The organism is Vibrio chanodichtyis, from assembly GCF_028863985.1.
GTDB classification, from domain to species: Bacteria; Pseudomonadota; Gammaproteobacteria; order Enterobacterales; family Vibrionaceae; genus Vibrio; species Vibrio chanodichtyis.
This window is the reverse complement of record NZ_JARBFT010000006.1, coordinates 57,672-115,342: the sequence shown is the minus strand read 5'-3', so window position 1 is coordinate 115,342 and position 57,671 is coordinate 57,672. Positions and strand designations below refer to the sequence as shown.

At 49.1% G+C, this 57,671-nt stretch carries 57 protein-coding genes (2 of these 57 cut by a window edge); 24 read left to right on the top strand and 33 right to left on the bottom strand.

Features of this window, described 5'->3' with window-relative positions; genetic code table 11:
• The 5 genes in view from PUN32_RS08235 to pilM are tightly spaced (at most 25 nt apart) and all read right to left on the bottom strand, a layout consistent with a single transcriptional unit that may run on beyond the window.
• A protein-coding gene (locus PUN32_RS08235) for a type IV pilus secretin PilQ (RefSeq protein ID WP_274722625.1) crosses the window boundary here: on the bottom strand, positions 1–201 show its beginning. The gene continues 1,512 nt to the left of window position 1, outside the view; the window shows 201 of its 1,713 coding nt (coding positions 1–201); its start codon is at positions 199–201; its stop codon lies off the left edge, out of view.
• A gap of 25 nt (positions 202–226) precedes the next feature.
• On the bottom strand, positions 227–745 hold the full coding sequence (locus PUN32_RS08230; protein ID WP_274722624.1) for a pilus assembly protein PilP: 519 nt from the start codon (positions 743–745) through the stop codon (positions 227–229).
• Complete coding sequence (pilO, locus tag PUN32_RS08225) at positions 735–1,325, bottom strand: type IV pilus inner membrane component PilO (RefSeq protein WP_274722623.1); 591 nt, start codon at positions 1,323–1,325, stop codon at positions 735–737. Before pilO ends, PUN32_RS08230 begins: the two co-directional genes overlap by 11 nt.
• The gene (locus PUN32_RS08220; RefSeq protein WP_274722622.1) at positions 1,318–1,902 is read right to left on the bottom strand and encodes a PilN domain-containing protein; all 585 of its coding nucleotides are present in this window, start codon (positions 1,900–1,902) and stop codon (positions 1,318–1,320) included. Before PUN32_RS08220 ends, pilO begins: the two co-directional genes overlap by 8 nt.
• Positions 1,892–2,908: a type IV pilus assembly protein PilM gene (pilM, locus tag PUN32_RS08215; RefSeq protein ID WP_274722621.1), complete on the bottom strand. Its 1,017-nt coding sequence runs from the start codon at positions 2,906–2,908 to the stop codon at positions 1,892–1,894. The genes PUN32_RS08220 and pilM overlap by 11 nt, the downstream gene beginning before the upstream one ends.
• 151 nt (positions 2,909–3,059) lie before the next feature.
• Between pilM and PUN32_RS08210 the strand changes: the two genes are divergently transcribed.
• Positions 3,060–5,537, top strand: coding sequence for a penicillin-binding protein 1A (locus PUN32_RS08210; protein ID WP_274722620.1), 2,478 nt, complete (start codon positions 3,060–3,062; stop codon positions 5,535–5,537).
• Between the two features lie 52 nt (positions 5,538–5,589).
• Here the strand turns inward: PUN32_RS08210 and oxyR are convergent, their stop codons facing one another.
• Positions 5,590–6,495, bottom strand: coding sequence for a DNA-binding transcriptional regulator OxyR (gene oxyR, locus PUN32_RS08205; protein WP_274722619.1), 906 nt, complete (start codon positions 6,493–6,495; stop codon positions 5,590–5,592).
• A gap of 138 nt (positions 6,496–6,633) precedes the next feature.
• Between oxyR and PUN32_RS08200 the strand changes: the two genes are divergently transcribed.
• The 3 genes from PUN32_RS08200 to PUN32_RS08190 all read left to right on the top strand — a co-directional run bounded on the left by PUN32_RS08200 (position 6,634) and on the right by PUN32_RS08190 (position 9,364).
• Complete coding sequence (locus PUN32_RS08200; RefSeq protein ID WP_274722618.1) at positions 6,634–7,365, top strand: glutathione peroxidase; 732 nt, start codon at positions 6,634–6,636, stop codon at positions 7,363–7,365.
• A 74-nt stretch (positions 7,366–7,439) separates the two neighbouring features.
• Positions 7,440–8,894, top strand: a complete 1,455-nt coding sequence (locus PUN32_RS08195) for a dihydrolipoyl dehydrogenase (RefSeq protein WP_274722617.1) — start codon at positions 7,440–7,442, stop codon at positions 8,892–8,894.
• A 215-nt stretch (positions 8,895–9,109) separates the two neighbouring features.
• On the top strand, positions 9,110–9,364 hold the full coding sequence (locus PUN32_RS08190) for a DUF3624 domain-containing protein (protein WP_274722615.1): 255 nt from the start codon (positions 9,110–9,112) through the stop codon (positions 9,362–9,364).
• A gap of 197 nt (positions 9,365–9,561) precedes the next feature.
• On the opposite strand, the gene argH is transcribed toward PUN32_RS08190, so the two are convergent.
• The 4 genes from argH to argC form a co-directional block, all read right to left on the bottom strand.
• Positions 9,562–10,941, bottom strand: coding sequence for an argininosuccinate lyase (argH, locus tag PUN32_RS08185; protein WP_274722614.1), 1,380 nt, complete (start codon positions 10,939–10,941; stop codon positions 9,562–9,564).
• A 107-nt stretch (positions 10,942–11,048) separates the two neighbouring features.
• On the bottom strand, positions 11,049–12,263 hold the full coding sequence (locus tag PUN32_RS08180; protein WP_274722612.1) for an argininosuccinate synthase: 1,215 nt from the start codon (positions 12,261–12,263) through the stop codon (positions 11,049–11,051).
• Positions 12,264–12,338: 75 nt separating this feature from the next.
• Positions 12,339–13,127 (bottom strand): acetylglutamate kinase, encoded by a 789-nt coding sequence (gene argB, locus PUN32_RS08175; protein ID WP_274722610.1) that lies wholly within the window; start codon positions 13,125–13,127, stop codon positions 12,339–12,341.
• A 9-nt stretch (positions 13,128–13,136) separates the two neighbouring features.
• On the bottom strand, positions 13,137–14,138 hold the full coding sequence (gene argC / locus PUN32_RS08170; protein WP_274722608.1) for an N-acetyl-gamma-glutamyl-phosphate reductase: 1,002 nt from the start codon (positions 14,136–14,138) through the stop codon (positions 13,137–13,139).
• A gap of 155 nt (positions 14,139–14,293) precedes the next feature.
• Here argC and argE point away from each other — a divergent pair, with 155 nt between their 5' ends.
• The 3 genes from argE to PUN32_RS08155 all read left to right on the top strand — a co-directional run bounded on the left by argE (position 14,294) and on the right by PUN32_RS08155 (position 19,162).
• Entirely contained in the window at positions 14,294–15,430 is a 1,137-nt protein-coding gene (argE, locus tag PUN32_RS08165; protein WP_274722606.1) for an acetylornithine deacetylase, read from the top strand.
• A 204-nt stretch (positions 15,431–15,634) separates the two neighbouring features.
• Positions 15,635–18,265: a phosphoenolpyruvate carboxylase gene (ppc, locus tag PUN32_RS08160; RefSeq protein WP_274722604.1), complete on the top strand. Its 2,631-nt coding sequence runs from the start codon at positions 15,635–15,637 to the stop codon at positions 18,263–18,265.
• 357 nt (positions 18,266–18,622) lie between these two features.
• Positions 18,623–19,162 (top strand): PadR family transcriptional regulator, encoded by a 540-nt coding sequence (locus PUN32_RS08155; protein WP_274722602.1) that lies wholly within the window; start codon positions 18,623–18,625, stop codon positions 19,160–19,162.
• Between the two features lie 101 nt (positions 19,163–19,263).
• On the opposite strand, the gene cysE is transcribed toward PUN32_RS08155, so the two are convergent.
• The 5 genes from cysE to epmA all read right to left on the bottom strand — a co-directional run bounded on the left by cysE (position 19,264) and on the right by epmA (position 23,560).
• The gene (gene cysE, locus PUN32_RS08150) at positions 19,264–20,085 is read right to left on the bottom strand and encodes a serine O-acetyltransferase (protein WP_274722600.1); all 822 of its coding nucleotides are present in this window, start codon (positions 20,083–20,085) and stop codon (positions 19,264–19,266) included.
• Positions 20,086–20,185: 100 nt separating this feature from the next.
• Complete coding sequence (gpsA, locus tag PUN32_RS08145) at positions 20,186–21,220, bottom strand: NAD(P)H-dependent glycerol-3-phosphate dehydrogenase (protein WP_274722598.1); 1,035 nt, start codon at positions 21,218–21,220, stop codon at positions 20,186–20,188.
• 172 nt (positions 21,221–21,392) lie between these two features.
• A complete protein-coding gene (gene secB / locus PUN32_RS08140; RefSeq protein ID WP_274722597.1) occupies positions 21,393–21,857 on the bottom strand; it encodes a protein-export chaperone SecB in 465 nt (154 codons plus the stop codon).
• A gap of 165 nt (positions 21,858–22,022) precedes the next feature.
• On the bottom strand, positions 22,023–22,457 hold the full coding sequence (locus PUN32_RS08135) for a rhodanese-like domain-containing protein (RefSeq protein WP_274722595.1): 435 nt from the start codon (positions 22,455–22,457) through the stop codon (positions 22,023–22,025).
• 128 nt (positions 22,458–22,585) lie between these two features.
• The gene (gene epmA / locus PUN32_RS08130; RefSeq protein WP_274722594.1) at positions 22,586–23,560 is read right to left on the bottom strand and encodes an elongation factor P--(R)-beta-lysine ligase; all 975 of its coding nucleotides are present in this window, start codon (positions 23,558–23,560) and stop codon (positions 22,586–22,588) included.
• A 302-nt stretch (positions 23,561–23,862) separates the two neighbouring features.
• Here epmA and frdA point away from each other — a divergent pair, with 302 nt between their 5' ends.
• Genes frdA through frdD form a run of 4 tightly spaced genes read left to right on the top strand, consistent with a single transcriptional unit; the run spans position 23,863 to position 27,193 of the window.
• Complete coding sequence (gene frdA / locus PUN32_RS08125; RefSeq protein WP_274722593.1) at positions 23,863–25,662, top strand: fumarate reductase (quinol) flavoprotein subunit; 1,800 nt, start codon at positions 23,863–23,865, stop codon at positions 25,660–25,662.
• Between the two features lie 13 nt (positions 25,663–25,675).
• A complete protein-coding gene (locus PUN32_RS08120) occupies positions 25,676–26,434 on the top strand; it encodes a succinate dehydrogenase/fumarate reductase iron-sulfur subunit (RefSeq protein ID WP_274722591.1) in 759 nt (252 codons plus the stop codon).
• Between the two features lie 2 nt (positions 26,435–26,436).
• Positions 26,437–26,820, top strand: coding sequence for a fumarate reductase subunit FrdC (frdC, locus tag PUN32_RS08115; RefSeq protein WP_274722590.1), 384 nt, complete (start codon positions 26,437–26,439; stop codon positions 26,818–26,820).
• 10 nt (positions 26,821–26,830) lie between these two features.
• Complete coding sequence (frdD, locus tag PUN32_RS08110; protein WP_274722589.1) at positions 26,831–27,193, top strand: fumarate reductase subunit FrdD; 363 nt, start codon at positions 26,831–26,833, stop codon at positions 27,191–27,193.
• Positions 27,194–27,359: 166 nt separating this feature from the next.
• Here frdD and efp read toward each other — a convergent pair whose 3' ends face one another.
• Positions 27,360–27,926, bottom strand: coding sequence for an elongation factor P (gene efp / locus PUN32_RS08105; RefSeq protein WP_166014211.1), 567 nt, complete (start codon positions 27,924–27,926; stop codon positions 27,360–27,362).
• A 32-nt stretch (positions 27,927–27,958) separates the two neighbouring features.
• On the opposite strand from efp, the gene epmB reads away from it, so the two are divergent.
• The gene (gene epmB, locus PUN32_RS08100) at positions 27,959–28,981 is read left to right on the top strand and encodes an EF-P beta-lysylation protein EpmB (protein WP_274722588.1); all 1,023 of its coding nucleotides are present in this window, start codon (positions 27,959–27,961) and stop codon (positions 28,979–28,981) included.
• A gap of 56 nt (positions 28,982–29,037) precedes the next feature.
• Here epmB and PUN32_RS08095 read toward each other — a convergent pair whose 3' ends face one another.
• The 3 genes from PUN32_RS08095 to PUN32_RS08085 form a co-directional block, all read right to left on the bottom strand.
• Complete coding sequence (locus tag PUN32_RS08095) at positions 29,038–29,598, bottom strand: VC2662 family protein (RefSeq protein ID WP_166014209.1); 561 nt, start codon at positions 29,596–29,598, stop codon at positions 29,038–29,040.
• Between the two features lie 219 nt (positions 29,599–29,817).
• The gene (groL, locus tag PUN32_RS08090) at positions 29,818–31,452 is read right to left on the bottom strand and encodes a chaperonin GroEL (protein ID WP_274722587.1); all 1,635 of its coding nucleotides are present in this window, start codon (positions 31,450–31,452) and stop codon (positions 29,818–29,820) included.
• A gap of 54 nt (positions 31,453–31,506) precedes the next feature.
• Positions 31,507–31,797, bottom strand: a complete 291-nt coding sequence (locus PUN32_RS08085; protein WP_166014207.1) for a co-chaperone GroES — start codon at positions 31,795–31,797, stop codon at positions 31,507–31,509.
• A gap of 377 nt (positions 31,798–32,174) precedes the next feature.
• Here PUN32_RS08085 and PUN32_RS08080 point away from each other — a divergent pair, with 377 nt between their 5' ends.
• Both PUN32_RS08080 and PUN32_RS08075 read left to right on the top strand, forming a co-directional pair.
• Complete coding sequence (locus PUN32_RS08080) at positions 32,175–32,792, top strand: helix-turn-helix transcriptional regulator (RefSeq protein WP_274722586.1); 618 nt, start codon at positions 32,175–32,177, stop codon at positions 32,790–32,792.
• A 120-nt stretch (positions 32,793–32,912) separates the two neighbouring features.
• Positions 32,913–33,275: a DUF3135 domain-containing protein gene (locus tag PUN32_RS08075; RefSeq protein WP_274722585.1), complete on the top strand. Its 363-nt coding sequence runs from the start codon at positions 32,913–32,915 to the stop codon at positions 33,273–33,275.
• On the opposite strand, the gene PUN32_RS08070 is transcribed toward PUN32_RS08075, so the two are convergent.
• Together PUN32_RS08070 and PUN32_RS08065 are read right to left on the bottom strand one after the other, a co-directional pair.
• Positions 33,272–33,697, bottom strand: a complete 426-nt coding sequence (locus tag PUN32_RS08070; protein WP_274722584.1) for a DUF805 domain-containing protein — start codon at positions 33,695–33,697, stop codon at positions 33,272–33,274. The two genes, PUN32_RS08075 and PUN32_RS08070, sit on opposite strands and share 4 nt — an antisense overlap.
• A gap of 19 nt (positions 33,698–33,716) precedes the next feature.
• A complete protein-coding gene (locus tag PUN32_RS08065) occupies positions 33,717–34,067 on the bottom strand; it encodes a 5-carboxymethyl-2-hydroxymuconate Delta-isomerase (protein WP_166014204.1) in 351 nt (116 codons plus the stop codon).
• Positions 34,068–34,310: 243 nt separating this feature from the next.
• Here PUN32_RS08065 and tpiA point away from each other — a divergent pair, with 243 nt between their 5' ends.
• Positions 34,311–35,084 carry a triose-phosphate isomerase gene (gene tpiA / locus PUN32_RS08060; protein ID WP_166014203.1) on the top strand — a complete coding sequence of 258 codons (774 nt, stop codon included), beginning with the start codon at positions 34,311–34,313 and terminating at the stop codon, positions 35,082–35,084.
• A 172-nt stretch (positions 35,085–35,256) separates the two neighbouring features.
• Complete coding sequence (locus PUN32_RS08055) at positions 35,257–36,630, top strand: MATE family efflux transporter (RefSeq protein ID WP_274722583.1); 1,374 nt, start codon at positions 35,257–35,259, stop codon at positions 36,628–36,630.
• 184 nt (positions 36,631–36,814) lie between these two features.
• Here the strand turns inward: PUN32_RS08055 and rraA are convergent, their stop codons facing one another.
• The 7 genes from rraA to priA all read right to left on the bottom strand — a co-directional run bounded on the left by rraA (position 36,815) and on the right by priA (position 44,752).
• Entirely contained in the window at positions 36,815–37,327 is a 513-nt protein-coding gene (rraA, locus tag PUN32_RS08050) for a ribonuclease E activity regulator RraA (protein ID WP_274722582.1), read from the bottom strand.
• Positions 37,328–37,401: 74 nt separating this feature from the next.
• Complete coding sequence (locus PUN32_RS08045; RefSeq protein WP_274722581.1) at positions 37,402–38,319, bottom strand: 1,4-dihydroxy-2-naphthoate polyprenyltransferase; 918 nt, start codon at positions 38,317–38,319, stop codon at positions 37,402–37,404.
• 89 nt (positions 38,320–38,408) lie between these two features.
• Entirely contained in the window at positions 38,409–39,740 is a 1,332-nt protein-coding gene (hslU, locus tag PUN32_RS08040) for an HslU--HslV peptidase ATPase subunit (protein ID WP_274722580.1), read from the bottom strand.
• 21 nt (positions 39,741–39,761) lie between these two features.
• Positions 39,762–40,334, bottom strand: coding sequence for an ATP-dependent protease subunit HslV (gene hslV, locus PUN32_RS08035; RefSeq protein ID WP_274722579.1), 573 nt, complete (start codon positions 40,332–40,334; stop codon positions 39,762–39,764).
• A 144-nt stretch (positions 40,335–40,478) separates the two neighbouring features.
• On the bottom strand, positions 40,479–41,048 hold the full coding sequence (gene ftsN / locus PUN32_RS08030; protein ID WP_274722578.1) for a cell division protein FtsN: 570 nt from the start codon (positions 41,046–41,048) through the stop codon (positions 40,479–40,481).
• 161 nt (positions 41,049–41,209) lie between these two features.
• Positions 41,210–42,217, bottom strand: coding sequence for a DNA-binding transcriptional regulator CytR (cytR, locus tag PUN32_RS08025; RefSeq protein ID WP_274722577.1), 1,008 nt, complete (start codon positions 42,215–42,217; stop codon positions 41,210–41,212).
• 330 nt (positions 42,218–42,547) lie between these two features.
• Positions 42,548–44,752, bottom strand: coding sequence for a primosomal protein N' (gene priA / locus PUN32_RS08020; RefSeq protein ID WP_274722576.1), 2,205 nt, complete (start codon positions 44,750–44,752; stop codon positions 42,548–42,550).
• Between the two features lie 253 nt (positions 44,753–45,005).
• Here priA and rpmE point away from each other — a divergent pair, with 253 nt between their 5' ends.
• Positions 45,006–45,224, top strand: coding sequence for a 50S ribosomal protein L31 (gene rpmE / locus PUN32_RS08015; protein ID WP_166014149.1), 219 nt, complete (start codon positions 45,006–45,008; stop codon positions 45,222–45,224).
• A 279-nt stretch (positions 45,225–45,503) separates the two neighbouring features.
• Positions 45,504–46,796 (top strand): malic enzyme-like NAD(P)-binding protein, encoded by a 1,293-nt coding sequence (locus PUN32_RS08010; protein WP_274722575.1) that lies wholly within the window; start codon positions 45,504–45,506, stop codon positions 46,794–46,796.
• A gap of 94 nt (positions 46,797–46,890) precedes the next feature.
• Here the strand turns inward: PUN32_RS08010 and metJ are convergent, their stop codons facing one another.
• Entirely contained in the window at positions 46,891–47,208 is a 318-nt protein-coding gene (gene metJ, locus PUN32_RS08005) for a met regulon transcriptional regulator MetJ (protein ID WP_166014147.1), read from the bottom strand.
• Positions 47,209–47,467: 259 nt separating this feature from the next.
• On the opposite strand from metJ, the gene PUN32_RS08000 reads away from it, so the two are divergent.
• From PUN32_RS08000 to metF, 3 genes are all read left to right on the top strand, one after another.
• Positions 47,468–48,634 carry an O-succinylhomoserine (thiol)-lyase gene (locus tag PUN32_RS08000; RefSeq protein ID WP_274722574.1) on the top strand — a complete coding sequence of 389 codons (1,167 nt, stop codon included), beginning with the start codon at positions 47,468–47,470 and terminating at the stop codon, positions 48,632–48,634.
• A 12-nt stretch (positions 48,635–48,646) separates the two neighbouring features.
• The gene (locus PUN32_RS07995; RefSeq protein WP_274722573.1) at positions 48,647–51,058 is read left to right on the top strand and encodes a bifunctional aspartate kinase/homoserine dehydrogenase II; all 2,412 of its coding nucleotides are present in this window, start codon (positions 48,647–48,649) and stop codon (positions 51,056–51,058) included.
• 274 nt (positions 51,059–51,332) lie between these two features.
• Positions 51,333–52,235, top strand: coding sequence for a methylenetetrahydrofolate reductase (gene metF / locus PUN32_RS07990; protein ID WP_274722572.1), 903 nt, complete (start codon positions 51,333–51,335; stop codon positions 52,233–52,235).
• 117 nt (positions 52,236–52,352) lie between these two features.
• Here the strand turns inward: metF and zapB are convergent, their stop codons facing one another.
• Complete coding sequence (gene zapB / locus PUN32_RS07985; RefSeq protein WP_166014143.1) at positions 52,353–52,595, bottom strand: cell division protein ZapB; 243 nt, start codon at positions 52,593–52,595, stop codon at positions 52,353–52,355.
• 314 nt (positions 52,596–52,909) lie between these two features.
• Here zapB and glpX point away from each other — a divergent pair, with 314 nt between their 5' ends.
• Positions 52,910–53,917: a class II fructose-bisphosphatase gene (gene glpX, locus PUN32_RS07980; RefSeq protein ID WP_274722571.1), complete on the top strand. Its 1,008-nt coding sequence runs from the start codon at positions 52,910–52,912 to the stop codon at positions 53,915–53,917.
• 91 nt (positions 53,918–54,008) lie between these two features.
• Here the strand turns inward: glpX and pfkA are convergent, their stop codons facing one another.
• From pfkA to PUN32_RS07965, 3 genes are all read right to left on the bottom strand, one after another.
• Complete coding sequence (gene pfkA / locus PUN32_RS07975) at positions 54,009–54,971, bottom strand: 6-phosphofructokinase (RefSeq protein ID WP_166014141.1); 963 nt, start codon at positions 54,969–54,971, stop codon at positions 54,009–54,011.
• A gap of 261 nt (positions 54,972–55,232) precedes the next feature.
• A complete protein-coding gene (gene fieF / locus PUN32_RS07970) occupies positions 55,233–56,138 on the bottom strand; it encodes a CDF family cation-efflux transporter FieF (RefSeq protein WP_274722570.1) in 906 nt (301 codons plus the stop codon).
• A gap of 146 nt (positions 56,139–56,284) precedes the next feature.
• Positions 56,285–56,770, bottom strand: a complete 486-nt coding sequence (locus tag PUN32_RS07965) for a CpxP family protein (protein ID WP_274722569.1) — start codon at positions 56,768–56,770, stop codon at positions 56,285–56,287.
• Positions 56,771–56,972: 202 nt separating this feature from the next.
• Here PUN32_RS07965 and PUN32_RS07960 point away from each other — a divergent pair, with 202 nt between their 5' ends.
• Together PUN32_RS07960 and cpxA are read left to right on the top strand one after the other, a co-directional pair.
• Complete coding sequence (locus tag PUN32_RS07960; protein WP_274722568.1) at positions 56,973–57,659, top strand: response regulator; 687 nt, start codon at positions 56,973–56,975, stop codon at positions 57,657–57,659.
• Positions 57,659–57,671, top strand: partial view of an envelope stress sensor histidine kinase CpxA gene (gene cpxA, locus PUN32_RS07955; RefSeq protein WP_274722567.1) — the 5' end (the start) only. It continues 1,385 nt past the right edge of the window; the window shows 13 of its 1,398 coding nt (coding positions 1–13); it begins with the start codon at positions 57,659–57,661; the stop codon falls past the right edge of the window. Before PUN32_RS07960 ends, cpxA begins: the two co-directional genes overlap by 1 nt.

Below are 57,671 nucleotides of genomic sequence, written 5' to 3'. Positions count from 1 at the left end.
CACATCCACTACTACCGAAGCGGAAGCCAATTCCACAATTAACACGGCGGCCTGGGCTTTATTGACTCGAAAATCAATATTTTCTAATCGATTAGCCGAAACAGAATCAACAGCATACGCGACGGAAGAAGTGCAAACCGCCAAACCAATCCATAAGGTCAACCAAGTCTGGGCGACATAAGTTTTCAATCCATTTTTCATCGTGATATCTCTACACTTCAACCTATTATTTTAAAGCCAGCTTGACGTTACGCTGATTCCAACACCCTAAGCCATCCGGCAAGGTTTCATTAATTAACAAGTAGCGCTCATCGACTCGCGTGATCTTGCCATTATTATTTCCAACATATTGCCCCGCTTTGACCTTAACCACGTTCCCATTCGGGGTCTGGATCAAGGCTGAAATCGATCCTCCACTGCTCATCACGCCCTTAAGACGTAACTGAGTGAGAGGATAACGCTCAAGGGGGCCATTTTTGGGGCGCGGTGCAGGTTGCCAACAATCGGTTTGTGCGACCGGTTGATTGTGTACCAGCGCTTCTTTGGGCAGCATAAATGGCTCACGTCCTTTATGCTGTTGATATTCAACGGCGGAAAACTCCAAAATCGGCTTGAGCTTAGTCACTTCTTGGCGAGCTTCGCGCTCGATTTGGGCAACATAGCTGGCTAAATTGTCTTGATTGGCTTTGCAGCCAACCAACATCAACAAGCTGAGTAACAGCGGCCAAAGCGAATTATTTTTCATCCTCCACCTCCGGCTTAAACTGATAGGTGTAGGCTCTGACTCGAAAATGCAGTGTGCTGCTTTCTTGACTGACTCGCTGCCAATCAATGTCATCAAAATGAATAATCCGTGGTAGCTGGGCTATCGCCTGAGAGAAATCACCAATATCGTGATAGTTACCGGTCAGCTCAATATTGAGAGGTAAACGATACAGAAAGGCTTGATTTTGGCGTTCACCCCAATCAATTCTGGTGAAGGTCAGTGAGTTATCTAGGCCTAATTGATTGACTGACGCCAGCATACTGGCCAGCTCTTTTTGTACCGGCAATTGACGTAATAAAAAGTCATAGCGCTGTTTTAATTCATCGAGTTGCGCTTGGATCTGTGGCAAAGCCGCCACTTTGTTGGCTTTGATCCTCAGAGTGGCTTTAACCGTTTGTTCTTCTTGTTTCAAAGCGTTGATTTGATCTTGTTGTGGCATCAGATAGAACCAGTAACCCGCTCCTTGAACCAGCAACATCAACAATAAAATCGCCAATAACTGAGGCAATAATGGCCATTCGGTGATCTCATCAAGTTCCAATTCTTGCAAATTAGTCATCGGATACCTCTCCCTGTTTTAGCTCAGATCGCGCCAGCAACAATTGGAAAGAGACTTTGAAGCTCTGAAACTGCTTACCAAAACGTTTATTGCCCGCCACAATCTCATGCATCTCCACCTCGCTTAATTTGGTCGACTTTTCTAGGTTGTCGAGCATAGTGGCTAAACGGGCGGTCGAATCGCTAATACCGGTGATCTCTATTTGCTGACCATTCATTTTGATCTTATCGACATACACACCTTCTGGGATCAACTGCGGCATCAGATTCATAAAATCGGTGGTGGTATTGCGTTTGTGCTGCAATTGCTCGACCACATGCAGCCGAGTCAGCAGCGCTTTGTGTTCCTCTTCGCTCAGTTTCAATTGTGAGACTTGCTGATCGAGCGAAAAAATATGCTGCTTTAAATAACCAATCCGCTCTTGCTGTTGCGCCACTTGACGGCTCAAATAGTTACCTGCGGCAAACTGCATCAACACCGCGAGCAAAATGCCGAGCATGACTAAACCCAAAAAACGCCGTTTATGAGCTTCACGCCGCGCTTCTCGCCATGGCAATAAATTAATTCTATCCAACATGCTCACCCTCCAGCCACGCTAAACCACGCAAGGCCAAACCTGCCGCGGTGCTAAACCGTGCCCCATCACTCACCGGTCGCTGACGCCTCGCTACATCGATTGTGAACAGTGAGAATGGATCCAATATCTCACAGGGTAGCCCTAAACGCTGCTGCAGGGCCTCAGTCAAACCCGCCATCAGTGCGCCACCACCAGAAAGCCATAGACCACTCAGATGTTGCGCCCCATATACCGAGGTAAATAACTGAATTTGACGGGCGGTTTTATCGACCAACTCATCGATAAAGCGCTGTGTTGGATCTTGCAGCGCTAATGGATTAACGGTGAATTCGCTCCTCGGTTCGACTTCAAGTAGTTGAGTACCGAACGGAATATCTTTGTAAAAAGGCATTTTGTCTGGCCAATCAAGGCACAGGGTGCTTTGGCTATAGCCAATATCAATCAACATCCAATCCGCACGCCGCTGAGCACGACTCGCGTGTTGCCATAACTTCAGCAAGCTATGCACCTGTACATCGATCAAGATCGGCTCAAAACCCGCTTTTTTACTGACGTGTAAACGACTGTCGACCACTTCAGTTCTGGTGGCATAAACTTGGAACGTTGTCGTGCTACTGCGCGCAACAGTACTATTCGCAATCTCGACAAAATCGAAACTCAGATCTTCGACCGGAAAAGGGGATTGATGGGCGAAAGCCTGATAGATAGCAAACTCCTGCTCACGCGGTTCAAGGTCACTATCGATGGGTAATGATTTGCTGATCACCGCATTATCCGGAATTGCCAATGCGACTTTACGACTAAATAGCGGTAACCCCTTTTTTAGTTGTTTGAGTTTCTTTACAATTTTCTGATAATCGAGCGTGTAGTTATCGGTGAAAATATCCGCGGTAACGAGCAACTCCTCATACCCCACCAGCGCGTAGGTGTCGCCCATAGGTTTGAGCACCACAGCTTTAATGCTGTGATGGCCGATATCAATACCCGTAACTAATGATTTACCCATGAGGCTAAGTTCCCATAAAGATGTCCAGCTCAACCGACCGATTGCTCTATACTTGGCAATAAATAGGCAGATGAGATTGGGTGAGCTAAGGTTCTTGCCTAGAGTACAAGGGTTTGCATTAGTGCAGCCTCAACTAAACAGGGATTCTCCGGTGAAGTTCATAAAGCGTTTGTTAGTATTTTCATTGATTTGCATTATTCTTGGAGTCACTACAATCTTTGGTTTCTATTTCTATCTGAAATCAGAATTGCCAGATGTCGCGACTTTGCGTGACGTTCAGTTACAAACTCCGATGCAAGTCTTTAGTCAAGACGGTAAGTTGATCGCCCAATTTGGCGAGAAACGCCGCATTCCACTGAAGCTGGAAGAGATGCCGAAAGCGTTAATTGACGCAGTGATTGCCACCGAAGATTCTCGCTTCTATGAACACTATGGGTTTGATCCGATTGGTATCACGCGTGCTGCGTTTGCCGTGGTCGCATCGGGCAGCGCCTCACAAGGCGCGAGTACCGTAACTCAGCAATTAGCGCGTAACTTTTTCCTCTCCAATGAGAAAAAAGTCATGCGTAAGATCAAAGAGATCTTTATCGCCATCCACATCGAAGAGCTGCTCAGCAAACAAGAAATTTTAGAGCTGTATCTGAATAAAATTTATCTTGGTTACCGCTCTTATGGCGTGGGTGCGGCAGCTCAAGCTTATTTTGGCAAAGAGGTAAAAGACCTCACCTTAGGTGAAATTGCGCTGATTGCGGGTCTTCCAAAAGCGCCTTCGACCATGAACCCGATCTATTCCGTCGAGCGCGCGACCAATCGTCGTAACGTGGTGCTACTGCGCATGCTGGATGAAAAATACATCACACAAGCCGAATATGAAGCTGCTCGGCGTGAACCGGTGTTAGCCAAATATCACGGGGCAGAAATTGAGTTAAATGCACCTTATGTGGCGGAAATTGCCCGCGCTTGGATGGTCGAACGCTATGGTGAAGAAGCGGCTTACACGTCAGGGATGAATGTCTATACCACGGTGGATGCCAAGCGACAAAAGGCGGCTAATCAAGCCGCGGTCAATAACTTGATCGCTTATGATGAGCGCCATGGTTATCGCGGCGCAGAAAAAGAGTTATGGTCAGCCAACCAACCCGCTTGGAGCAGCAGTCAACTAACCCAATACCTCAGCAATGAGCCAACCTATGGCGATATGTATCCTGCGGTGGTACTGAGTGTCGAGAATCAATCCGCACAGGTTTGGGTGAAAAGTTACGGTCAGCAAACCATCGCTTGGGAAAATATGAACTGGGCGCGCCGCTTTATTAACGATGATCGGCAAGGTCCACTGCCCCGCAGTGCGAGCGAATTTTTAGCGGCTGGCCAGCAAGTGTGGGTTCGGCCACGTAGCCAGGATGGCCAGATCGAGGCTTGGAAACTCAGCCAAGTGCCGAATGCCAATACCGCTTTTGTCGCCATGAATCCAGATAATGGAGCGGTACTTGCGCTGGTGGGCGGCTTTAACTTTGTACATAATAAATTTAACCGCGCTACTCAGTCGGTGCGTCAAGTGGGCTCGAGTATTAAGCCGTTTATCTATTCGGCTGGGTTGGATCAAGGGCTGACATTGGCCACCTTGATTAATGATGCACCGATTAATCAATGGGATGAGAGTCAAGGCACCGCGTGGCGACCTAAAAATTCACCACCGACTTACACTGGCCCGACTCGGCTTAGAATTGGCTTAGCTCAATCGAAAAACGTCATGGCAGTGCGAGTATTGCGTGAAGTTGGTTTGGATAAAACCCGTCAATATTTAACCCGCTTTGGCTTTAGTCTTGATCAACTACCACGCTCAGAAACCATCGCGCTCGGCGCGGGTAGCTTGACGCCAGTACAAATGGCACAGGGTTTCTCGGTGTTTGTGAATAATGGCTACTTTGTTCAACCTTTCTATATTAGCCGAGTCGAAACACCATCCGGCAAACTGGAGTTCAGCGCTGAACCGAAAGTCGTCTGCCATCAACAGTGTGCCGCAACACTCAATGAGTTTGCCGAACAAGATGTCAACACCGCTTATGCGCCACAAGTGATCTCCGAACAAAACGCGTTCCTGACCCGCGAAATGTTGTACAGCAATATTTGGGGGGGCGGCGAATGGAGTTCAGACACGGGTTGGAATGGTACGGGCTGGCGCGCGCAAGCACTGAAGCGGCGTGATATTGGCGGCAAAACCGGCACCACCAATGATTCAAAAGATGCATGGTATAACGGTTATGGCCCGGGCATTGTCGCCGTGGCTTGGGTCGGTTTTGACGACCATAGTCGCAACTTAGGCAAAACGGCACCAAATCGTAATCTTGACGACGATGTCTCCGGAGCGGAATCGGGTGGTAAAACCGCGCTACCCGCTTGGGTTGAGTTTATGTCGCTCGCGCTGCAAGAAGTACCGACCCAACCCAAAGTTGTGCCCGATAATATAGTGCGGGTACGCATTGACCGTGAGACTGGACTACTGACCAACAAATTGGATTCCAGCTCAATGTTTGAGTATTTCCAAGCTGGGACAGAACCGACTGAATACGTGGGCGAACATGTCAATGAGTCGATTTACTCATCCAGCACTGGTGAAGAGTTGTTCTAACTTACATCGATAACCAACCGAGGCGGCATTGACCGCCTCGTTTTTTTTGGCGTTAAATTGACTCTAGCTCGGTAGGTTGCAAGCACTGCTGAATCACCGCCGCCAACTGCACAAAACGCTGACGCAAAGGCGAGCCAGGCCGATGAGCCAGCACCAAACGGCGTGAAGGCTCAGGATTGATTGCACGCAGATAACACACGCCATCTTTGTTTTTTTCTGCGGGCAGTGCCAATTGAGGCAATAAGGTAATCCCAGCCCCAGCGGCAACCATATTGCGTAACGTTTCTAAACTGGTGGCTTTAAAACGCTCATCATCCTTTGCGCCAGCAGCAAAACAAAAACCTAACGCTTGATCGCGTAAGCAATGCCCATCGCCCAAAGCTAACACCGTTTTATCTTTCAGTTCCAACATCTCGACCGCATCGCGCTCAGCCCAAGCATGATCACTTGGCACCGCAATCCGCATCACCTCATGATACAGTTCAATCTCTTTAAATGGCGCGGTCTCTTCTACCGAGGCTAATACCAAGCAATCGAGCTTGCCCTCTTCAAGTTGCCGCACCAATTGATGGGTCTGCGCTTCATGCAGGTAAAGCTCCAATTCCGGAAAACGCTGTTTCAAGGTTGGGATGATCCGCGGTAATAGATAAGGCCCTAAAGTTGGGATAAATCCGATGTGCAGCGGGCCGGTCATTGCTCCGGTTTGCTGATTTGCCATATCTTTAAAGGTTTTCACTTCGCTGAGAATTTTCTTGGCCTGATCGACCAACTGCAGCCCAGACTCAGTAAACAGCACGCGCCGACTACTGCGCTCAAGCAAGGTAGTCCCTATCTCATCCTCTAATTTACGGATTTGACCACTGAGCGTTGGTTGACTGACAAAACACGCTTCTGCTGCTTTACGAAAATGCTTGTGGTCGGCTAACGCGACCAGATATTCAAAATCACGAATGTTCATGCTTTACCCACATAGAATACGCCTATCAAAACCATAGCATTAAACGATTAGAGCTATCAAAGTATTTCTTGAATAATCATCACAACAAAGCAATCCATGCTATTGATTTAATTTTTAATTTCAAAAATGAGGCAACAAATGTTTACAGCTAAAGAAGGCCAGAACGTTCCACAAGTCACTTTTCCAACTCGCCAAGGCGATGCTTGGGTTAATCTAACCAGCGATGAATTATTCAAAGGCAAAACCGTTATCGTGTTTAGCTTACCAGGTGCATTTACGCCAACTTGTTCATCCACTCACCTGCCGCGCTATAACGAGCTATTCCCAGTATTTAAAGAGCACGGTGTGGATAGCATCCTATGCGTATCCGTGAACGATACTTTCGTAATGAACGCTTGGAAAGATGACCAAAATGCAGACAACATCACTTTCATTCCCGATGGTAACGGTGAATTTACCGATGGCATGGGTATGCTAGTGGATAAAAATGACCTTGGTTTCGGTAAACGTTCATGGCGTTACAGCATGCTGGTGAAAGACGGCGTGGTAGAAAAAATGTTTATTGAGCCCAATGAACCAGGTGACCCGTTCAAAGTTTCTGATGCAGACACCATGCTCAAGTACATTGCCCCGCAATACAAAGTGCAAGAGTCGGTAACCATCTTCACCAAGCCGGGCTGCCCTTACTGTGCGAAAGCCAAACAAGCCCTGATTGATGCGGGTCTACAGTATGAAGAGCTGATCTTAGGCAAAGATGCCACTACCGTGAGCCTACGTGCCGTTTCGGGCCGCAGTACAGTGCCACAAGTCTTTATCGGTGGTAAGCATATTGGCGGTAGCGACGACTTAGAAGTCTACCTAAACCAATAAGCACTATAGGCTCCGTAACGGAGCCTAATTTTTCCCCCCCGACAGACCGATAACCCACCGATTGAGGAACCAGAATGAAGCAGATCCACGTTGATGTTGCCGTGATAGGCGGCGGTACCGCTGGTCTTGGCGCTTACCGTGCCGCAAAAGCCTATACGCCAAATGTGGTCATGATTGAAGGTGGCCCTTACGGCACCACCTGCGCGCGAGTAGGCTGCATGCCTTCCAAATTACTGATCGCGGCGGCAGAAAGCGTGCACCAGATTGAGAAAGCGCCCGGTTTTGGCATTCACCCACAAGGTGAAATCGTGATTAATGGACGTGAAGTGATGGATCGCGTCAAACGCGAACGGGATCGCTTTGTTGGCTTCGTACTGGAAGGAGTCGACTCAATTCCTGAACAAGATAAGCTGGCTGGCTATGCCAAGTTTATTGATAACCATACCCTGCAAATCGATGATCATACTCGCGTTCATGCCCAACGGATTGTAATTGCCACTGGCTCACGCCCGGCTTACCCAGCCGCATGGCATGAGTTAGGCGATCGGCTAGTGATCAACGATGATGTGTTCGAATGGGATGATCTGCCTGCGGCGGTTGCGGTATTTGGTCCGGGCGTGATCGGCTTAGAGCTCGGTCAAGCACTGCATCGTTTAGGGGTGCAAGTCAAAGTGTTTGGCTTAGGTGGTCAAGTGGGACCACTGACTGACCCTGAGATCATGGCTTACGCTAATCGTGCTTTCCAGCAAGAGTTTTATCTGGATGCGGATGTCAAAATCGAAAACATGCAGCGTATCGCGGGCGATAAAGTTGAGATCCAATTTATCAACCAGCAAGGTGAATTAGAAACTTTCGTGGTCAATTACGTGCTGGCCGCCACCGGTCGTCGTCCCAACGTTGATCAGCTCGGCTTAGATAACACCGATGTGGCGCTCGATGCACGTGGCGTACCGACCGCTGATCACTACACGCTGCAAACTTCAGTACCTGCAATTTTTATTGCTGGCGATGCTAGCAACCAAATTCCGCTGCTGCATGAAGCGGCCGATCAAGGTCGAATTGCCGGTGATAACGCCGGGCGCTTCCCTGACATTCGCGCTGGTTTGCGCCGCTCGCCAATTTCTGCAGTGTTTTCTGACCCACAAATCGCTATGGTTGGGGAAACCTATCAGCAGTTAACGCAGCGTTTGGGTAACTGTGGCTGCTTTGCGGTGGGTGAAGTGTCGTTTGAAAACCAAGGTCGTTCACGCGTGATGCTGCGCAACAAAGGCTTGCTGCATGTGTATGGCGAGCAAGGCACAGGTCGTTTCCTTGGCGCGGAGATGATGGGACCGAATGCCGAGCATTTAGCCCACCTACTGGCTTGGGCACACCAAAACCAGATGACTATTTCACAGATGCTGGATATGCCTTTCTACCATCCGGTGATTGAAGAAGGAGTGCGCACTGCACTGCGCGATCTTAACGCTAAGCTGCACTTAGGCCCAGAGATGATCCAACACTGTTTGGATTGTGGCCCGGGCTGTTAATCTGCGCCTATCGTAGTCGATGGCTCAAGCATCCCCTATCAGATACAGCCCAACCAGCAAGTTGGGCTTTTTTGCTGTTGTGAAAACCGTTAGCCGCTAACTGTCACTGGCGATCAAGATCATTTGAGCCACCGACTCAGCTCTCGGTTATACTGGTGAACCTTAGCAATCGGAACCCGATTGTTGATGGATCACTTGCAACGAAAGGAGTAGCCATGGCTTGTGGAGAGTGCAGCGAACATTGGTTTTGGAAAAAAATCGGCCGCTGCCAACGCTGTATCGATCAACTTACGGTGTTATCCGTGGTGGTGTGGATCATTTGGTTTTGGGGCTTTAAAGATGTGCCCACCAGCATCGAGTCGATCAGTCTGATCTTGGCGGGTTTTGCTTTTAATGGCCTGCTATTTCTGCATCTATGGCTCAGGTATGTGATCTTGCCTTGGCGTAAACGGCAAGCAAAAAAGGATTAAATCGGGCGCATCACTCTTCTGCTGTACAGAAAAGAAAAAAGCCCTAAACCTAGTACAAGTTTAGGGCCTTCTTAGAGTCTTCTAAGAAAAAGCAGTGGTACAGCTATAGACTGAGCTTTAGGGCAAAGGTTCATTAAAAATGATCTTTTTACGATCTTTTTTAGCTCGCAAGGATCCTGCCTGACCGCTCACCCAATTTATTCCGCCTTTACCCGAGCTTGCGCCTGTTGCAAGGCATAAGCCACTTGCTGGGGAGCCACTCCTCCCAGAGCACAGCGCTTATGTAAACAAGAGTCGATGGTCAAAATCGAGTAAACATCTTGCTCAATCAACGGTGAAAACTGCTGTAGTTCGCTCAGCTCGAACTCTTCCAGCGCCACTCCTTGTTTAATCGCCGCTACCACCACTACCCCAACAATATGGTGCGCTTCACGAAATGGCACCCCTTTCGCGACTAAATAATCCGCCAGCTCGGTCGCGTTCGAGTAACCTTGCTTGGCCGCTTCGAGAGTACGCGCAGCGTTGACTTTAATCCCATCAAAACAGAGTCCAGCCATTTGCAAGCAATCAAACCAAGTATCAAGCGCATCAAACAGCCCTTCTTTGTCTTCCTGCATGTCTTTATTGTAGGCCAGTGGCAAGGCTTTCACCGTCATCATCATCCCGGCCAACGCGCCATACACACGGCCGGTTTTGCCACGGATCAACTCCAGCGCATCCGGATTTTTCTTTTGCGGCATCAAAGACGATCCCGACGTCACCGTGTCCGCGAGCTCAATAAAACCTGCTTCGCCGGTAGTATAAAAGATCATATCTTCCGCCAGACGCGACAAATGCAGCATTGAAATCGATGCCACAGAGATCAGCTCCAGTACATGATCGCGATCGGAAACCGCATCCAATGAATTACGTGTCGCGCGAAGAAAACCAAGATCCGCCGCCAACACTTCCCGATCAATCGGGTAAGCAGTGCCCGCTAAGGCTCCTGAGCCAAGTGGTGAAGTATTTAGCCGCGTCAATGCGTCAGCTAAGCGTGATTCATCCCGCTCAAACATTTCTAAATAAGCTAAGCACCAGTGGGCAAAGGTGACTGGCTGTGCGCGTTGCAAATGGGTATAGCCCGGCAGCACCGTCGCTTGGTGTGCAGCCGCTACCGCAACTAACTGTTGCTGTAGTGCTTTAAGCGCCAACAGAAGATGAACGCTTTGATCGCGGCACCACAGTTTAAGATCGGTTGCCACCTGATCATTACGCGAACGGCCAGTGTGCAGTTTCTTACCCAGATCGCCGACTTGCTCAATCAGTTGCTGCTCGACCCAAGAGTGAATATCTTCCGCATCCGACGCTAAAATTTGCTCAGGATCTTGCTGAACCGATTGCAACAATTGGTTTAACGCCTGCTCTAACTGTTGTTGCTCAAGCCCGGTTAACACATTGACTGACAGCAAAGCTTTTGACCAAGCAATCGAGCCAACAATATCTTGCTCGGCCAAGCGATAATCAAAGCGCAGTGAATCATTAAAGGTTTTAAACCGACTGTCTGCCGCTTGGGTAAATCTTCCACCCCATAATGCCATGCTACATCTCCTACTTGCCTCTGACTGCCACCACAGTTGAGGATGTGATAACTGAAAAATAAGGATCGCACGGCGATCCTTATTCTAAAAATCGATAATGCGACGGATCACTGATGATGTTTATTCAGCGCACGGATCCGGCTCGACAACGAGTAGAGGCGAATAAAGCCGCCAGCATGGCTTTGGTCGTACACTTCATCAGCACCAAAAGTCGCAAAATCTTCCGAGTAGAGACTATTGGCCGAACGTTTCTGGGTTGCGACCGCTTGGCCTTTGTAGAGTTTGATCACCACTTCACCGTTGACCTCTTTGGCCAGCTCATCGGCAGCGGCAAATACCGCTTGACGCAATGGAGTAAACCAGCGGCCATCGTAAACCAGATGCGAAGCTTTAATGCCCAGCTCTTCACGAAACTCAAACGCGGTTTTATCCAGCACTAACTGCTCAACCGCACGCAGCGCTTCCATCATGATGGTGCCTCCCGGGGTTTCGTAACAGCCGCGCGATTTCATGCCGACCAGACGGTTTTCTACGATATCGATCCGACCGACCCCATGTTTTGCCCCTTTTTGATTGAGGTAGCGTAGTGCGTTATATGGCGTCATGGCTTCGCCATCCACCGCGACCACTTCACCGTGCGCCACTTGCAGGGTGACATATTCTGCCTCATTCGGTGCTTGCTCAGGATCAACCGTCCACACCCAGCAATCTTCATTCGGTGCATTCCAAGTACTTTCTAGCACGCCACCTTCGGTCGATATGTGCCATGCGTTAGCATCACGCGAATAAATTTTGGTCAGCGAAGCAGCACAAGGAATGTTACGTGCAGCAAGGTAATCCAGACACGCTTCACGGCTACGCAGATCCCATTCACGCCATGGTGCAATCACATGCAGATCTGGTGCAAGCGCAGCAAAGGTACCTTCGAAGCGCACTTGATCGTTACCTTTACCGGTACAACCATGCGCCAGAGCATCCGCTCCCACTTTACGCGCAATTTCAACTTGAGCTTTCGCAATCACCGGGCGTGCCATTGAAGTACCCAGCAGGTATTTTCCTTCGTAGTACGCGCCAGTTTTTAGGGTTGGATAGATGTAGTGTTTAACAAACTCTTCTTTTAGATCAACGATGTAGCATTCTGAAGCGCCGGAAGAAAGCGCTTTAGCTTCCACGCCTTTCAGCTCTTCGTCACCTTGACCGACATCGGCCACAAACGCCACTACCTCACAGTCATAATTCTCTTTCAACCAAGGAATGATCACCGAGGTATCCAAACCGCCGGAATAGGCCACCACCACTTTTTTAACTTGAACTTTACTCATTGATTTATCTCCATATTCCTGACTCTGTGCTAAGCGTTCAGTGCTCAGGTTGCATCAAATTAGTGACTTAATAGGTTAAGGAAGAAAACGGGTACCAATACTTTCACCAGCAAATAGCTTGGCGAGCTTCTCTGGGTAACGCCAGGTCGCCACTTCAATCGGACGCCCTAAATCTTGTGCCGCTTGCAGCGCTGCTTTAACTTTGACAATCATGCCATCGGTAATCACTTTGCCAGCGATCAGAGCATCCGCTTGTTTGCTATCTAATGTCGTGATCAAACGGCCTTTACCATCGAGCACACCACTGACATCCGACAGCAGTACCAGTTCCGCATCTAAAGCGCCGGCAACCGCCAATGCCGCTTGGTCTGCATTCACATTCATCATCTGTCCTTGTGCTGTAAGGCCAATCGAACTAATGATCGGCATCGCACCGACAGCTAAAATCGCTTGCAGTAAAGTGGAATCACCCGGGGTGGCTTTACCGACAGCACCCAATTGAGGATCCAATTCGTCTACCTGACACAAGCCGCCATCGGCCAGCGATAGCCCTACCGCATTAATGCCATTTTTAATCGCTTGGCCTTGCAACATTTTATTGGCCGTTCCCGCTAGCGCACCGGTAATGATCGGGATTTGCTCATAGGGGGTAACACGCAAACCCTCTTTCTTAACCGATTTCAGCTGCAACTTGGCCAGCAAATCATCGACCAGATAACCGCCACCATGCACGATGACAATACCGCGCTGGGCTTGCTGCTGATATTGCGCTATCGCGGCAAACAATTTGCTCAGTGTCTCGGCACAATCGAGCGCGGCACCACCTAACTTAATCACTAAAGGACTGAGCTTGAGAGTTGTCATAGTAAATCCTTATACCAATGCGGTTAATGGGTCGAAACCGTAGTGAATATTTAAACACTGCATCGCTTGACTGGATGCACCTTTCAATAAATTGTCGATCGCAGAAACCACAATGATATGACGTCCCTGCACTTTCCAGCCCAAGTCACAAAATGGTGTGAATTCGACATCTTGCACCCGAGGTAAACCGGTTGGAAAACGCACCAATGGTTGATCGTGATAGGCATTGGCAAAGGCTTGTGCCACTTGTTGTTCGCTCACCCCAGCGGCCAGTTTCATCGTAATGGTAGCTAAAATGCCACGCTTAAAATTGCCAAGATGTGGAGTAAAAATCACCTCACAGCCAAGATGAGTGGCAATTTCCGGTTGATGGCGATGATTAAACACCCCATAAGGCTGCAGGCTCACTTCACAAAAGCTGTTGCTCATACTGGCTTTGCGTCCAGCGCCAGAAACACCGCTCACCGCATTAATCACTGGCCATTGGGTAGTATCCAGCAAACCGGCGACGAGCAACGGTTTAATCGCGAGTTGTGATGCAGTGGGATAGCAGCCCGCGACGGCAATGATTGGGCTGGTTTTGATCGCCTCTGCGTTCCACTCTGCTAAGCCGTACACCGCTTGCTCTAACCAGTCGAGATGTTGATGAGTAAAACCATAAAAAGTCGGATAAAAATCCTCACTCTGGACCCGAAATGCACCAGAGAGGTCGAAAACTTGGCAACCTTGCGCTAAAAATTGTGGCGCGAGATCGTGGCTCACTTCGTGCGCGGTGGCTAAAAAAACCACATCACTGTTGGCCGCCACCGCCGCAACATCGGTTAATGCCTGCACTGACATATCAATAATGCCAGCCACCCGACCATGCAAAGCTGCTAACGATTTTCCCGCATCAACACTGTTGGCGGAAACATATAAACCTGCTAGCGTGAGTTGTGGGTGTTTGTGCACCATCACAGCCAATTCTGCTCCGGTGTAACCACTTGCGCCAATGATGGTGGTTTTTAACATCAGAAAACATCCATATTCGTGATGAAAGATAGCAGCTCATGCTGATTATTCATCTTTAAAAACTACGATTAATTGATTTTTTATTCACACAAAGTGATTTAATATGTGTTTTACCGTTTCGCTGTCCCCCTGTCAATAGTAGGAGTAAAGATAAAATGTCGTTACCCAGTTTCCTTGAGGTCTATGAAGGCCTGATTTCAACTTCTTCGATCAGCTCAACCGATACACGCTGGGATCAAGGTAATGAGCAGGTGATCGCAAAATTAGCGGAGTGGCTAAGTGCGCTCGGCTTTACCATCCACATTGAGCAGGTGGCAGAGCATAAGCAGAATTTGATCGCCCAATTAGGCAGCGGCGAAGGTGGCTTACTGTTAGCCGGACACAGTGATACGGTGCCATTTGATCAAGGGCGTTGGAATTACAATCCACATGCGCTAACTCAAGCCAATAATCGCTTTTATGGATTGGGTACCGCCGATATGAAAGGCTTTTTCGCCTTTATCTATGAAGCAGTGAAAAAAGTTGATTGGAGCAAACAGAGTAAGCCGCTGTATATTCTTGCCACTTGTGATGAAGAAACCACCATGCTCGGCGCGCGTCACTTCACCGCCAGCACACCATTTAAACCCGATTACTGCATTATCGGTGAGCCAACCAGCCTAGTGCCCATTCGCGCCCATAAAGGCCATGTCGCCAATGCGATCCGAGTGACCGGTAAATCTGGCCACTCATCCAATCCCGCGTTAGGGGTTAATGCGATTGAAATTATGCATGAAGTGCTATTTGCGCTGATGCAGCTACGTGACCGCTTAATCAAAACTTATCAGCATCCCGGATTTGAAATTCCGACCCCAACACTCAACCTTGGCCATATTCACGGCGGCGATAGCCCAAATCGGATTTGTGGCTGCTGCGAATTGCATTATGACGTGCGTCCGCTACCTGGGATGAGCTTAGAGGGTTTAGATAACCTGATGCGCGAAGCTCTGGGAGAAGTGCAACAAAAATGGCCAGGGCGGATTGAGTTGGTCCCCCTGCATGAACCGATCCCGGGCTATGAGTGTCCCGCTGAACAGCCCTTTATTACCAACATGAGTGAACTGTGTGGGCAAACCGCACAAACCGTCAATTACTGTACCGAAGCGCCGTTCTTACAGCAAGTTTGCCCAACCTTAGTGCTCGGCCCCGGCTCGATTGATCAAGCGCATCAACCCGATGAATTTTTAGCCTTTGAATTTATTGAGCCGACGCTGAATATTCTGTCACGCGCAATGCTGAAATATTGTTTCTAAATCGATCACAGCTAGCGCAACCTCAGGCTTTTTGTAAGAAGTTTTCAACAAATTAGTCCAGTTAGTTAAACAAGCGCCACACAAAAGCGCCGATTAATAAACCAAATTTTAGCCTTAACCGCTAGCTTACTGGACAAAACGGCCAAGATTGTGTAATTAACTGGACTAATACTGGATGTAATTTTTTTTCAAGGCAGGATGACAATGAACGAAAAATACGCTGCGCTTAAAAGTAACGTAAGCATGTTGGGTAGATTACTCGGCCAGACAATCCAAGCCGCCGATGGCGACGTTATTTTAGAAAAAGTGGAAACCATCCGAAAACTTTCTAAATCCGCCAGAGCAGGCAATCAAGCTGACCGTGAACTGCTGATTGAAGAGATCAAACATCTCCCCAATCATCAGTTGACTCCGGTCGCTCGTGCGTTTAACCAATTTCTGAATCTGACCAATATCGCTGAGCAGTACCACACCCTCTCTCGCCACTGCGAGAGCGATGTTAATGGGCTAGATTCCCTCAGCAATTTATTCGCAAAACTGGCGCAAAAATCGGTCAGCCAGTTCGATACTGCGCAAGCCATTCGTGATCTGAATATTGAGTTGGTGTTAACCGCTCATCCGACCGAAATCACTCGCCGCACCATGATCAATAAATTGGTCAAAATCAATGAATGTTTGTCCAAACTCGAGCTGAGCGAACTCTCGTCAAAAGAGCGCCATAATACCGAACGGCGTTTGGAGCAATTGATTGCACAAAGCTGGCACTCAGATGTGATCCGTCAGCAGCGCCCAACCCCGCTCGATGAAGCCAAATGGGGCTTTGCGGTAGTTGAAAGTTCACTGTGGCACGCGGTACCTGAATTTTTACGTGAACTGGATGAGCAGGTGCAATCTCACTTAGGCGAAGGCTTGCCGATTGACGCTCGTCCGGTGCATTTTTCCTCGTGGATGGGCGGCGATCGTGATGGCAACCCGTTTGTCACTCACACCATCACGCGGGAAGTGCTGTTGCTATCGCGCTGGAAAGCGGCCGATTTGTATCTGACCGATATCAATGAGCTAGTCAGCGAACTTTCAATGACCAAGTGTAATGATGCGGTACGCGCTTTAGCCGGCGAGGAGCACGAACCGTACCGCGCGATTCTAAAGCGCCTACGCAGCTTGCTGCAAGAAACGATCACCATCTTGGATGCCAAAGTTAACGGTCAAAAACTGGCGGTCAAAGCGCCGCTACAAACGGTCGATCAATTGTGGGAACCACTTTACGCTTGTTATCAATCACTGCATGAGTGTGGCATGGGCGTGATCGCCGATGGTTCGCTACTCGATACCCTGCGCCGTATCAAAGCCTTCGGCGTGCATCTGGTACGCCTTGATATTCGCCAAGAAAGCTCACGCCACGCTGAAGTACTTTCTGAGCTGACCCGCTATCTTGGGATTGGTGATTACGAGCAGTGGAGCGAACAAGATAAAATCGCGTTCCTGACCACCGAACTCAATTCTAAACGACCGCTATTGCCACGTGATTGGCAACCTTCGGAATCGGTTAAAGAGGTGATCGACACTTGTAAAATCATTGCGCTGCAATCAAAAGATGCGTTTGGTGCCTATGTAATTTCGATGGCCCGTACCGCGTCCGATGTACTGGCGGTGCACCTGCTACTGCAAGAAGCTGGTTGCCCTTACCGTATGGATGTCTGCCCACTGTTTGAAACCTTAGAAGATTTAAACAATGCCGAATCGGTGATCCGTCAATTGATGAGCATCGATCTGTACCGTGGCTTTATTCAAAACCACCAAATGGTGATGATTGGTTACTCAGACTCCGCCAAAGATGCTGGAGTCATGGCCGCGGGCTGGGCGCAGTACCGTGCGATGGAAGCATTGGTTAACGTGAGCGAAGAAGTCGGTATTGAACTTACTCTATTCCACGGTCGCGGCGGTACCATTGGTCGCGGAGGTGCACCGGCCCATGCCGCACTCCTTTCACAGCCACCAAAAAGTCTAAAAGGTGGACTACGCGTTACCGAGCAAGGCGAGATGATCCGCTTCAAGCTTGGACTGCCCGATGTTGCAGTTAACAGCTTCAACATGTATGCAAGTGCAATTTTAGAAGCTAACTTATTGCCACCACCAGAGCCAAAGCAAGAGTGGCGCGATCTGATGGATGTGCTATCCGAGGTCTCTTGTGAAGCCTATCGCCATGTCGTGCGTGGCGAGCCCGATTTTGTACCTTACTTCCGCCAAGCAACCCCGGAATTAGAGCTGGGTAAATTGCCACTGGGCTCACGCCCATCGAAACGCAATCCGCATGGTGGAGTAGAGAGCCTGCGCGCCATTCCATGGATTTTCTCTTGGAGCCAAAACCGCTTAGTCTTACCGGCTTGGCTTGGCGCTGGTGAAGCGATCCAATTCTCGATCGATAAAGGGCATCAAGCACTGCTGGAAGCCATGTGTCGCGAGTGGCCGTTTTTCTCAACTCGGCTTGGCATGCTCGAAATGGTCTACACCAAGTGCAGCCCTGAGATTGCCGAATATTATGATCAACGTTTAGTCGATCCCGCACTGCGTCCACTGGGTGAAAAATTGCGCGCCCAATTGCAAAAAGATATCCAAACGGTGCTTAATGTCGAAAACAATGAGAACTTAATGCAGAGCAATCCTTGGGGGCATGAATCGATTCGTTTGCGCAATATCTATGTCGAGCCACTCAACATGCTGCAAGCGGAATTGCTGTACCGAACTCGTCAATCGCAACAGCCGAGCGTAGAACTTGAAGAAGCACTGATGGTGACAATTGCTGGGATTGCCGCCGGAATGCGTAATACTGGTTAAAAAAATCATAATTCAATAACTTAAAATCCTAAAAGACTGCATTTTTGCAGTCTTTTATTTGGAACTTTGGCATTATTGAGAACATTATCAGTTTTTTACTTAATCAACCATTTTGTATTCCACTTAATGCTTATTATTTGGATATACTACTGACCAATGCGATAAGTAATAGCAACTTATTGCGCAATTAAAGTATGCACAGACATACGCCAAGCTAGGTGACAATCAGTTTTATAAGGTGACATAAGCAGTCAGATATCTCGACTGCGTTTATTTAAACCAATGGATATACGTGCCACAAGAAGCACACCACGGTTTGAATGAAAGTTTATGTTGACTTAATTTTGGATTGAAGACATGTCATTACCACACGTTATCCTTACTGTTCTTAGCACACGCGATGCAACCGGTTACGATATCACTAAAGAATTTTCTGCCAGTATTGGCTACTTTTGGAAAGCGAGTCACCAGCAGGTTTATCGCGAATTAAATAAAATGGGTGAGCAAGGTTTAGTCACTTGTGTATTACAACCGCAAGAAGGCAAACCGGACCGTAAAATCTATTCAATTACTCAAACAGGCCGCAGCGCTTTAGGTGAGTGGTTTGAGCAGCCTACTGCTCACCCAACTGTACGCGATGAGTTCAGCGCTAAACTGATGGCCTGCTCGATTCAGTCGGCAGAACCTTATCGCTTGCAACTCACCGAACTGGTGGAAGAATCACGCAAACTGGTCGCACATTATCAAGAGATCGAAGCGGCTTACTATGCGACCCCAAGACTACTCGACAAAGCGCAACGTTTAGAACGCTTAACTCTACGTCGCAATTTATTGGTTCGCCAAGCTTGGATCCAATGGGCCGATGAAGTGTTGGCGGAATTGGCTGAGCTGGCGTAAGCCAACTGCCTATTTAATGTAAAAAAGGATGATGGTGACATCATCCTTTAATCTTTTTGACCCCCATTCAGCCATCAGCTTCAAACTCAAGCTACGCCGAATTAAATCCCGTCGCCACCAATAAAGGTTTGCGTACGGCCATTAAATTGCTGATCCATATCCAGTGAGGGTTTATCGGATTGTGGACGTCCGACAATTCGAGCCGGAACCCCAGCTACTGTGGTGTGTGGTGGCACCGCTTGCAAGACGACTGAGCCAGAGCCAATTTTTGCGCCTTCACCCACTTCGATATTGCCTAAAATTTTCGCGCCAGCACCAATCATTACTCCTTCGCGAATTTTCGGATGCCGATCACCACACTCCTTACCGGTACCGCCCAAAGTAACGTCTTGGAGGATCGACACATCATTTTCAACCACCGCCGTCTCACCAATCACAATCCCAGTCGCATGATCGAGCATGATGCCACGACCAATACGCGCCGCAGGGTGAATATCGACTTGGCAAGCGACCGAAATTTGATTTTGCAGATAAGTCGCGAGCGCTTTGCGCCCTTGCCGCCACAACCAATTCGCGACTCGATAGCCTTGCAGTGCGTGATAACCCTTGAGATACAACAGTGGCATCGAATACATAGACACTGCCGGATCGCGAGTCACCGTCGCACAAATATCGCATGCGGCAGACTGGGTAATGCTCGGTTCAGCGGCAAATGCCTCTTCAATCACCTCTCGCACCGCCATAGCGGGCATCGAGGCGGTACTCAAACGGTTGGCCAAAATATAACTGAGCGCCGAGCTTAAACTGTCATGTTTAATAATCGTCGCGTGATAGAAGCTGGCGAGCATTGGCTCTTGCTCTGACTGCTCACGAGCTTCCACCACTATCGTTTGCCAAACCTTAGTATGCGCACACTGTTTCATTGCTTATTTGTGTCCCAATCAAGAGAAGGCGCGAGCCCGCCATCTAATCGATATTATCTCGTCCGTTGGATTTACCTGCGGTTGAGCAGCAAACCAGAGCTTAGCGCTCCATCTTCTTATCACGAGCCAGCAAGTCCTGAGCCGCCAGTCGCGCATCTTTACCTTGATACAATACTTGATAAATTTGTTCAACAATTGGCATCTCAACACCCATCCGTTTCGCCAGCATCCACACTTCTTTGGTGTTGCGATAGCCTTCGACTACCTGACCGATATCGCTTTGCGCGCTATCGACATCTTTCCCCTGACCAAGCGCTAAGCCAAAGCGACGGTTACGTGATTGATTGTCGGTACAGGTCAGCACTAAATCGCCCAGTCCGGCCATGCCCATAAAGGTTTCTGGTTTGGCTCCCAACGCGGCACCTAAACGGCTCATTTCGGCCAAACCGCGTGTGATCAGCGCGGTACGCGCATTGGCCCCAAAGCCGATCCCATCGGACATCCCTGCGCCAATCGCAATCACATTTTTCACGGCGCCGCCCAACTGCATGCCGATAAAATCACTGTTGGCATAGACGCGGAATGTTTTGCTGCAATGGATTTTTTCTTGTAGATCAACCACAAATTGCGCATCGGGCGAAGCGACTGAAATGGCCGTCGGCATCCCCATCGCCAGCTCTTTGGCAAACGTTGGCCCAGACAGCACCGCCAATGGATAGCTATCGCCAATCACATCGTGCGCAACCTCTTGCAATAAGCGTCCGGTTTCTGGCTCTAACCCTTTGGTCGCCCAGCAAATCCGGCTATCAGCACGCAAATATGGCTTTAAGCTGTTTAGCACCAGACCAAATACATGGCTTGGCACCACCACCAATAGATCACGACACGCTTGCACCGCTTTCTGTAAATCGGTTTCCACAATCAATGAATCAGGAAACGCAATATCGGGTAAAAATTCGTGATTGGCCCGCTCGGCGGCCAAACGAGCCATATGCTCGACTTCATGTCCCCATAGGACAATATTCGCTCCATTACGGGCCAGTGAAATCGCCAGCGAAGTACCGTAAGATCCGGCACCAATTACCGTCATTTCAATCGGTTTCCCGTAGCCATTATGGTTATGTGTCTCGCTCATTATTGCGCCTATCGATAACGAAGTTGGGCTCTATTCTATACTTAAAGTCGGCAAAATTGCAGACTCGCATGATCACTGCGCTGATTAAGCCACCATTCAGTCGCTAGAATAAAAAAATGCACATCGCAACCGCGCTGTGCATTTCATCAAAGTAAAGTGACAACCGCCTAACTTAAGCGTTAGCGGGTGTTGCACCTTCAGCTTGCTGCTGCAGATAGTTCATGAACAGCGCATCAAAGTTCACTGGTGCTAAATTCAATTGTGGGAAAGTGCCTTTCACCACTAAGCTTGAAATCGTTTCACGTGCATATGGGAATAGGATGTTCGGGCAGAAAGCGCCTAAACAATGTGCCAATTGGCCCGCTTCCATCTGCTCAGCACCAAAAATACCCGCTTGTTGTACTTCACACAGGAAGGCGGTTTCTTCGGCATTTTTCACCGTGACGGTCAAACGCAAAACAACTTCATAAACCCCTTGGCCCAGTTCGCGGCTTTGTGTGTCGAGATCCAGTTTCACATCTGGATTCCACTCTTTTTGGAACATCACTGGTGAGTTTGGCGCTTCAAAAGAGACATCTTTCAGATAGATACGTTGAATAGCAAACTGTTGTTGCTGGGCTTGTGCTGCTTCAGCCATGATTTCATCCTTAATTCAGATAATTCGATTCAAAAGTCAAGATGTCCTGAGACTAACTGAGAGTGCGAATGATCACTAGGTGACTAAACCATTACGTGGGCGATATCACAACTCTCATCATCAAGCGCTGACATTTTCGCCAGCCCTGACCTCTTGTCCTGCTATTTAGCGTTTACCACGCACCAAAGGCAGGTTTGCTTCATTCCAAGCAATCAAGCCATTTTTAAGAAGATTGACCTTCTCAAAGCCAGCCTGAGTCAGCAGTTGGGCGCTTTCACGCGCGGTCTGACCGGTTTTGCATACCACGATAATGGGGCTTGATTTATGGCTTTCAAGTGCCGCCAAGTTTCCAGCCTTAATCTCAGAGGGCAAAATGTGCAGCGCATCGGTAATGTGTCCTTGTTTGAACTCATCTTTACTGCGGATATCCAGCACAATGCCGTTTTCACGGTTAATTAAGTGTGTCGCTTGGCTCGCGGTCACTTCTTGGTAAGCGGCGGTGGCTGATTTATAAATGCTGGCGATTAACGCCACCAAAATACCAATCCAAGCCAGTGAAAGGATCATATTTTGCTGAAAAAACTCAATGTACTCTTGCATATCCTGTGCTCTTGCAATGGGGTTCAAATCAGATGAGGAGTATAACGAGGTTGGCTGCGAGACGCGAGCGCTTACCTCGTTAAAACTGGGGTGAAACCAGCGACCAATGTGGCAAACTGAGAAACGGATCAGGCGCGAGGAAATGGAAAGGCGGTGACGTTGTCGATATGATCCTCATCTAACGCCAACATGATCAAGCGATCAATACCCAATGCCACCCCAGCACAGGTCGGCAAACCCGCTTCTAATGCCGCAATTAAGTGGTAATCTATCGGCTGCGCGGGCAAGCCCATCTCACCGCGCTTAACGTTATCCGCTTCAAAACGAGCCAGTTGTTCAGCCGCATTATCCAACTCATGAAAACCATTGGCTAATTCAATACCTTTAAAATAGACCTCGAAGCGATCTGCCACTCGCCCATCTAACCGGTTGATCTTAGCTAATGCTGCTTGTGAGGCTGGAAAGTCATACACAAAAATCGGCGTAGTTTGACCAATTTTCGGTTCAATACCGATGCTAAACAGCAGTTGCAATAAAGTGTCACGATCTTGCTCAGGCTCAGCGATATCACTTAAACCCAGCGTTGCCGCCACTCGCTTTAAATCCGCCATGCTTGCTGCGAGTGGACACACGCCCAGCACCGTTAAAAACGCTTGTTGATAAGTGATCCGCTCGGCACTTGTACCACCTAACACTAAGCGCAGTAAATCGTCCATTTCATCCATTAAATCATGATGATCAAAACCGACGCGATACCATTCCAGCATAGTAAATTCTGGGTTGTGGTAACGACCATTTTCTTCATTACGAAACGCCTTACCAAGCTGGTAAATACAACCACTGCCTGCCGCCAACAAACGTTTCATATGAAATTCAGGACTAGTCATCAAGTGCAACCGGCCGCCCTGTGCATAACCAGGCCCAACAAACTCGGTTTGAAACGTCTGGAGGTGAACATCGGTCACCGTCGCATGACTCATGGCAGGCGTTTCCACTTCCAATACGTCACGCTCGGCAAAAAATTTACGGATCTGGCGCAGCAAAGCCGCACGCTGTTTTAATTGGCGGATCGAGGCACTCGGCATCCAGTCAGCAGTGGTCATAACATCACTTAGTAAGTCAACACAGAGCACGAATTGTACTTGCTCAGAATCAAAATCCAAACCCAATTGTGACACCAGTCACATACAATGCAATTAATGGACTTAAGTTGGTAATTCCGCAGCAAAAACCTAGCGGAATCAATTTTTAAATTGCCAAGCTATTTTACACTATCACTACCACTTAATAGGTGGGGTAGAGCGTGATGAAAACGATAAGAAATCGCGTTTGCATCCTCTCTCACTATTCCAGGCACTGGGCCTAACTTAGTCCATAAATAAAATAATCACACTGGAGGATAACTGTGCAAATTATCACCACAGATATCGCGGTCATCGGCGCTGGCGGCGCTGGTCTTCGTACTGCTATTGCAGCGGCTGAAGCAAACCCTAACTTAGAAGTCGCACTGATTTCTAAAGTTTACCCGATGCGTTCTCACACCGTCGCGGCCGAAGGGGGCTCCGCAGCAGTTATCAAGGATGAAGATAGTTTAGATAATCACTTCAACGATACCGTTGGCGGTGGTGACTGGCTATGTGAACAGGATGTTGTTGAATACTTTGTTGCCAATGCGACCCGCGAAATGGTGCAAATGGAACAATGGGGTTGTCCTTGGAGCCGTAAAGACAATGGTGAAGTCAACGTCCGTCGTTTTGGCGGTATGAAAGTTGAGCGCACTTGGTTTGCGGCCGATAAAACCGGCTTCCACATGCTACACACCCTATTCCAAACTTCAATGAAGTACCCACAAATCAAACGATTCGATGAGTACTTTGTCGTGGATTTATTGGTGGATGAAGGTCAAGTCCAAGGTTTGATCGCGATTCATATGTCGGAAGGCGAACTGGTTCTGATCAAAGCCAAATCGGTGGTATTAGCTACTGGCGGCGCAGGACGCGTTTACCACTGTAATACCAATGGCGGCATCGTAACAGGTGACGGCATGGCAATGGCGTATCGCCATGGTATCCCACTACGTGATATGGAATTTGTGCAGTATCACCCAACGGGTCTGCCAGGTACCGGTATCCTGATGACCGAAGGTTGTCGTGGTGAAGGTGGTATCATTGTTAACAAAAACGGCTACCGCTACCTGCAAGACTACGGTATGGGACCAGAAACCCCAGTGGGTCAGCCAAAGAATAAATACATGGAACTGGGTCCGCGTGACAAAGTTTCCCAAGCTTTCTGGCATGAGCAGCAAAAAGGCAACACCATCAAACACCCGCTTGGTGATGTGGTGATGCTTGATCTACGCCACTTAGGCGAAGAATATCTGCAAGAACGTCTGCCATTTATCTGTGAACTGGCAAAAGCGTACGTTAACGTTGATCCAGCCAAAGAGCCGATTCCAATTCGCCCAACCGTGCACTACACCATGGGTGGTATTGAAACCAATGGTGAATGTGAAACGCGTATTAAAGGCCTGTTTGCCGTCGGTGAATGTGCTTCAGTGGGTCTACACGGTGCCAACCGTTTAGGTTCTAACTCGCTAGCCGAATTCGTGGTCTTTGGCCGCGTAGCCGGTGAAAAAGCCGTCGAGCGCGCTGCTGAATTTAAAGGCTGGAACGAAGCTGCAATTGCGACTCAAGTTAAAGCGGTGGAAGATCGTATCGCAGCGCTGATGCAACAAGAAGGCGATGAAAACTGGGCGACCATCCGTACCGAAATGGGTCACACCATGGAAGCCGGTTGTGGTATCTACCGCCAAGAAGATCTGATGCAACAAACCATCGACAAACTGGCTGAGCTTCAAGAGCGTTATAAGCGCATCAGCATCAAAGACAAAGGCAAAGTGTTCAACACTGACCTGCTGTACGCGATTGAAGTCGGTTATGGTCTGGATGTGGCACAGGCGATGGTTCACTCAGCGATCCTGCGTAAAGAGTCGCGTGGTGCGCATCAACGTCTTGACGAAAATTGTACTGAGCGTGATGACGTGCAATTCCTCAAGCATTCACTGGCATTCTATCAAGCCGGTCAAACACCGAAGATTGATTACAGCCCAGTGAAAATCACCAAGTCGCAGCCAAAAGCGCGTCTATATGGTGAAGCGGCAGAAAAAGCAGCAGCGGCAGAAGCGGCAGCCGCTGAAAAAGCGTAGAGGAGCAAAAATAATGTCAGCACAACGTATTCAAAAAGTGGACATTCTGCGCTACGACCCAGCAACAGACGCAGAACCCAACATGCAACGTTTCGAAGTACCGTTTGATGAAACCATGTCAGTACTCGATGCGATTGGCTATGTGAAAGATCATCTCGATAAAGATCTTTCTTACCGCTGGTCATGCCGCATGGCGATCTGTGGATCGTGTGGCATCATGGTCAACGGCGTGCCAAAACTGGCGTGTAAGAGCTTCTTACGCGACTACCCAGAAGGTGTGAAAATTGAGCCTCTGGCCAACTTCCCGATTGAAAAAGATCTGATCGTCGATATGACGCCGTTTATCGAGCGTCTTGAAGCGATCAAACCTTACATCATCGGCAATGACCGTAAGCCAGAAGATGGTACCAACCTGCAAACTCCAGAGCAAATGGCGAAGTACAAACAGTTCGCTGGTTGTATCAACTGTGGTTTGTGTTACGCAGCTTGTCCGCAATTCGGTCTCAATCCTGAGTTTTTAGGCCCTGCGGCACTGACTCTGGCACATCGCTACAACCTCGACAGCCGTGACAACGGTAAAGCTGAGCGTATGAAGCTTATCAACGGTGATAACGGAGCTTGGGGCTGTACTTTTGTGGGTTACTGCTCAGAAGTGTGTCCAAAACACGTTGATCCAGCATCTGCAGTTAACCAAGGTAAAGTGGAGTCATCATTAGACTTCGTGATTGCAATGTTGAACCCAGACGGTTCACCGAAGAAAGTGGAGGCTTAAGGATGAGTAACCGTAAACCTTATGTGCGTGAAATGAAGCGGACTTGGTGGAAAGATCATCCTTTCTACCGCTTCTATATGGTACGTGAAGCGACCATCCTACCACTGATCCTATTTACCTTGTTCCTAACCTTTGGTTTAGGATCGCTGGTTAAAGGCCCAGAAGCTTGGCAAGCATGGTTAGATTTCATGGCCAATCCAATTGTCATTGCGATCAACATCGTAGCATTAGTCGCCAGCTTGTTTCATGCGCAAACCTTCTTTAGCATGATGCCACAAGTGGTACCTATTCGTTTAGGTGGCAAACTAGTTGATAAAAAAATCATTGTGCTAGCACAGTGGGCCGCCGTGGCGTTTATCTCATTGATCGTGCTTATTGTGGTGTAAGGAGCTTATTGTGATTAATACCAACCCAAAACGTTCAGACGAACCAGTATGGTGGGGCCTGTTTGGTGCAGGTGGCACTTGGTTTGCCATGATCACCCCAATCACGATTCTGGTACTAGCAATCCTAGCACCACTCGGTGTGTTGGATGCAGAAGCTCTGAGCTATGAGCGTGTCACTAGTTTCGCCACTAGCATTATTGGTGCACTATTCATTATCGGTACCTTAGCGCTGCCAATGTGGCATGCTATGCACCGTGTTCATCACGGAATGCATGACCTGAAATTCCACACTGGTGTGGCGGGTAAAATCGCTTGCTACGGCTTTGCCAGCCTTATCACTATCTTGGCGGTTGTGTTTATCTTTATGATCTAACCCTCGGTGATCACCAATCGATTAGCGGACCTCAATTGAGGTCCGCTTTTTTATCGGCTGCAGCATGAAGCGCCGCCAGCCCGATGATCCACTACGTACAGCAAACAAAACACAGCCCATAAAAAAACCAACCTTACGGTTGGCTTAATGGTTGGGGCGTAATCTATTACTTCACACGGCCAACGTATTCTGCTGAACGCGTGTCAACTTTGATCACTTCGCCAATCTGAACGAATAGAGGTACACGAACTACCGCACCAGTAGAGAGCGTCGCTGGTTTACCACCTGTACCTTGCGTATCACCTTTCACACCTGGATCGGTTTCGGTCACTTCTAACTCAACGAAGTTCGGTGGCGTCACTGCGATTGGGTTACCATTCCACAGCGTCAACATACAGGTATTGTTTTCTACCAACCATTTCGCATTATCGCCCACGGCTTTAACATCCGCAGCCAACTGTTCGAAGGTGGTGTTATTCATAAAGTGGTAGAATTCGCCATCGTTGTACAGGTAATCCAGATCGATATCGATAACATCAGCCACTTCAGCGGTATCACCCGATTTGAATGTTTTTTCCAAAACTTTACCAGTAAGCAGCTTACGGATTCTCACGCGGTTGAATGCCTGACCTTTACCTGGTTTTACATACTCGTTTTCGAGAATGACACAAGGCTCGTTATCAAGCATAATTTTGAGACCGCCTTTAAACTCATTCGTGCTAACAGTAGCCATTTTTTCCTCTTACTATCTTCGAGTTAAAATCAATGCCGCACATCATAACCCGAAAAGTCGTTTCTGTTGAGCAAAACTGGCTGCAACAATTGGCAAACGCGATCTCCGATCCGCTGCAACTGCTGCAGCAACTGGAGATAGATCCAACACCATGGCAAGCCGGATTGGCGGCGCGCCAACTGTTTGCGCAGCGCGTACCACAAAGTTTTGTCGCGCGTATGCAAAAAGGCAATCCGGCCGATCCACTGTTACGGCAGGTTTTACCGCTGAGTGCAGAGTTTGAGATCCATCCCGGCTACTCTCATGATCCGCTGGATGAGCAAAATAACACGCTTCCCGGCTTGCTGCACAAGTACCAAAATCGCTGCTTATTGATTGTCAAAGGTGGCTGCGCCATCAACTGTCGTTACTGCTTCCGTCGCCATTTTCCATATCAAGATCACCAAGGTAATAAAAAAATTTGGCAGCACAGCCTTAACTACATTGCCGAGCATGGTGAGCTCAATGAAGTAATTTTGTCTGGTGGCGATCCTTTGATGGCCAAAGATCAAGAACTGGCCTGGCTAATCGAACGCATCGCGGCCATTCCTCATATCAAGCGGCTGCGCATTCACTCGCGCTTACCAGTGGTGATCCCAGCCCGCATAACCGATCAATTGGTGGCGCTATTGGCGCAAACTCGCTTGCAAGTTCTGTTGGTGACTCACATCAATCACGCCAATGAAATCAATCTCGAGCTCACCCAACAACTGGCTCGCTTACGTGCGGTGAATGTAACGTTACTGAACCAAAGTGTGCTACTTAAAGCGGTGAATGACACGGTTGAGGCGCAAGTCGCGCTCAGTGAAGCCTTGTTTGATGCAGGTATTTTGCCGTATTACTTGCATGTACTGGATAAAGTACAAGGCGCGGCACACTTTTACGTCAGTGATGATGAAGCGCGAAAGATTATGGCCGGTTTGCTCGAACAGGTTTCTGGCTATCTAGTGCCCAAACTCACCCGTGAAGTAGGTGGCAGGCCAAGTAAAACCCCGCTCGACTTGCAGCTTGAATGAAAAACAGCGTTACCTAAGCAACGCTGCCGTTTCAAATCGGAAGGAAATTTATCCCATTACTTAGCAAAGTTAATGATGGGGAAGCACTTGAAGAAACCGTTATCAGCACAGTTGATCAAGCCAATCTGCACCCCTTCAATTTTGTCGGTTTTGTTGAACAGGCCAAACTGTACTGTCGAAGTACTTGAGAAATTAGCCGCACCGAGATCAACCAAAGTATTACCTTGTGAGTAGTTCACAAAGCTCAAGTTTGCCCCATGCACATCATTGGTCAAGTTCACCAAACCGAGGTTAGCACCGTAAGTATGGCCCGTGTTCCAGTTAAGCAGACCGAGCGATGCGCCAGTCATCTCTTGGTTAACTTTGCTGGCACCAAACAAGAAGCCAAAGTTTACACCAGTGGTTTTGTTGGTTTCCGACAGACCAAGAATGGAAAAATCCACCCCTTTCACTTCCGCCACTTTACCATGCAACGCTGAAACACGTAGACCTGCCACTTGGTTGGCATCAGGCGTGTTGAAATTATTGATCGAAGAAAACATCACCGGCGTCGCTGCCAATGCAGCAGGAGCGGCCAGCGCAGCAGTCAGAGCCATCAAAGCAAACGGCTTGTTCATAAAAATAACCTCTAAATCAAAATAAATACGGAAAAACTCAGCAATCTTAGCCACAAGTGCGGCGAGAATTTGTGCACACTCTCTCAGTTTTTCGGTTCCAGCGATGCACTATCCTCGCGTCTTTTTTCGATCAATTGAGCGAATCCGCTTCGCTGAGTGGGCTGTCGCGATAAAAAACCGGAGACTAAGCTCCGGTTTATCAACGAGTAAGATCAGGGATTACATCATTCCCATGCCACCCATGCCGCCCATATCAGGCATTGCAGGGGTATCTTTCTTCGGCAGTTCGGTAATCATCGCTTCGGTAGTGATCATCAAACCGGCAACCGAGGCCGCGAATTGCAGCGCTGAACGAGTCACTTTGGTTGGATCCAAAATACCCATTTCAATCATATCGCCATATACACCCGTCGCCGCGTTGTAACCGTAGTTACCTTCGCCAGCACGGACATTGTTGGCCACCACTGACTCTTCGTCACCAGCGTTTTTCACGATTTGGCGCAGTGGGGCTTCCATTGCACGTAGTGCAACACGGATCCCTACATTTTGCTCTTCGTTGTCACCTTGCAGATCAGTCAGCTTAGACGCGGCACGGATCAGTGCCACACCGCCACCTGCAACCACACCTTCTTCTACCGCGGCGCGAGTCGCGTGCAGCGCATCTTCAACGCGATCTTTCTTCTCTTTCATTTCCACTTCAGTCGCTGCGCCAACTTTGATCACCGCTACGCCGCCAGCCAATTTAGCCACACGCTCTTGCAGTTTCTCTTTGTCGTAGTCAGAAGTCGCTTCTTCGATTTGTTGACGGATCTGCGCAACACGACTTTGGATCGCCGCTTGATCGCCAGCACCATCAATGATGGTTGAGTTTTCTTTGGTGATCGAGACACGCTTCGCTTGGCCCAAATCTTCCAAAGTCACTTTTTCCAGCTCTAGGCCAATCTCTTCTGAGATCACCACACCGCCAGTCAAAATCGCGATATCTTGCAGCATCGCTTTACGACGATCACCAAAACCAGGCGCTTTAACTGCCGCAACTTTCACGATGCCACGCATGTTGTTCACTACCAAAGTAGCCAACGCTTCGCCTTCAACATCTTCCGCCACGATCAGCAGTGGACGTGATGCTTTGGCAACCCCTTCCAGAGCCGGTAACAGTTCACGGATGTTAGAAATTTTCTTATCCACCAACAGGATAAATGGACTGTCTAGCTCTACGCTGCCCGCTTCTTGATTGTTGATGAAGTAAGGTGACAGGTAACCACGGTCAAACTGCATGCCTTCTACCACATCCAGCTCATCTTGCAGACCTTGGCCTTCTTCAACCGTGATCACGCCATCGCGGCCCACTTTTTCCATCGCTTCCGCAATGATGTTGCCAACGCTAGTGTCTGAGTTAGCAGAAATCGTACCCACTTGAGCAATCGCTTTAGTATCTGCACAAGTCACTGACAGTGCTTTCAGCTCTTCAACTGCAGCAATTACCGCTTTGTCGATGCCGCGCTTAAGATCCATTGGGTTCATACCCGCAGCAACCGCTTTAAGGCCTTCATTGACAATCGATTGAGCCAGTACCGTCGCCGTTGTGGTTCCGTCTCCCGCCGCATCATTCGCTTGTGAAGCGACTTCTTTAACCATTTGTGCGCCCATGTTCTGGAATTTATCTTCCAGTTCAATTTCACGCGCAACCGATACCCCGTCTTTAGTAATAACAGGAGCACCAAAAGATTTGTCTAGCACCACATTACGGCCTTTAGGGCCTAAGGTGACTTTTACCGCATCAGCCAGAATATTTACGCCTTCCAGCATTTTTACACGAGCGTCATTACCAAAACGTACGTCTTTAGCAGCCATTTTTCATTTCCTTTCTAAATTCAGTTGTTGATTTTGGTTGGGATTCAGAATCAATTATTCAACGATTGCCAAAATGTCATGTTCAGACAAGATCAAGACTTCTTTGCCATCGATCTTCTCAGTTTTCGTAGCATAGCCTTCTGCAAAAATTACGGTATCGCCAACTTTCACATCTAAAGCTTGTACTGAACCGTTCTCCAGAACGCGGCCTTTACCAACAGCCAACACTTTACCGCGAGTTGATTTTTCCGCCGCAGAACCAGTTAGAACAATCCCACCAGCAGATTTTGATTCAACTTCTTGGCGTTCAACGATCACTCGGTCATGTAATGGACGAATATTCATCGGTCGTCTCTCCTGATTTAATTTTCCGTATGGTTGATAAAACGCTGATCATCAGCATATGTCACTTATGTGGGGTAGCTTGCTTAATATCCCAAGGGGCAAAGCATAAAAAAACGTGATTGAATTAACGTTTTTGTACGGTAATTCACCAAAACTGGCGTTAATGGTTGGCTTGGCTTGCTCTGCACGCCACCAAGCTCGACCCCATCAAACAGCACTCAAATACCACCAATGCTGGCGGCAAAACGGCAGCTTAAACCGCCGACAAATAGTAAATGGTTTGCTTTAGATAATAAGCATTCCATAATACGCGCGACGCCTAAACACAGCGACTAAGCAGAGATAGCCAGATCCGGTTAACGACAAGGATAAAAACGATGAAAACGGTTGAGCGCATTTTGCACACCATTAAACGTGAAGGTAGCGTCACCGCCAAACAATTAGCCGCCGATCTCGATATGACCACCATGGGCGCGCGCCAACATCTGCAAAGCTTAGAGCAAGCTGGAGTGCTGTGCTTTGATGATGTAAAAGTCAAGGTGGGTCGCCCCACTCGTCACTGGCGTTTGACCGCTAAAGGACACTACCAATTTGCCGATCGGCATGGCGAACTGACGATTCAGGTGCTTGATGCCGTTGAGCATCTTTTCGGGACACAAGGAGTGGCTAAAGTCGCGCAGCAGCGTGAAGCGCAAACTTTCGCAGCCTATCACAGCGCCTTAGCCGACTATCATGAGTTAGCCGATAAACTTGCAGCGCTGGTTGCTCTGCGCGAACAAGAAGGCTACATGGCCGAATTACAGCCGGTTGCAGATGGATTTGTGTTGATTGAAAATCACTGTCCGATTTGCAAAGCCGCCACTCGCTGCCCAAACCTCTGCCAATCCGAGTTGAATGTATTTCGTCGCCTACTGGGTGAGGCTTATCAAATCGACCGTCAAGAGCATATTGTCGCCGGCCAACGGCGCTGCAGTTATTGGATCCGGCTACGCTAAAGGTTCTTCCCTTACATCTCATTTATAAGACAATTGCCATTTGTGGCGCCCAGCCCGTTAAAAATTGCTTACGCTGTTAGTGTTGCAGAAAGCTCTGCTTAGCCTAGTAAGGAGCGACTTATGTCCCGCTCACCACAACAGCCACTATCAGCTCGCCATACATTGCCGCCTTTTGATGAGCTGGTGGCACTCGCCAAAAATCATCCTGATGCTTTTGAACAGGTCAAAAAAGATCTGTGCGAAGAGATGATTTTGTCTGCTTCGCGGGTGATGCAACAAAGATTATGGGCACAACAGAGTCATATCGATCGCATGATCAGTCGCGGGAAAAATCCCGATCATATCAATGTGCTCTTGATGCGTGAATTGTGCACGCAGATGGCAAAATTTAGAGATGCGCTTGAGGGGGACTTACATCAAGAGCATTGCGCCCAACTGATTGCGTTTCCGACAACATCTGCGCGTGATAATGGCCAGCACTAACTGGCCACACTGCCAAATCGATTCTCGTGCTCCGATCCTGCCAAAAAACCACACTCAACCAAAATCCAAGCGCCGCACAACAGGGCGGCCAGTGAAATCAGCGTTCCAGGCATACCAGGTTCAGCATTGATCGCTAACTCGCCAGTCGGGATGGTCATACGCCCAATCACCAACGGTAGGTTAAGTAACAGCCACCAACTCGATTTATCACGATCATGCCAACGCTTAGCGGTAATCGCTAAATCCGGTACTAATACCAGTAATAAAAAAACTGGCAAAATTAAGTGGGCAATATTGGGCAACCATTGATTGGCCAGCACGGCAAACAGAGCGATCATCGCGTAGTAGCATACATTCCACAGCCAATAGGTCCGACGCCCGACTCGGCCTTGAAAAGAGAGTAACAGTGTTTGTAACGACATGATTTTGACCTCAATGATCTTATTGATTGATCACTTTTTGAAAACAGTCCGCATCCATTTCGCGGAGATTGATGGTTAAACTGCGGATATTACTAGCTTTATCTTGCAAAATAGCCATCAGATCATCGGCTAAAGCACGTTTTTGCTGCACGCTGCGTCCGCTGAGTAGCTCAAAACTAAGATGAATAAAATCAACACTATCCCCTTCATCGCCGATTAACCAATGATGGCAGCGCACGGCGCGTGATTTTACCGCCGCAGTGTTAAATAACCCGGAATGAATCGCGGCTTGATGTAAATCCTCCAGCAATCCTTGCACATTGATCCGTTCATCGACTGAACTTGAATACTCCATGACCAAATTCGGCATTGGCGGCTCCTTAGTTACGGTGGTGAAAAATGCTCAGCTTGTCAGGCTCGGCCTAGTAATAACAAGTTCAAGCCCAAAAACCGAGTTGATCAGCGACAATCTGTCACTCAGATCACTGCTTTCCTCAATCTGCAAGCGGATTTGATCCCAGAAAGTCATGATGCGAGTCATGATCTGGCGAATTTATTCTGCTATAGTCCTGCGAGTTTATTTTTTACATTGATGAGATATGGAGATATTGCTATGCGTCGTCCTGTAGTGATGGGTAACTGGAAACTGAATGGCAGCAAAGCTATGGTCACTGACCTGTTAAACGGCTTGAATGCAGAACTTGAAGGTGTGGTAGGTGTAGATGTTGCCGTTGCGCCACCAGCGATGTACTTGGATCTGGCTGAGCGCCTGATCAAACAAGGCGGTAATAAACTGATCTTGGGTGCACAAAACACGGATACTCATAACAACGGTGCTTACACTGGTGATATGTCGCCAGCGATGCTGAAAGATTTCGGTGCTTCACACATCATTATCGGCCACTCTGAGCGTCGTGATTACCACCAAGAGTCTGACCAATTCGTTGCGCAAAAATTTGCGTTCCTGAAAGAAAATGGTCTGACGCCAGTGTTCTGTATCGGTGAAACCGAAGCACAAAACGAAGCGGGCGAAACTGAAGCAGTATGTGCTCGCCAGATCAATGCCGTGATCGATGCGTGTGGCGTGGAAGCGCTGAACGGTGCGATCATCGCTTACGAACCAATCTGGGCTATCGGTACTGGTAAAGCAGCGACCGCTGATGATGCACAACGCATCCACGCATCAATCCGCGCTCTGATCGCGGCGAAAGATGCAGCCGTGGCTGAGCAAGTAATCATTCAATACGGCGGTAGCGTAAAACCTGAAAACGCAGCCGCTTACTTCGCACAACCAGACATCGATGGTGCTCTAGTTGGCGGTGCAGCGCTGGATGCGAAAGGCTTTGCCGCGATCGCTAAAGCTGCAGCAGAAGCGAAAAAAGCGTAATCAATCGCTTAGCTCGTCATGCTTCAAGGCCAGCGCTTGCTGGCCTTGTTGTTTTTCAACGCTCTCTGTTTAATTTTGGGGTGCTTCAAGTCACCTACCCATTTCCCCTGCGCTAGGCGCGGTTTTTAACTTCAGGTATGCTAACCACCTGTTCCCCTAGCGCGTCGATGCTATGCAAGATAAATACGGTCTGCTTTCCGCTCCGATTGCTCACGTTTTACGGCAAATGACGGTGCCGCTGGTGTTTGGCTTAGTGGCGGTCTTGATGTTTAACTTGGTCGACACTTTTTTTATCTCCCTGCTCGGCACTCAAGCTTTGGCAGCAATCAGCTACACCTTCCCAGTCACCTTTGCTGTCAACTGTATCACGATGGGCATTGGGGTTGGCTTGGCCACCCTTATCGGCCGCTTACTCGGCCAAGGTGACAGCCAATTGGCCTCCCGAGTTGCCAGCCATGGATTGCTGCTCGCCTTACTGCTGGTCATTTGCGCCAGCACACTGGGCTTACTGACGCTCAACCCGCTGTTTTTACTGCTGGGAGCCAGTCGTGATCTGCTGCCGCTGATCGCTCAATATATGCAGGTGTGGTATCTCACCATTCCGCTGCTTGTGCTACCGATGGCCGGCAACAGCGTGATCCGCGCAACGGGCGATACCAAAACTCCGGCGAAAATTATGCTACTGGCTGGTGCAATTAACGGTGTGCTCGATCCACTGCTGATTTTTGGCTATGGCCCATTCCCCGAGCTGGGCATACAAGGCGCTGCGATTGCCAGTGCTTTGTCTTGGCTTGGCGCTTTGTTAGGCTCACTCTATTTATTGATCAAACGTGATAAATTGTTGGCGATGCCCTCATGGCCACAACTTGCTCACGACTGGCGCCAGATCCTCAAGATTGGAACCCCGGCAACCCTATCGACGGCAATGAATCCGCTGGCAGGAGCACTGCTGATGATGATGCTGTCAAGCCACGGCACCAGCGCGGTGGCGGCCTATGGTGCTGCGCTACGAATTGAATCGATATTAATCTTGGTGTTGATGTCACTCACCTCGGCGTTAACCCCCTTTATGGCGCAAAATTTCGGCGCAAAAAATCCAGCCCGTAGCTTTGCTGGGCTGTTTATTAGCCTGCGCTTCGCGCTGCTGTTTCAGTTGATGGTGTTTATCATGATGGTGCCGCTCAGCGTTCCGCTAGCCGCGCTATTTTCTCAAGAGCCTGCTGTGCGCGATCTGCTATGGCATTATCTGCTGGTGGTACCAATCAGCTACGGTTTTCAAGGCGTAGTGATGATGTTGATTTCCGCGCTCAACGCATTGCATCAACCCTTACAGGCATTTCAATGGAGCTTTATGCGGTTGTTTGTTTTTACCCTGCCAGCAGCTTGGCTTGGCAGCTTTTACTATCACACTGAAGGGCTTTTTATCGGTATTGCGCTGGGCAATATCTTGGGAGGGGGGTTGGCTTATCGCCATGCAGTAACCCTACGCAGTCAATATCGACTTGCCAGTAACCTTGCAGCACCGACGCAAGACAAGATCATCTGATCAAGCGACCAAAACCAAACAAGAAAAAGCAAAACCACAAAAAACAAAGCCGATGTGCAATACATCGGCTCGCGTGATGAACATCAACAATGGAACTCTTCACAACGCTTAACTGAAAAATGCTCAGCAAAAACGGTGGCTAGATTCCAACTCACATTCAGCTTAAACAAACCTTGAGCGTGAGTTACACCAGCTCATCATCCTCTTCGCCTAAATCGGTGCTGAGTGGTTGTTGTGAGATGATGATGCCAGTATTGTCAGCATACAGATAATCTTCCGGTAGGAAAGTGACCCCGCCAAAGTTGACTGGAATATCCACTTCGCCGATCCCTTGTGCGTTGGCTCCAACAGGAATAGCGGCGATGGCTTGGATGCCAATATTCATCTCTTCCAGCTCATCCACTTCGCGGACACTGCCATACACCACAATGCCTTCCCACTCATTTTCTTCCGCTAAGGCTGCCAGTTCGGCATCAATCAATGCACGACGCAGCGAACCACCACCATCGATCAGCAAAATACGCCCTAGCCCATCTTGCTCCAGTGTTTCACGGATCAAGCCACTATCTTCGTAGCATTTAATCGTGGTGATTTGACCGGCAAAAGAAGCACTGCCACCAAAATTACTGAACATTGGCTCTACGACATCGACTTGGTCGAGATAGATATCACATAGCGCAGAAGTATTGTATTCCATAGCTTGGTTCTCTTAGCGAAAGTCTTCCAACGAGTATATAGAGTGATAGGGTCATTGCAATGCCAGAGTGCAAATTAACTGCTCAGAGTTTGGGCAATGATCACTCCGACAAACAAAAGGTTGGTGATCACCGAGGTTTTGACAATCACGGGCATCATCGGTGCAATTTGGGCTGGCTGTTCGGTAAACCATACCTCACGACCATGGCGCGTCACTAATGATAAACAGAGTAAAAATGGCAAACTGATCCACAGGGGTTTGTCTTGTAGCACTAAATAACCAGCAAATGCCGCCACCGCACCAAACAACAACGCAAAATGGTAGTGCTTAGCTCGCACTTGGCCTAAACGCACCGCGACGGTACGCTTACCGCACCGCGCATCGTTTTCGATATCGCGCATATTGTTGATGTTGAGCACCGCCACCGCCAGTAAACCGCAGCCCAGTGATGGCAGCAGTAAGCTCCACTCCACCGCACCAGTGTGCAAGAAAAAGCTCCCAGAAACGCCCAGCAGACCAAAAAACAGAAAGACTGATAAATCGCCAAGTCCAACATAGCCATAAGGCCGCTGACCCACGGTGTAGGCAATCGCGGCCAAAATAGCCAGCACGCCAAGGCCAATAAAGATCACAATATTTTGCACATTATCGAAGGCATACAGCACTAGAGCCAAACCAGAGAAAATGGTCAGCAGTACATTAATCGCCATCGCACGCTGCATATCACGCAAGCTGACCGCACCGGATTGAATCGCGCGCATCGGCCCGAGCCGAGCATGATTATCGGTGCCTTGTACCGCATCACCATAATCATTGGCTAAGTTCGATAAAATTTGCAGCAAGGTGGCGGTGAGCAGTGCTAACAGCCCGATCAACCCATCGAAATGTCCAGCCGAAAAAGCTAATGCGCTACCGGTTAGAATTGAGATCAGTGCCAGCGGCAAGGTTTTTGGACGCGCGGCATCCAACCAAATTTGCACAGAGTTATTCATGATAATGAGACTACGATCAACATGGGCTGAGTATACCCGCAAATCACCGAAATGAAAAAGCCCACCGCAATGCGATGGGCCATTGAGCGTTACAGAATGAAGCGACTCAAATCTTCATCTTCCACTAGCGCTCCGAGACGCGCTTTCACATAGCTGGCATCAATCACCAAACTCTGGCCAGATTTTTCCGTAGCATCAAACGAGATCTCATCCATCAAACGTTCAAGCACGGTATGCAGACGACGCGCACCGATATTTTCGGTCGTCTCATTGACTCGCCAAGCCGCATCGGCAATCTGTTTGATGCCATCTGGGCTAAACTGAACATCAACTTGCTCGGTCTTCATCAGCGCAACATATTGCTCAGTGAGCGAAGCTTTCGGCTCGGTCAGAATACGTCCGAAATCGTCACTCGATAGCGCTTCAAGTTCGACCCGAATCGGTAAGCGACCCTGCAGCTCCGGGATCAAATCGGATGGCTTAGCCACTTGGAAAGCGCCAGAGGTAATAAACAGAATGTGATCAGTACGCACCATGCCATGCTTGGTCGATACGGTACTGCCTTCAATTAAAGGCAGCAGATCGCGCTGCACCCCTTCACGAGACACGTCTGGGCCTGACACTTCACCACGTTTACAGATTTTGTCGATCTCATCAATAAACACTATGCCGTGGTTTTCTACGTTAAAAATCGCCTGCTCTTTCAGCTCTTCTGGATTGACCAACTTAGCCGCTTCTTCCTCGACCAAGGCTTTCAACGCTTCTTTGATCTTCATTTTGCGCTTTTTCTTGGTATCACCCGCCAGATTTTGGAACAACCCCTGCAGTTGATTGGTCATCTCCTCCATACCTGGAGGCGCCATGATCTCAACCCCCATTTGTGGTACCGCGACGTTGATCTCAATCTCTTTGTCGTTCAGTTGCCCTTCACGCAGCTTTTTACGAAAGACTTGGCGAGTGCTGGAGTTATCTTCTTTCTGCTCCGCTTGTCCCCACGCATCACGCGCTGGCGGCAACAACGCATCTAATACGCGCTCTTCCGCCTGCTCTTCGGCGCGGAATTTCACTTTTTCCATCGCTTGTTGATGCGTCAATTTCACCGCTACATCGGTCAGATCGCGGATAATCGATTCCACTTCCTTACCCACATAACCCACTTCGGTAAATTTGGTCGCTTCCACTTTGATAAATGGCGCATTGGCCAGTTTAGCCAAGCGGCGAGCAATTTCGGTTTTACCCACCCCAGTTGGGCCGATCATCAGGATATTTTTCGGGGTAACTTCAGCGCGCAAGCTCTCTTCAAGCTGCATACGACGCCAGCGATTACGCAGCGCAATCGCCACGGCACGCTTCGCTTGATCTTGACCGATAATGTGGCGATTCAGCTCGCTGACTATTTCGCGGGGAGTCATTTCAGACATAATTCAAATCCTTCACTCAGCTTATTGGGCGCTATCTTGCGGCGCTTGACCGTCTGGCAACATTGGCGAGGTCGCGTCGAGTTCTTCAATGGTGTGATGATGATTGGTAAACACACAGATGTCACCGGCGATATTGAGCGCCTTTTCGGCGATGGTGCGCGCATCCAACTCCGTGTTTTCTAATAGGGCAATCGCCGCCGCTTGCGCATAGTTACCACCAGAGCCAATCGCAATCAAATCGTGCTCAGGCTGCACCACATCACCATTACCGGTAATGATCAGCGATGCGGTTTCATCGGCGACCGCTAAAATCGCTTCTAAACGGCGTAATGCGCGATCGCTACGCCAATCTTTGGCCAGCTCGACCGCAGCTTTGGTCAGATGGCCTTGGTGCATCTGTAACTTGCTTTCAAAACGTTCAAACAGGGTAAAAGCATCGGCGGTTCCACCGGCAAATCCCGCTAGCACTTTGTTGTGGTAAAGGCGGCGAACCTTACGCGCATTGCCTTTCATCACGGTATTGCCTAGCGATACCTGCCCGTCACCAGCGATGACAACTTTATTATTTCGACGCACGGATACGATAGTAGTCACAAGCGGCCTCTTTATGTTCACATGACAATTAGTGGCTATATGTGGCCAGTGAGGGGGAATTTCAAGCGGCTGAACAAAAGTTGACCCACCGCCAATAAAAAAGCCTGATCAACATCAGGCTTTTGGCAAGGGGAGATGACTGGGTTACTGCGCTTCAGCCCAAATCGCACACGGCTCAATTTTGGCGCGCTGTAATTTGTGCTTATCTCGCTCGGCATCACGTTTAAATTTGTAAGGCCCTAATACCACTCGATACCAACTGCTGTCGGCTTTTTTCCGAATTTGGCTACTGATGCCTTGAAAAGCGATATCCAGTTTACGCGTCTCCGCTTGCTCGGCAGTTTTATACGCACCGCACTGCATTACGTACGGCACATTAGAGACTTGCTGCTGCTTAGCCACCACTTCAATCTCGCGATTCGGCAGTGAATCGACATAATCCCACTTTTCGGTCGGGGGCGGCGGTAAGTTTTTGCTCGCATTGGCTTGGTTGCTGGATGCTGGCTTACTGCTTGCGGCAGGTTGAGGGGTCACAACTGGTGCTTTGACCTGAGGCTGCGGATCGTTATTGAGTAGATACAACCCATAACCAAATCCCACCACCAGCACTAACGCCACCAAACCACTACGCCAAGGTTTACGGCGTGGGGCTGCTTTTTTACGGATCGGTTTTTTGGTACTCCGACCACCTCTTACATAATCTCGATTAGCCACTTTATCGTTCAAAAATTCATAAATTTATCGATATGTTAATGTAGAACGCGAGCAGATAATAGCGTTATAGCGCAACAACTGATGGTGGAGCGCCAACCCTCTATCCGCTACCGCCACTCAGTCAGCACCTAGCTACATTACTACTTCATTTGCCTTAATCGCTATTTTTTATTGGGCGGAGCCGCACTCTCACGCACCACCAGCTTGGTTTCCAATAAACGAGAACCAGCGCGCACATCATGGCCACGCAACAGTTCCAGCATCATCAACATCGCTTGACGACCAATTTCATAACGCGGTTGAGAAATCGTGGTCAGGGGTGGGTCGCAATATTGCGAAAATTGAATATCGTCAAAACCGACCACCGACAAATCTTGTGGTACCCGCCAACCTAAGCGTTTCGCTTCTTGCATCGCACCAATCGCCATGGTGTCGTTGTGACAGAAAATCGCGGTCGGCTGCTCTGGCAATGCCAGTAATTGACGCACCGCTTTAACCCCTGCTTCAAACGTGAAATCGCCAAACGTGCTGTAATTGGGCATCATCGGGATACCAGCGCGGCGCAATGCCTGTTGATAACCTTGCTGACGAAATTGACACAGCACCGCGTGAGGCGGGCCTGAAATTTGTGCAATGCGTTTGTGTCCAAGCTGAGTTAAATAGTTCACCGCTTCAAAGGCTGAGGTGAGGTTATCAATATGCACGGTTGGCAACTCAAGTTCTGGGGCAAATTCACACGCCATCACCATTGGCGGCAGGTTTTTCTGCTCTGGTTTGCTGACATCAAACGGCAGATCGGTCCCCAGTAGCACCATGCCATCCGCTTGTTTGGTCAATACCAAATTGACAAACGAGCTTTCCCGACGCTTCTGTTGACCACTATCACCCAATAACACCAGATACCCTTGCTCCATCGCCGCATCTTCAATGCCGCGAATAATCTCTGAAAAATAGGGATCACAGATATCAGGCACGATCGCCACGATGGTTTTTGACTCGTTACGACGCAGATTACGCGCTAAAGAATTTGGTGAATAACCCGCTTCCAGCACCGCCTCTTCCACTCGCTTACGCGTCGAAGATGAGACTTTTTCAGGATTCATCAACGCACGCGATACGGTGGCGGTCGACACTCCGGCAAGCTGGGCAACATCCTTCATTGTCGCCATTTGTTTTACACCTCTTTGATTAAGTTGAATTAAGGGGGGTTACATCACACCGTTTACAGCCGGAGGGATGGGTTGAGTGTTATCTCACTCTAGTGTGCAACAATCTGGCGACACAAAATGTGCCGCGCCCTCGATAGCAGCAAAATCAGTCATTTTTGCCATACGAAAACGATTCACTGGTGGATTTTACCGATAGTCTAAGCAATTCAGAACAGAAAGTTACGGCTGGATTAACATTTTTTGCATCGATGGCGTGATATGCATCACGACAATAAGCATTAATTTGCTGACAAAATTAACAATATTTATCCCCAATCGGGCTATTTTCGCCTAGCTCAAATCTTGTGGATCAAGATCAATCGACCAGCGCACTTTATTGGCCAACGGTAATTGCTGCACGGCCGGGCGAGCACTGTGCAAAATTTTCTGCATCAGCGCACGATTAGGGGTTTGCAGCAACAGTTGCCAGCGGAACTTACCGGCTCGTTTAGCCAGTGGCGCGGGAGTTGGCCCGAGCAACATACCCCCCTCATCAAACCAAGGGTTGCAGCGCAAAGTTTCTCGAACTTGCCGTAGAAAATCTTCAACTTGTGCCGCTTGATTCGCCTCTGCTCGAAATAAACAGAGATAAGCATAAGGCGGTAATTGCGCCAGCTTACGTTCTTGCAAAGCGGTTAACGCAAAATGGTGATAATCCTTATGCAGCAGCGCTTGCAACAAACTGTGCTCTGGGTGATGAGTCTGCAGCACCACCTCACCCGGTTTGCTGGCGCGCCCCGCCCTTCCGGCAACTTGAATCAATAACTGTGCTAAACGCTCAGCGGCGCGAAAATCACTGCTGTACAGTGAACCATCGACATCAAGCAGTGCCACTAAGGTCACATCAGGAAAATGGTGACCTTTGGCTAGCATCTGGGTACCAATCAAAATTTGATATTCACCAGCACGGATCGCGCTCAATGCCGCTTCTAAGCTGCCTTTACGCCGAGTGCTATCACGATCAATGCGTATCGCGCGATATTCGGGGAATAAGTGCTGTAGTTGCGCTTCCAACTGCTCAGTGCCAACGCCAACCGTAACCAACTGAGTTGAACCACAACCTTGGCATTGATGGATGACTGGCCGCTGCGATCCACAATGGTGGCAGCGCACTTCATCACTGTGTTGATGGTAGGTGTAATACGCATCGCAGCGCTGACATTCGGCGATCCAACCACACTCGTGACACATCAAGGCGGGCGAGAAACCACGCCGATTTAAAAACAGCATCACTTGATTGCCCACGCTCAGATGTTGGCGCATTTGGGCAATTAATGGCGCAGACAAGCCGCTTTCCAAATATAAGCCTTTAACATCCAACACATGATTGCGGGTTGGCAGCGCATTGCCTGCCCGCTGGGTCAGTTGCAGGTGATGATATTTGCCACTCAGTGCATTGTGCAATGTTTCTAAGGCGGGAGTTGCCGAACCCAATACAATCGGGATCTGCTCAAGATGAGCGCGCATCACCGCCACGTCGCGTGCGTGATAGCGCAAACTATCTTGCTGCTTGTAAGAGCCATCATGCTCTTCATCAACAATAATAATGCCCAATTTGGCGAACGGGGTCAGTAATGCCGAGCGAGTACCAATCACGATCCCAGCCACTTTATCGCGCGCCGCCAACCAAGCGTTGAGGCGTTCGCTATCATTCAGCGCCGAGTGCATTACTTCGACCGGCACATTAAAGCGCTGACGAAAACGGTTGATGGTTTGTGGGGTTAAACCGATTTCCGGCACCAACACCAAGGCTTGCTCACCTCGCGCCAGCACTGGCGTGATCAAATTAAGATACACCTCAGTTTTACCAGAGCCGGTCACCCCTTCCAGCAAAAAGCAGCCAAAACCTTGCAAGCTATTGACCGCGGCAATCGCAATCGCCTGCTCTTGATTGAGCTTGGGTTTATCCACTTGAGCTTCCAGCTCTGGTGGCCAAGGGCGTACGATCGGCTGACGCTCCTCACACTCGATCCAGCCTTTTTCAACTAAGGTCTTAAGGGTTGTGCTACTCACATCTTGATCCAGCAAGGCTTGGTGAGATAAAGCGCCATGCTGCAACAGATGCAGCAGTTGCGCTTGCTTAACCGCACTTCGTTTTACGCCTTGCATCAGTTGCTGTTGACCTTGCGCCGTCAAACGCCACTCTTTATGACTGGTCAATTGTGCTGCCTTGCCCTTACGCAGCGCGCCGGGTAACGCATTGGCGTAAGTTTCGCCCAACGGATAATGGTAAAACTGGCTACACCAATCCAGCAAGGTTTGCAGCTTTTGTGGCCACACCGGTGCAACATCCAATACCGCTTGCAGTGATTTGAGCTGCTCGATCGGAAAATCCGACTGATGCGTCAGCGATTGGACAATACCGACTAAGGTTTGCCGCCCAAAAGGCACTTGCACCCGTCCACCCAGTATCGGAAACAGATGGGCTGGGATCAGATAATCAAAAGATTTATCTAACGGAACAGGCAGACAAACTCGGGCAATGGTTGGGCGCATTGGGGTCCAAAACAGCGAAAAATCAAACGGATCACAGTCTACTGGAAGCTTGGCAAAAATTCGACCCAGCCTTTTGGCGAAATAATCAGCGAGAGCGGTTGATCCTAACTGCGAGATTCATTACTATATCGCGCCTTACGGCATCCTAGAGGGTTAACCTCTCTGGATATGCAAACTGGTTATTTTTAACACTACGTGTGGTGTCCGCCGATCATGATGCGGATGGCGACACGGCCTAAATTGAGGTTATCCCATGAAAGCTGGTATCCACCCAGAATACAAAGCAGTAAACGCAACTTGCTCTTGCGGCAATTCTTTCGTTTTCAACTCTACGCTGACCAAAGAATCTATGCACTTAGACGTATGTGACAAGTGCCACCCATTCTACACTGGTAAGCAACGTATCGTTGACACCGGTGGTCGTGTTGAGCGCTTCAACAAGCGTTTCGGCGCACTGTCTGCGAAGAAGTAATCACTGCTTACGCACGATTTTAAAAAGGACGCTACGGCGTCCTTTTTTCATCACTAACTCTCGTTCTACCATCCCCATTGCGACTGATAAGCCACAACAACATCCAACCGATTGGCGATTTTTTCTCCGTGATTCACATTTTGCTCAGTCTTATCAGCAAGATCGTGACTTTTTTTGTACGCTGTGCTTGGTATCCAACCGAGGCAGGTTACAATCTCGTAAGTTATAATCTCTGCCTTACCTATTGTGATCTTTTCCATAAAATAAGAGAACAGCCCTATGTCCGATGACCATCACCTCACTGCAACGCCTGAACAACTGTTTCGCCAACGCGCGCTAAATTACCACGCTTACCCTACAGCAGGTAAAATTGGCATTGCGCTCACCAAACCGGCTGACTCCGCCGACGATCTCGCGCTGGCTTACAGCCCTGGGGTGGCCGAGCCGGTACGTGAAATTGCGCAAAATGTTGAAAATATCTACAAATATACGGCCAAAGGCAACACGGTGGCCGTGATCTCAAACGGTACAGCAATTTTAGGCTTAGGCAATTTAGGGCCGATGGCCTCTAAACCGGTGATGGAAGGCAAAGCGCTGCTATTTAAACGCTTTGCTGGGTTAGATTCGATTGATATCCAAGTCAAACACCGCACTATCGACGAATTTGTCGACACGGTGGCCAACATTGCCGACACTTTCGGTGGCATCAACTTAGAAGATATCAAAGCACCAGATTGCTTTGAGATTGAACGCCGCCTCATTGAGCGCTGTGATGTGCCCGTCTTTCACGATGATCAGCACGGTACTGCGATTGTCACCGCCGCCGGTATGCTCAACGCGTTAGAGCTGCAAGGTAAGCAATTGAAAGAGTGTATCATTGTTTGCTTGGGTGCCGGAGCGGCAGCCGTGGCCTGTATGGAATTGCTGATCAAGTGCGGGGCAATGCGTGAGAAAATCTACATGCTGGATCGCAAAGGGGTGATCCACACTCGACGGGACGATCTCAATCAATATAAAGCGCTGTTTGCCAATAATACCGACAAACGAACCCTGGAAGATGTGATTGCCGGTGCTGATCTCTTCTTAGGCGTATCGGGCCCGAACCTGCTACCGGCTGAAGCGCTAAAATTGATGGCCGACAAACCGGTGGTGTTTGCCTGTTCAAACCCCGATCCGGAAATCAAACCCGAGATCGCGCATCAAGTGCGCAATGATATGATCATGGGCACCGGACGCAGTGACTATCCGAACCAAGTCAACAACGTACTCTGCTTCCCGTTTATTTTCCGTGGCGCATTAGATGTGCGCGCCAGTGAAATTAACGTACAGATGAAATTGGCCGCCGTCGATGCGATTCGTCAACTGGCCAAAGAGCCAGTGCCGGCTGAAGTGCTGGTCGCCGCTGGAGTGGATAAGCTCAGTTTTGGTATTGATTACATTATTCCAAAACCAATGGATCCTCGTTTACTGCCCCGCGTAGCACGGGCAGTCGCGAAATCGGCGGTGGATTCTGGGGTGGCGCGGATTGCTATGCCTAAAGATTATATGTTGGATGAAATCAGCCATCGCTGATCTATCCTGCCACGCAGCAAAGGTAAAGCCCCTCAAGCGAGGGGCTTTTTGATCACGACTATCGTGCGCTTACGCGTATTCAGTGGCCGATCGATCACTCATCATAAGATTCGAACGCGATGCCCATTTCGGTCATCAAGCGCTTCGCTTCACTCGGAATATCATCCGGACGATCTTTACGTAGATCTTCATCGGTCGGCAGCGGCTGGCCAGTGTAGGCGTGCAAGAAAGCTTCACATAACAGTTCACTGTTGGTTGCATGACGTAAGTTATTCACTTGACGGCGTGTTCTCTCATCAGTAAGCACTTTAAGAACTTTGAGCGGAATGGATACCGTGATTTTTTTTACCAACTCGCTTTTTTTCCCATGCTCTGCATAGGGGCTGATGTATTCGCCATCCCAGTCTGCCATTGCGCACCTTCGTTGTTTTGGTTCGAATCGAAATTTCAAAGGCCTCAATTTTAGCGGCATTTACTGCCATAAGCAAAGACATATAGACATCTAGATGTATTGACGTCTCAAATTAAGAACAGTAAAGTAGCGCATAATAAATCGCCGGTCATCAAACCGAAACTCAGCGGGGTGGTACTTTCACCATTCCGCTGCCGCTTTCTGCGTCGAGGCGGTATGATAAGGCTCTCTAGGACAGAATAGTCAGCAAGGAAATGCTATGACCACACGCAAACCAGCCACGATTGCGGTGCGTACCGGAATCGAATCGGATACTCAATATCATGCGGTTGTACCGCCGATCTATCTTTCCACCAATTACGGTTTCCCCGCCTTTGGCGAAGTACCGCAATACGATTACACCCGTTCTGGCAATCCGAACCGTAGTTTACTGGAACAAACCTTATCCGAGCTGGAAGGTGGCTCGGGTGCGGTTGTCACCAACTGTGGTACTTCAGCCATCAATTTATGGGTAAGCGCTTTCCTCGGCCCACAAGATCTGATCATCGCTCCTCACGACTGCTATGGCGGCACTTATCGCTTACTGAATACCCGTGCCAAAAAAGGCGATTTCCAAGTGCAATTTGTCGATCAAGCCGACCAAGCCGCATTCACCCAAGCGTTAGCTCGTCAGCCTAAATTGCTGTTGATTGAAACGCCTTCCAACCCTCTGCTGCGGGTGGTGGATATTGCCCATCTATGCCAACAGGCCGCAGCGCAAGGCACTTTGGTGGCGGTAGACAACACCTTTTTGACCCCCATATTGCAAAAACCACTCGCCTTAGGCGCTGATTTTGTCCTGCACTCCACCACCAAATACATCAATGGTCACTCGGATGTGATTGGCGGAGTGTTGATCTGCAAAAATCCGCAGCACGCCACCGAGTTGGCTTGGTGGGGTAATTGCTTAGGTGCGACAGGCACTCCCTTTGATAGTTACATGACCCTGCGTGGTCTGCGTACTCTAGGCGCGCGGATGCGCCAACATGAAGAGAATGCCCAGCACATTTTAGCCTATCTACACAGCCAACCCTTGGTGGGCAAACTTTACCACCCTAGCCTAACGAGCCACGCTGGCCATTCAATAGCCAAACAGCAGCAGTCTGGATTTGGCGCCATGCTCAGTTTTGAGTTTGCCGGCAGCTTGGCACAATTAAAGTGCTTTGTTGGTCAATTGACACTGTTTTCACTCGCGGAATCACTGGGCGGGGTCGAAAGTTTGATCTGTCACCCAGCCTCAATGACTCACCGGGCAATGGGCGAGGTAGCCCTAGCGGAAGCGGGCATTTCTCAGCAACTGCTGCGCCTCTCAATCGGTCTAGAAGAGAGCAGCGATTTGATCGCCGATCTTGATCAAGCCTTTCAGCAAGCTAATTCCATCACTTAAGGAGACCCGCGTATGACTCACGCCCGTCAGTTGCATAAATTTGGAGGCAGTAGCCTTGCCGACCCAGAGTGTTATCTGCGCGTCGCCAGCATTCTGAAAAGTTACTCAAAAAGTGAAGATTTGGTGGTCGTATCGGCCGCTGGCAAAACCACCAACCGTTTGATCAGTTTTGTGCAGGCACTGAGTAAAGATGGTCGAGTTGCCCACGAAACCCTACAAGGTTTGCGCCACTATCAAGCGGAGTTGATCACCAAGCTGCTTGCCGCGCCGACGGCGGAACGGCTATTAAACCAATTACGCCAAGAGATCAGCGTACTCGGAGAGCTGCGTGCACCACTCACCAGCGCCCAATACGCTTGGGTGCTTGGCCACGGAGAGCTGTGGTCAGCACGTTTATTGGCCGCCTTACTCGATCAGCAAGCGCTGCCAGCGGTAGCGCAAGATGCGCGTGCCTTTTTACGTGCTGAAGCTGGCACCCAACCAGAAGTTGATCGCGCCCGCTCTTACCCTCTGCTCAAAGCGGTATTGGCGCAACATAGCCAGCGGCGAATTGTGATCACTGGTTTTATGGCCCAAAACGACCAGGGGGAAACCGTACTACTCGGCCGCAATGGTTCCGATTACTCGGCCACGGTGATTGGTGCTTTAGCCGAGGTTTCGCGAGTCACCATCTGGAGTGATGTCGCAGGTGTATACAGTGCCGACCCACACATAGTGAGTGACGCCTGCTTACTTCCGCTGCTCAGGCTCGATGAAGCCAATGAGCTAGCGCGTTTGGCTGCACCAGTACTGCATAGCCGTACCTTACAACCTGTCGCACACAGCACCATGGAGTTGCATCTGCGCTGTAGCCATCAAGCCGAATCCGGATCGACCCGCATTGAGCGGGTGCTGGCCTCAGGACGCGGCGCAAAAATCGTCACCTCATTGGATGATGTGTTACTGCTTGAACTCAGTTTTACTCATCAACATGATGTACCACGCCTACAAGAAGAGATGCTGCAACATTTACAACGCATTCAACTGCAACCGCTCACTTATGAGGCGCAGCCCGATCAATACCGCTTACGTTTAGCTTACACCGCCGAAATTGCTCCTGGTGTGGTGGCTGCACTGCAAGCGGCTAATTACCCAGCCGAACTGACCCTCAAAGCCGGCTACCATTTAGTCGCGGCAGTAGGGGCTGGCGTAACCAAAAACCCCAACCATTGTTACGGTTTCTACCAACAACTGAGCGCATTACCGGTTGAGTTTATCAGCGCATCGGAATCCAACCTCAGCTTAGTCGCCGTGCTGCGCCAAACCCCACTGAATCCGTTGGTCAATGGCCTGCATAATCAACTATTCCAAGCACAAAAACGGGTCGCGATTGCGCTGTGCGGTAAAGGCAATATCGGCTCAAGCTGGCTTAAACTGTTTGCCGAACAGAAACAGAAACTGGAACAGCGCCACGGCATGAGTTTTGAACTGGTCGCTGTGGTCGATAGCCAAACCTACTGGTTTAACCAACAAGGCATCGATCCCAGCCAAGTCGCCAACCGCTTTCAAGACGAAGCGCAGCCAAATCTGGCCGCAAACTGGCTCAGCCAACTGGGTAAATTAACAGGTTACGATGAAGCAGTGGTCATTGATGTCACTGCCAGCGCAGAATTGGCCCAGCACTATTTAGCCATCGCGGAGCAAGGCTGGCACCTGATTTCCGCCAATAAAATGGCCGGCTCTGCTCCCGGTAATTACTACTATCAAGTGAAAGATGCGTTTCACAAAATCGGTCGCCACTGGCTGTATAACGCTACAGTAGGTGCCGGTTTACCGATTAACCACACTGTGCGCGATTTGCGGGAAAGTGGCGATGAAATCATGGCGCTGTCGGGGATTTTCTCCGGCACCCTCTCTTGGCTGTTTCAACAATACGATGGCAGTTTACCGTTTAGCGAATTGGTCGATTTGGCTTGGCAACAAGGCTTAACCGAACCGGATCCGCGCCGCGATCTGGATGGCTCGGATGTGATGCGCAAACTGGTAATTCTCGCCCGTGAATCTGGCTTAGAAATTGAGCCGCACAGTGTCAAAGTTGAATCCTTAGTGCCAGAGGAGCTGCGCTCAGTGTCGCTGGATGAGTTTTTCGATCACGGCCAATTACTCAATCAACAGCTCGCAGAGCGCCTCGCCCGCGCCCAGAAACAGGGCCGAGTGCTGCGTTATGTCGCCAGATTGGAAAAAAATGGCAAAGCCAGCGTTAGCGTCGAAGCGCTTGAGCAAGATCACCCGTTAGCCAACTTGCTACCGTGCGACAATATTTTCGCGATTGAAAGTAAATGGTATCGCGATAATCCACTGGTGATCCGCGGCCCTGGCGCTGGGCGGGAAGTCACCGCAGGTGCGATTCAATCCGATCTCAATCTACTCGCCAGCTTGCTGTAGCCACATCTAAAGCTCGTCGCTTTGGCGAGCTTTAACTTTTAGCACTAGGTTTGGCCACTCGCTGCTGATGATGAAGCGCCGCTCGCATTCCACATCGCCCAACCAAACCTCGACCACTTAACCACCAACTTGAATCCCATTCAGCTACAACATGAATAATATTCATACTGGTAGCGTTGACATCCAGCCTCATTCACGACAAGCTACAGCCATATGGACGTCTAAACGTAAATTTGAATTCAGGCAGTGACAGGTTCGTCACAGGGAGTACAAGATGGGATACACACACGCCAGCCATATCGATGCCTTAAACCGGAACGTTGCCGAACTGTCCGATATCAATGTCTCATTTGAGTTTTTCCCCCCGAGTTCAGCACAAATGGAACAAACACTGTGGGATTCAGTACAGCGCCTAAAAACTCTCCAGCCCAAATTTGTCTCGGTCACTTATGGCGCGAATTCCGGCGAGCGGGATCGTACCCATTCGATCATCAAAGCCATCAAAGATCAAACCGGTTTAATTGCTGCTCCTCATCTCACCTGCATTGACGCGACACGCGATGAACTGATCCAAATTGCGGATGATTATTGGCATAACGGTATTCAAAATATTGTTGCTCTGCGCGGTGATATTCCAGCCAATGGTGGCCAGCCGGATATGTACGCCGCCGATCTGGTAGCGCTGCTCAAATCGCGCCACGATTTCGATATTTCAGTGGCCGCTTTTCCTGAAGTGCATCCTGAAGCAAAAAGTGCGCAGGCGGATCTACTCAATTTAAAACGCAAAGTAGATGCAGGAGCCAACCGCGCCATCACCCAATTTTTCTTTGATGTGGAAAGCTACTTGCGTTTTCGGGATCGCAGCGTTGCAGCGGGTATTGAGGTCGAAATTATCCCCGGTATTCTACCAGTATCTAATTTTAAGCAAGCAGCACGCTTTGCGGCACAAAACCACGTCAAAGTACCCAACTGGATGGTAAAACAATTTGCCGGATTGGAAGAGGATCCAGTCACTCGTCAGTTGGTTGGTGTGAGTCAAGCGATTGATATGATACGCGTACTATCGCGTGAAGGGGTGAAAGATTTCCATTTCTACACTTTAAACCGCGCCGAAATGACTTACGCGCTCTGCCACACTTTAGGGGTCAGACCGCCAGCGTCAAGCTGTGCCCAGTAATTAAAGTGGTAATCAGTAATTAAAGCTATACCCAGTCACTAAGCCGATGCTCCGTGACAAGATCGCATACGCCGACCCAGTGGTCGGCGTATGCGATTTTATGCGATAACGGCAGAGTTACTCTACGTCTTCCATTTTGCCAAGCAGGCTACGGATGCGCTCTTGCCACGCCGTATGCTCTTGCTCAACTTGCTGAGCACGCTGCTCTAACTCATCACGAATATCACGCAGTTGCTGAGCTTCCGTTTGGAGTTGTTGCTTGGCATCTTTCAGCTCTTCAACTTCCATTTGCAGTAGCGCGATAGTGTCGACTGCAGTTTGAATTTTTGCTTCGAGTTTTTCTAATACTTCAAAAGACATGGTGTTTTACCTTTGTTGATCCGGTTAAGGTGAAGTCAACTTCACTGATTGAGATCATTCTACTCAGCCCTGTGCTTAGAAACACCTCCTAAGTGGGATCTTTTTACTATTTGGTTAAAAAAAACGCGCAATTTGACCTTGGCTTAACTTAATCGCGTACTCACGCTCGGCTAGCTGCACGGACTTGAGCCTATGATGACTTTTTTCGTCGGTTTTTGATCAAAGGCAAAGGCTGACCACCGCAAAAAGCAAACGATTACTTTAGACTATGATAGAATCCGGCGCAGATTTTCTCTCTTGAGTTTGGAGCAAGCATGAAACGCGATTTGGCAATGGCTTTTTCCCGCGTCACCGAAGGTGCCGCACTAGCAGGCTATAAATGGTTAGGACGTGGTGATAAGAACGCGGCCGATGGTGCAGCGGTAGAAGTGATGCGTATTTTGCTCAATCAAACCGAGATCAGCGGTGAAATCGTGATTGGTGAAGGCGAAATTGATGAAGCGCCGATGCTTTATATTGGTGAGCAAGTGGGAATTGGCGGTGATGCGGTGGATATCGCCGTCGATCCGATTGAAGGTACCCGCATGACCGCGATGGGGCAATCCAATGCACTGGCTGTCTTAGCTGCTGGCGAAAAAGGTAGCTTCCTCAAAGCGCCTGATATGTATATGGAAAAATTGGTGGTTGGCCCGGGCGCGAAAGGCTGCATTGATCTTAATTTGCCCCTGCAAGATAACCTGCACCAAGTTGCTCACGCGCTGAATAAACCGCTGAACGAATTGGTGGTGATTACCTTAGCCAAACCGCGCCATGATAACGTGATCGCCGAAATGCAGCAGATGGGCGTACGTGTATTTGCCGTGCCAGATGGCGATGTCGCGGCGTCGATCCTTACCTGTATGCCAGACAGTGAAGTAGACATGATGTACTGCATTGGTGGCGCTCCGGAAGGGGTGGTGTCAGCGGCGGTGATCCGCGCACTAGATGGCGACATGCAAGGCCGCTTACTGCCACGTCACCAAGTTAAAGGTGATACAGAAGATAACCGGATTTGGGGGGCGCAAGAGCTTGAACGCTGCCAACAAATGGGCGTACAAGCAGGTAAAGTGCTAAAAATGGAAGATATGGCACGCAGCGATAACGTCATTTTCGCTGCAACTGGGATCACCAAAGGCGATCTGCTGGATGGCATCAGCCGCCAAGGCAACATTGCCACCACCGAAACCCTGTTGATCCGTGGTCGCTGCCGCACCATTCGTCGCATTCGCTCAACCCATTATCTGGATCGTAAAGACCCACAAGTGCGCGACATCATTTTATAACGCCAAACAGGTGTAATAAACGCACATAAAAAAAGACCGCTCAGCGGTCTTTTTTATCTATCCATGGAGTTTGTTACTCAGCCAGTGCAGCTTAGAACAACTCTTCAGCGACTTTGAATAGATCGCTGCGTACTGGACGCTTCATGTTTTCAATCGCATCGATGATATCGTGATGTACCAGTTGCTCTTTTTGGATACCAACACAGCGGCCGCCGTGGCCTTCCATCAATAGATGCACTGCATAGTTACCCATGCGCGATGCCAATACACGGTCAAATGCAGTTGGTTTACCACCACGTTGGATATGACCCAGTACGGTAGCACGGGTTTCACGACCGGTCGCCGCTTCAATTTCTTTTGCCAGCTTGCCCGCATCCATCATCAGCTCAGTCAGGGCGATGATCGCATGCTTTTTACCTTTAGCGATACCATCTTGGATATTGCTGATCAGCTGTTCCATGTTCAAGCCGGTCTCTGGAGTGATGATGTATTCACAGCCACCCGCGATTGCTGAAGTCAGTGTCAGATCACCACAGTGACGACCCATGATTTCAACAATAGAAATACGCTGATGTGAAGAAGAAGTATCACGCAGACGGTCAATCGCTTCAATTACAGTATCGAGCGCAGTCAGATAACCGATGGTGTAATCAGTACCTGCGATGTCGTTATCGATCGTACCTGGCAGACCAATACATGGGAAACCCATTTCAGTCAGTTTCTTCGCACCCATGTAAGAGCCGTCACCACCGATCACCACTAACGCTTCAATGCCGTGTTTTTTCAGGTTTTCTATCGCTTTTTCACGCACTTCAACTTCACGAAATTGTGGGAAACGCGCCGAACCCAAGAAAGTACCACCACGGTTGATCACATCAGACACACTTGAGCGGTCTAATGGCTTAATACGATCTTCGTACAAACCCAGATAACCGTCGTAAATGCCATACACTTCTAGACCTGCGCCCAATGCGGTACGGACTACGCCACGAATAGCTGCGTTCATGCCAGGGGCATCGCCACCACTGGTCAACACACCGATTTTTTTAATCATGCTCACCCTCGAACTTTGCAAATCGAATATCAATTTCTACTCTGTTTGGCTGCTGGCAACCAAACCGAAAAATCCAAAAAAACTGTCGGTAATGTTACCTTTCCCGATTAGGATTACTACTGTTATTTGCACTAAATTGTGTAAGTAATCTACGAATGTAAGAGTATTACAGTTTTGTGCGCTCACGTGTTGATTCATGTCAGGATTGACGTTGGTTGCCAATCTGAGCAAAAGATAGTCAAACCTAAACCGTTTGTCGTGCTATTGGGCCATTTTTTGCCGAAGTTCCGCTTCAATCACCACCGAATGCGGATCTTGGTGAATCAATACATCGGCTCCACTAAATTCGGCACGCAATTTATCCTCAACCTGATCGGAAATATGATGAGCTTCGAGTAACGAAATATTGTCATCCAATTCCAAATGCAGTTGAATAAATCGGATCGGGCCAGACATCCGGGTTCGCAACTGATGCATACCAATCACCCCCGCCACGCTTAAACAGATCGCGTTGATCTGCTTCAGTTCTTGATCCGGTAATTTACTATCCAGCAGTGTTTGTACTGCATCATGTACCATTTTAAACGCACTGCCTAAAATATACAGACCGATGCCAATCGCAAAAATCGCATCCGCTCGGCCAAAGCCCCACCAACTCAAACCGAGCGCCACCATAATCGCCGCATTCATTAATAAATCAGATTGATAGTGCAATGAATCCGCAGCAATCGCTTGGCTACCGGTTTTTTTCACCACATAACGCTGAAATAGCACTAAAGCTAAGGTGACCAGCATTGCAATGGCACTGACATAGATCCCTAACTCAGGGGCATTTAATTCATGAGGACGGAAAAAGCGCTCAACGCCGTTGAGGATCAAAAAACAGGCAGAGCCGGAAATAAACATCGCTTGCGCCAACGCGGCTAGCGATTCGGCTTTACCATGCCCAAACGCATGTTCATGATCGGCCGGTTGCAAGGCAAAACGCAATGCGATGAGATTAACCACCGAAGCGGCGATATCGAGCAGTGAATCGATCAACGAGGCCAATAAGCTAACCGAACCGGTGATCCACCATGCGCCAACTTTGACCACTAATAACAAGGTTGCGATCGTCGTTGCCATCCATGCCGCCATCGTGACCAAGCGGGCATAATCCTTGTTCATCACCAGTTTCCCTTCAGGTTCATTTTAATACTCAGATGGGCGATTATATAACCGAGCAATCAAACACCACAAGGCAGCCCTGAGGCTACCTTATAGTTAAAAACCAAGGATTAAAAGCCAGTGATCACATCACAATCCTCGGGCGATTAGTAAGCCTTGCGTTTATGATTACCCTGTTGCAGACACTGCTGCATCTGATCTTGCTGCAATGTCTGCCATTTGGCTTTCTGCTCTGCGGTCAACACATTCATCATTTGTTGGCGATGCTGCAGCATGTTAACTCGCTGAACCACTTGTTGCTCGACCATCTGTTGCGCTAGGTTTTGAGCGGCGGCTTGATCAAAATCAGCCGCTAGTACTAAAGCGCGTTCCTGATCATGCAGAGCTTTCATTGCAGCACGCTTATCATCACGAGTATTACGCATCTCATCACGATGGGTATCACGCAACTTTTGCAGTTGAGCTTGCTGCTCACTCGTCAGATCAAGCTGTTTCCACAGCCGCGCTTCACCACGTCCACAAGGGCCATCACCTTTATGATTGGCGGGCCCACCGTAAGCGAATACCGCGCTAGTTCCAAACACGAGCGGGAATACCGCCGCAGCTAACAGGATTTTTTTGGCAAGTTTCATTGTTGATTCCTCTACATCATATTTAAGATTAGCAGGCTGCTCGGCAGCGCATGAACATAGCATAAAACCTGCAAGGTCAAGTGACGTATAGCCAGCGTAAAGAATCGTAAATCGCAGACCGCGCACTGACGAGGCCTGTTATTTCAAGATAAACTGTCGCCAATCAACCGAATACACCGCACCAGTGATCCACGAGGCAAACATGGCACATATCCTTCTGATCGATGATGATAGCGAACTGACCAGTCTATTAACCGAAGTGTTGCAGTACGAAGGCTTTAGTGTCTCGGAAGCCAATGACGGCGAAGCCGGATTAGCGGCAGTCAGCCATGCGACCGATCTGATCCTGCTTGATGTGATGATGCCTAAACTGAATGGTATGGAGACCCTCAAACGACTACGAGAAAACTGGGCGACTCCAGTATTAATGCTGACCGCCAAAGGCGAAGAGATTGATCGGGTGATCGGCCTAGAACTCGGAGCGGATGATTATTTGCCAAAACCGTTTAGCGATCGCGAATTACTGGCGCGTATCCGGGCGATTTTACGCCGTACTCACCATACCCTAGCCCCTAAAGCTAGTGATGTAATCGAATGTCAAGACATTCAAGTCTATCCCGGTAAACAGGAGGCGTATTGTCAGGGACAACTGCTCGATTTGACCACTACCGAGTTTGCTTTGCTGACTCATTTTGTCCAAGCACCGGGAGCCACGCTGACCAAAGAGATGCTCAGCATTGAAGTGTTAGGTAAACGCCTAGCGGCATTTGATCGGGCGATTGATATGCATGTTTCCAATTTACGCAAAAAATTACCAGAGCGCCCAGATGGTAAAGCGCGGATCAAAACGCTGCGTGGACGAGGCTATTTGATGGTACTGGAGGAATGATGCGTCGACCAT

Coding starts and splice junctions, on each gene's coding strand:
- PUN32_RS08230 (WP_274722624.1), bottom strand. CDS start 745: ATGAAAAATAATTCGCTTTGGCCGCTGTTACTCAGCTTGTTGATGTTG.
- pilO (WP_274722623.1), bottom strand. CDS start 1,325: ATGACTAATTTGCAAGAATTGGAACTTGATGAGATCACCGAATGGCCA.
- PUN32_RS08220 (WP_274722622.1), bottom strand. CDS start 1,902: ATGTTGGATAGAATTAATTTATTGCCATGGCGAGAAGCGCGGCGTGAA.
- pilM (WP_274722621.1), bottom strand. CDS start 2,908: ATGGGTAAATCATTAGTTACGGGTATTGATATCGGCCATCACAGCATT.
- oxyR (WP_274722619.1), bottom strand. CDS start 6,495: ATGAACATTCGTGATTTTGAATATCTGGTCGCGTTAGCCGACCACAAG.
- PUN32_RS08200 (WP_274722618.1), top strand. CDS start 6,634: ATGTTTACAGCTAAAGAAGGCCAGAACGTTCCACAAGTCACTTTTCCA.
- PUN32_RS08195 (WP_274722617.1), top strand. CDS start 7,440: ATGAAGCAGATCCACGTTGATGTTGCCGTGATAGGCGGCGGTACCGCT.
- PUN32_RS08190 (WP_274722615.1), top strand. CDS start 9,110: ATGGCTTGTGGAGAGTGCAGCGAACATTGGTTTTGGAAAAAAATCGGC.
- argH (WP_274722614.1), bottom strand. CDS start 10,941: ATGGCATTATGGGGTGGAAGATTTACCCAAGCGGCAGACAGTCGGTTT.
- PUN32_RS08180 (WP_274722612.1), bottom strand. CDS start 12,263: ATGAGTAAAGTTCAAGTTAAAAAAGTGGTGGTGGCCTATTCCGGCGGT.
- argB (WP_274722610.1), bottom strand. CDS start 13,127: ATGACAACTCTCAAGCTCAGTCCTTTAGTGATTAAGTTAGGTGGTGCC.
- argC (WP_274722608.1), bottom strand. CDS start 14,138: ATGTTAAAAACCACCATCATTGGCGCAAGTGGTTACACCGGAGCAGAA.
- argE (WP_274722606.1), top strand. CDS start 14,294: ATGTCGTTACCCAGTTTCCTTGAGGTCTATGAAGGCCTGATTTCAACT.
- ppc (WP_274722604.1), top strand. CDS start 15,635: ATGAACGAAAAATACGCTGCGCTTAAAAGTAACGTAAGCATGTTGGGT.
- PUN32_RS08155 (WP_274722602.1), top strand. CDS start 18,623: ATGTCATTACCACACGTTATCCTTACTGTTCTTAGCACACGCGATGCA.
- cysE (WP_274722600.1), bottom strand. CDS start 20,085: ATGAAACAGTGTGCGCATACTAAGGTTTGGCAAACGATAGTGGTGGAA.
- gpsA (WP_274722598.1), bottom strand. CDS start 21,220: ATGAGCGAGACACATAACCATAATGGCTACGGGAAACCGATTGAAATG.
- secB (WP_274722597.1), bottom strand. CDS start 21,857: ATGGCTGAAGCAGCACAAGCCCAGCAACAACAGTTTGCTATTCAACGT.
- PUN32_RS08135 (WP_274722595.1), bottom strand. CDS start 22,457: ATGCAAGAGTACATTGAGTTTTTTCAGCAAAATATGATCCTTTCACTG.
- epmA (WP_274722594.1), bottom strand. CDS start 23,560: ATGACCACTGCTGACTGGATGCCGAGTGCCTCGATCCGCCAATTAAAA.
- PUN32_RS08120 (WP_274722591.1), top strand. CDS start 25,676: ATGTCAGCACAACGTATTCAAAAAGTGGACATTCTGCGCTACGACCCA.
- frdC (WP_274722590.1), top strand. CDS start 26,437: ATGAGTAACCGTAAACCTTATGTGCGTGAAATGAAGCGGACTTGGTGG.
- efp (WP_166014211.1), bottom strand. CDS start 27,926: ATGGCTACTGTTAGCACGAATGAGTTTAAAGGCGGTCTCAAAATTATG.
- epmB (WP_274722588.1), top strand. CDS start 27,959: ATGCCGCACATCATAACCCGAAAAGTCGTTTCTGTTGAGCAAAACTGG.
- PUN32_RS08095 (WP_166014209.1), bottom strand. CDS start 29,598: ATGAACAAGCCGTTTGCTTTGATGGCTCTGACTGCTGCGCTGGCCGCT.
- groL (WP_274722587.1), bottom strand. CDS start 31,452: ATGGCTGCTAAAGACGTACGTTTTGGTAATGACGCTCGTGTAAAAATG.
- PUN32_RS08085 (WP_166014207.1), bottom strand. CDS start 31,797: ATGAATATTCGTCCATTACATGACCGAGTGATCGTTGAACGCCAAGAA.
- PUN32_RS08080 (WP_274722586.1), top strand. CDS start 32,175: ATGAAAACGGTTGAGCGCATTTTGCACACCATTAAACGTGAAGGTAGC.
- PUN32_RS08075 (WP_274722585.1), top strand. CDS start 32,913: ATGTCCCGCTCACCACAACAGCCACTATCAGCTCGCCATACATTGCCG.
- PUN32_RS08070 (WP_274722584.1), bottom strand. CDS start 33,697: ATGTCGTTACAAACACTGTTACTCTCTTTTCAAGGCCGAGTCGGGCGT.
- PUN32_RS08065 (WP_166014204.1), bottom strand. CDS start 34,067: ATGCCGAATTTGGTCATGGAGTATTCAAGTTCAGTCGATGAACGGATC.
- tpiA (WP_166014203.1), top strand. CDS start 34,311: ATGCGTCGTCCTGTAGTGATGGGTAACTGGAAACTGAATGGCAGCAAA.
- PUN32_RS08055 (WP_274722583.1), top strand. CDS start 35,257: ATGCAAGATAAATACGGTCTGCTTTCCGCTCCGATTGCTCACGTTTTA.
- rraA (WP_274722582.1), bottom strand. CDS start 37,327: ATGGAATACAATACTTCTGCGCTATGTGATATCTATCTCGACCAAGTC.
- PUN32_RS08045 (WP_274722581.1), bottom strand. CDS start 38,319: ATGAATAACTCTGTGCAAATTTGGTTGGATGCCGCGCGTCCAAAAACC.
- hslU (WP_274722580.1), bottom strand. CDS start 39,740: ATGTCTGAAATGACTCCCCGCGAAATAGTCAGCGAGCTGAATCGCCAC.
- cytR (WP_274722577.1), bottom strand. CDS start 42,217: ATGGCGACAATGAAGGATGTTGCCCAGCTTGCCGGAGTGTCGACCGCC.
- priA (WP_274722576.1), bottom strand. CDS start 44,752: ATGCGCCCAACCATTGCCCGAGTTTGTCTGCCTGTTCCGTTAGATAAA.
- rpmE (WP_166014149.1), top strand. CDS start 45,006: ATGAAAGCTGGTATCCACCCAGAATACAAAGCAGTAAACGCAACTTGC.
- PUN32_RS08010 (WP_274722575.1), top strand. CDS start 45,504: ATGTCCGATGACCATCACCTCACTGCAACGCCTGAACAACTGTTTCGC.
- metJ (WP_166014147.1), bottom strand. CDS start 47,208: ATGGCAGACTGGGATGGCGAATACATCAGCCCCTATGCAGAGCATGGG.
- PUN32_RS08000 (WP_274722574.1), top strand. CDS start 47,468: ATGACCACACGCAAACCAGCCACGATTGCGGTGCGTACCGGAATCGAA.
- PUN32_RS07995 (WP_274722573.1), top strand. CDS start 48,647: ATGACTCACGCCCGTCAGTTGCATAAATTTGGAGGCAGTAGCCTTGCC.
- metF (WP_274722572.1), top strand. CDS start 51,333: ATGGGATACACACACGCCAGCCATATCGATGCCTTAAACCGGAACGTT.
- zapB (WP_166014143.1), bottom strand. CDS start 52,595: ATGTCTTTTGAAGTATTAGAAAAACTCGAAGCAAAAATTCAAACTGCA.
- glpX (WP_274722571.1), top strand. CDS start 52,910: ATGAAACGCGATTTGGCAATGGCTTTTTCCCGCGTCACCGAAGGTGCC.
- pfkA (WP_166014141.1), bottom strand. CDS start 54,971: ATGATTAAAAAAATCGGTGTGTTGACCAGTGGTGGCGATGCCCCTGGC.
- fieF (WP_274722570.1), bottom strand. CDS start 56,138: ATGAACAAGGATTATGCCCGCTTGGTCACGATGGCGGCATGGATGGCA.
- PUN32_RS07965 (WP_274722569.1), bottom strand. CDS start 56,770: ATGAAACTTGCCAAAAAAATCCTGTTAGCTGCGGCGGTATTCCCGCTC.
- PUN32_RS07960 (WP_274722568.1), top strand. CDS start 56,973: ATGGCACATATCCTTCTGATCGATGATGATAGCGAACTGACCAGTCTA.